This window comes from Streptomyces sp. NPDC096132, assembly GCF_044763345.1.
Taxonomy (GTDB): domain Bacteria; phylum Actinomycetota; class Actinomycetes; order Streptomycetales; family Streptomycetaceae; genus Streptomyces.
On sequence record NZ_JBIWGA010000019.1, the window covers coordinates 57,672 to 113,470 of the forward strand.

53 protein-coding genes, 2 tRNA genes and 1 pseudogene (1 of these 56 only partly in view) are annotated in these 55,799 nt (G+C 71.5%); 30 read left to right on the plus strand and 26 right to left on the minus strand.

The annotated features are described in order from the left end of the window. The 3 genes from ACIRF9_RS35955 to ACIRF9_RS35965 form a co-directional block, all read right to left on the minus strand. Window positions 1–368 carry the 5' portion of a glycosyltransferase family 2 protein gene (locus ACIRF9_RS35955; protein ID WP_403831025.1) on the minus strand. 403 nt of this gene lie to the left of the window's left edge, so only the first 368 of its 771 coding nucleotides appear in the window; the start codon lies at window positions 366–368; its stop codon lies off the left edge, out of view. After that, complete coding sequence (locus tag ACIRF9_RS35960) at window positions 365–961, minus strand: UTRA domain-containing protein (protein WP_403831028.1); 597 nt, start codon at window positions 959–961, stop codon at window positions 365–367. The genes ACIRF9_RS35955 and ACIRF9_RS35960 overlap by 4 nt, the downstream gene beginning before the upstream one ends. 156 nt (window positions 962–1,117) lie before the next feature. Beyond that, window positions 1,118–1,324 (minus strand): DUF6344 domain-containing protein, encoded by a 207-nt coding sequence (locus tag ACIRF9_RS35965; protein ID WP_403831285.1) that lies wholly within the window; start codon window positions 1,322–1,324, stop codon window positions 1,118–1,120. A gap of 645 nt (window positions 1,325–1,969) precedes the next feature. Between ACIRF9_RS35965 and ACIRF9_RS35970 the strand changes: the two genes are divergently transcribed. Next, window positions 1,970–2,098: a DLW-39 family protein gene (locus ACIRF9_RS35970; RefSeq protein ID WP_003999697.1), complete on the plus strand. Its 129-nt coding sequence runs from the start codon at window positions 1,970–1,972 to the stop codon at window positions 2,096–2,098. Between the two features lie 272 nt (window positions 2,099–2,370). Beyond that, window positions 2,371–3,660, plus strand: coding sequence for a hypothetical protein (locus tag ACIRF9_RS35975; RefSeq protein WP_403831031.1), 1,290 nt, complete (start codon window positions 2,371–2,373; stop codon window positions 3,658–3,660). Here ACIRF9_RS35975 and ACIRF9_RS35980 read toward each other — a convergent pair. After that, on the minus strand, window positions 3,624–5,534 hold the full coding sequence (locus tag ACIRF9_RS35980; protein WP_403831034.1) for a protein kinase: 1,911 nt from the start codon (window positions 5,532–5,534) through the stop codon (window positions 3,624–3,626). The two genes, ACIRF9_RS35975 and ACIRF9_RS35980, sit on opposite strands and share 37 nt — an antisense overlap. A gap of 369 nt (window positions 5,535–5,903) precedes the next feature. Then, complete coding sequence (locus ACIRF9_RS35985) at window positions 5,904–6,452, minus strand: helix-turn-helix domain-containing protein (RefSeq protein ID WP_403831036.1); 549 nt, start codon at window positions 6,450–6,452, stop codon at window positions 5,904–5,906. Window positions 6,453–6,631: 179 nt separating this feature from the next. On the opposite strand from ACIRF9_RS35985, the gene ACIRF9_RS35990 reads away from it, so the two are divergent. Further along, a tRNA-Ala gene (locus ACIRF9_RS35990) sits at window positions 6,632–6,704 on the plus strand. A gap of 334 nt (window positions 6,705–7,038) precedes the next feature. Here ACIRF9_RS35990 and ACIRF9_RS35995 read toward each other — a convergent pair. Next, on the minus strand, window positions 7,039–7,761 hold the full coding sequence (locus tag ACIRF9_RS35995) for a DUF5324 family protein (RefSeq protein ID WP_403831039.1): 723 nt from the start codon (window positions 7,759–7,761) through the stop codon (window positions 7,039–7,041). Between the two features lie 233 nt (window positions 7,762–7,994). On the opposite strand from ACIRF9_RS35995, the gene ACIRF9_RS36000 reads away from it, so the two are divergent. Both ACIRF9_RS36000 and ACIRF9_RS36005 read left to right on the plus strand, forming a co-directional pair. Beyond that, on the plus strand, window positions 7,995–8,522 hold the full coding sequence (locus ACIRF9_RS36000) for a peptidylprolyl isomerase (RefSeq protein WP_403831041.1): 528 nt from the start codon (window positions 7,995–7,997) through the stop codon (window positions 8,520–8,522). A gap of 102 nt (window positions 8,523–8,624) precedes the next feature. Next, a complete protein-coding gene (locus ACIRF9_RS36005; protein WP_403831042.1) occupies window positions 8,625–9,518 on the plus strand; it encodes a rhomboid family intramembrane serine protease in 894 nt (297 codons plus the stop codon). A gap of 254 nt (window positions 9,519–9,772) precedes the next feature. Here the strand turns inward: ACIRF9_RS36005 and crgA are convergent, their stop codons facing one another. Continuing rightward, the gene (gene crgA / locus ACIRF9_RS36010) at window positions 9,773–10,027 is read right to left on the minus strand and encodes a cell division protein CrgA (protein WP_403831044.1); all 255 of its coding nucleotides are present in this window, start codon (window positions 10,025–10,027) and stop codon (window positions 9,773–9,775) included. 139 nt (window positions 10,028–10,166) lie between these two features. Here crgA and ACIRF9_RS36015 point away from each other — a divergent pair, with 139 nt between their 5' ends. The 6 genes from ACIRF9_RS36015 to ACIRF9_RS36040 are packed head-to-tail and all read left to right on the plus strand — an operon-like array spanning window position 10,167 to window position 14,366. Then, window positions 10,167–10,934 carry a DUF881 domain-containing protein gene (locus ACIRF9_RS36015; RefSeq protein ID WP_403831046.1) on the plus strand — a complete coding sequence of 256 codons (768 nt, stop codon included), beginning with the start codon at window positions 10,167–10,169 and terminating at the stop codon, window positions 10,932–10,934. Window positions 10,935–10,956: 22 nt separating this feature from the next. Beyond that, window positions 10,957–11,643: a class E sortase gene (locus ACIRF9_RS36020; protein WP_403831049.1), complete on the plus strand. Its 687-nt coding sequence runs from the start codon at window positions 10,957–10,959 to the stop codon at window positions 11,641–11,643. A 52-nt stretch (window positions 11,644–11,695) separates the two neighbouring features. Continuing rightward, a complete protein-coding gene (locus ACIRF9_RS36025; protein WP_390659762.1) occupies window positions 11,696–11,857 on the plus strand; it encodes a hypothetical protein in 162 nt (53 codons plus the stop codon). Next, window positions 11,854–12,492 carry an aminodeoxychorismate/anthranilate synthase component II gene (locus ACIRF9_RS36030; RefSeq protein ID WP_403831051.1) on the plus strand — a complete coding sequence of 213 codons (639 nt, stop codon included), beginning with the start codon at window positions 11,854–11,856 and terminating at the stop codon, window positions 12,490–12,492. Before ACIRF9_RS36025 ends, ACIRF9_RS36030 begins: the two co-directional genes overlap by 4 nt. Further along, complete coding sequence (locus ACIRF9_RS36035) at window positions 12,489–13,562, plus strand: class E sortase (RefSeq protein WP_403831053.1); 1,074 nt, start codon at window positions 12,489–12,491, stop codon at window positions 13,560–13,562. The genes ACIRF9_RS36030 and ACIRF9_RS36035 overlap by 4 nt, the downstream gene beginning before the upstream one ends. Before the next feature lie 51 nt (window positions 13,563–13,613). Then, on the plus strand, window positions 13,614–14,366 hold the full coding sequence (locus ACIRF9_RS36040; RefSeq protein WP_403831055.1) for a class E sortase: 753 nt from the start codon (window positions 13,614–13,616) through the stop codon (window positions 14,364–14,366). A gap of 82 nt (window positions 14,367–14,448) precedes the next feature. Here the strand turns inward: ACIRF9_RS36040 and pknB are convergent, their stop codons facing one another. The 6 genes from pknB to ACIRF9_RS36070 form a co-directional block, all read right to left on the minus strand. Further along, window positions 14,449–16,422, minus strand: a complete 1,974-nt coding sequence (gene pknB, locus ACIRF9_RS36045; RefSeq protein WP_403831057.1) for a Stk1 family PASTA domain-containing Ser/Thr kinase — start codon at window positions 16,420–16,422, stop codon at window positions 14,449–14,451. 169 nt (window positions 16,423–16,591) lie between these two features. After that, window positions 16,592–18,055 (minus strand): peptidoglycan D,D-transpeptidase FtsI family protein, encoded by a 1,464-nt coding sequence (locus ACIRF9_RS36050; RefSeq protein WP_403831059.1) that lies wholly within the window; start codon window positions 18,053–18,055, stop codon window positions 16,592–16,594. Beyond that, a complete protein-coding gene (locus ACIRF9_RS36055) occupies window positions 18,052–19,491 on the minus strand; it encodes an FtsW/RodA/SpoVE family cell cycle protein (RefSeq protein WP_403831062.1) in 1,440 nt (479 codons plus the stop codon). Before ACIRF9_RS36055 ends, ACIRF9_RS36050 begins: the two co-directional genes overlap by 4 nt. A gap of 27 nt (window positions 19,492–19,518) precedes the next feature. Further along, window positions 19,519–21,072, minus strand: coding sequence for a Stp1/IreP family PP2C-type Ser/Thr phosphatase (locus ACIRF9_RS36060; protein ID WP_403831065.1), 1,554 nt, complete (start codon window positions 21,070–21,072; stop codon window positions 19,519–19,521). Between the two features lie 140 nt (window positions 21,073–21,212). Then, window positions 21,213–21,731 (minus strand): FHA domain-containing protein, encoded by a 519-nt coding sequence (locus ACIRF9_RS36065; protein ID WP_403831067.1) that lies wholly within the window; start codon window positions 21,729–21,731, stop codon window positions 21,213–21,215. Between the two features lie 10 nt (window positions 21,732–21,741). Next, window positions 21,742–22,614 (minus strand): FhaA domain-containing protein, encoded by an 873-nt coding sequence (locus ACIRF9_RS36070; RefSeq protein WP_403831070.1) that lies wholly within the window; start codon window positions 22,612–22,614, stop codon window positions 21,742–21,744. 423 nt (window positions 22,615–23,037) lie between these two features. Here ACIRF9_RS36070 and ACIRF9_RS36075 point away from each other — a divergent pair. From ACIRF9_RS36075 to ACIRF9_RS36095, 5 genes are all read left to right on the plus strand, one after another. Then, window positions 23,038–23,124, plus strand: a tRNA-Leu gene (locus tag ACIRF9_RS36075). Window positions 23,125–23,205: 81 nt separating this feature from the next. After that, window positions 23,206–23,982 (plus strand): sensor domain-containing protein, encoded by a 777-nt coding sequence (locus tag ACIRF9_RS36080; RefSeq protein WP_403831072.1) that lies wholly within the window; start codon window positions 23,206–23,208, stop codon window positions 23,980–23,982. Between the two features lie 262 nt (window positions 23,983–24,244). Continuing rightward, complete coding sequence (locus ACIRF9_RS36085) at window positions 24,245–25,678, plus strand: DUF2252 domain-containing protein (protein WP_403831073.1); 1,434 nt, start codon at window positions 24,245–24,247, stop codon at window positions 25,676–25,678. Window positions 25,679–25,904: 226 nt separating this feature from the next. Beyond that, the gene (locus tag ACIRF9_RS36090; protein WP_403831075.1) at window positions 25,905–26,702 is read left to right on the plus strand and encodes a hypothetical protein; all 798 of its coding nucleotides are present in this window, start codon (window positions 25,905–25,907) and stop codon (window positions 26,700–26,702) included. Window positions 26,703–26,764: 62 nt separating this feature from the next. Next, window positions 26,765–27,094 carry a rhodanese-like domain-containing protein gene (locus ACIRF9_RS36095; RefSeq protein ID WP_403831288.1) on the plus strand — a complete coding sequence of 110 codons (330 nt, stop codon included), beginning with the start codon at window positions 26,765–26,767 and terminating at the stop codon, window positions 27,092–27,094. Between the two features lie 6 nt (window positions 27,095–27,100). On the opposite strand, the gene ACIRF9_RS36100 is transcribed toward ACIRF9_RS36095, so the two are convergent. The 6 genes from ACIRF9_RS36100 to paaA form a co-directional block, all read right to left on the minus strand. After that, complete coding sequence (locus ACIRF9_RS36100; RefSeq protein WP_403831078.1) at window positions 27,101–28,264, minus strand: acyl-CoA dehydrogenase family protein; 1,164 nt, start codon at window positions 28,262–28,264, stop codon at window positions 27,101–27,103. 201 nt (window positions 28,265–28,465) lie between these two features. Further along, on the minus strand, window positions 28,466–29,527 hold the full coding sequence (locus tag ACIRF9_RS36105; protein WP_403831080.1) for a 2Fe-2S iron-sulfur cluster-binding protein: 1,062 nt from the start codon (window positions 29,525–29,527) through the stop codon (window positions 28,466–28,468). Beyond that, complete coding sequence (gene paaD / locus ACIRF9_RS36110) at window positions 29,527–30,048, minus strand: 1,2-phenylacetyl-CoA epoxidase subunit PaaD (protein WP_403831083.1); 522 nt, start codon at window positions 30,046–30,048, stop codon at window positions 29,527–29,529. Before paaD ends, ACIRF9_RS36105 begins: the two co-directional genes overlap by 1 nt. Then, window positions 30,042–30,761 (minus strand): 1,2-phenylacetyl-CoA epoxidase subunit PaaC, encoded by a 720-nt coding sequence (gene paaC / locus ACIRF9_RS36115; protein WP_403831085.1) that lies wholly within the window; start codon window positions 30,759–30,761, stop codon window positions 30,042–30,044. The genes paaD and paaC overlap by 7 nt, the downstream gene beginning before the upstream one ends. Continuing rightward, window positions 30,758–31,045 (minus strand): 1,2-phenylacetyl-CoA epoxidase subunit PaaB, encoded by a 288-nt coding sequence (gene paaB, locus ACIRF9_RS36120; protein WP_055636201.1) that lies wholly within the window; start codon window positions 31,043–31,045, stop codon window positions 30,758–30,760. The genes paaC and paaB overlap by 4 nt, the downstream gene beginning before the upstream one ends. Continuing rightward, window positions 31,042–32,079 (minus strand): 1,2-phenylacetyl-CoA epoxidase subunit PaaA, encoded by a 1,038-nt coding sequence (paaA, locus tag ACIRF9_RS36125; protein WP_403831088.1) that lies wholly within the window; start codon window positions 32,077–32,079, stop codon window positions 31,042–31,044. The genes paaB and paaA overlap by 4 nt, the downstream gene beginning before the upstream one ends. A 208-nt stretch (window positions 32,080–32,287) precedes the next feature. On the opposite strand from paaA, the gene ACIRF9_RS36130 reads away from it, so the two are divergent. The 3 genes from ACIRF9_RS36130 to ACIRF9_RS36140 are packed head-to-tail and all read left to right on the plus strand — an operon-like array spanning window position 32,288 to window position 35,023. Next, on the plus strand, window positions 32,288–33,046 hold the full coding sequence (locus tag ACIRF9_RS36130; RefSeq protein ID WP_403831091.1) for a DUF5819 family protein: 759 nt from the start codon (window positions 32,288–32,290) through the stop codon (window positions 33,044–33,046). Continuing rightward, window positions 33,043–34,254 (plus strand): HTTM domain-containing protein, encoded by a 1,212-nt coding sequence (locus ACIRF9_RS36135; RefSeq protein WP_403831093.1) that lies wholly within the window; start codon window positions 33,043–33,045, stop codon window positions 34,252–34,254. Before ACIRF9_RS36130 ends, ACIRF9_RS36135 begins: the two co-directional genes overlap by 4 nt. 19 nt (window positions 34,255–34,273) lie before the next feature. Continuing rightward, window positions 34,274–35,023: a TrmH family RNA methyltransferase gene (locus ACIRF9_RS36140; RefSeq protein ID WP_403831095.1), complete on the plus strand. Its 750-nt coding sequence runs from the start codon at window positions 34,274–34,276 to the stop codon at window positions 35,021–35,023. A 9-nt stretch (window positions 35,024–35,032) separates the two neighbouring features. On the opposite strand, the gene paaN is transcribed toward ACIRF9_RS36140, so the two are convergent. Continuing rightward, on the minus strand, window positions 35,033–36,727 hold the full coding sequence (gene paaN / locus ACIRF9_RS36145) for a phenylacetic acid degradation protein PaaN (protein ID WP_403831097.1): 1,695 nt from the start codon (window positions 36,725–36,727) through the stop codon (window positions 35,033–35,035). 159 nt (window positions 36,728–36,886) lie between these two features. Here paaN and ACIRF9_RS36150 point away from each other — a divergent pair, with 159 nt between their 5' ends. Both ACIRF9_RS36150 and ACIRF9_RS36155 read left to right on the plus strand, forming a co-directional pair. Continuing rightward, a complete protein-coding gene (locus ACIRF9_RS36150; protein WP_403831100.1) occupies window positions 36,887–38,401 on the plus strand; it encodes a 3-hydroxyacyl-CoA dehydrogenase in 1,515 nt (504 codons plus the stop codon). After that, window positions 38,398–38,988, plus strand: a complete 591-nt coding sequence (locus tag ACIRF9_RS36155) for a TetR/AcrR family transcriptional regulator (protein ID WP_403831103.1) — start codon at window positions 38,398–38,400, stop codon at window positions 38,986–38,988. Before ACIRF9_RS36150 ends, ACIRF9_RS36155 begins: the two co-directional genes overlap by 4 nt. Before the next feature lie 79 nt (window positions 38,989–39,067). Here the strand turns inward: ACIRF9_RS36155 and ACIRF9_RS36160 are convergent, their stop codons facing one another. Next, window positions 39,068–39,589, minus strand: a complete 522-nt coding sequence (locus ACIRF9_RS36160) for an Lrp/AsnC family transcriptional regulator (RefSeq protein WP_403831291.1) — start codon at window positions 39,587–39,589, stop codon at window positions 39,068–39,070. 191 nt (window positions 39,590–39,780) lie between these two features. Between ACIRF9_RS36160 and pdhA the strand changes: the two genes are divergently transcribed. From pdhA to ACIRF9_RS36185, 5 genes are read left to right on the plus strand one after another with little or no spacing between them, the layout of a single operon-like run. After that, complete coding sequence (pdhA, locus tag ACIRF9_RS36165; RefSeq protein WP_403831105.1) at window positions 39,781–40,914, plus strand: pyruvate dehydrogenase (acetyl-transferring) E1 component subunit alpha; 1,134 nt, start codon at window positions 39,781–39,783, stop codon at window positions 40,912–40,914. Window position 40,915: 1 nt separating this feature from the next. Next, the gene (locus ACIRF9_RS36170; RefSeq protein WP_403831108.1) at window positions 40,916–41,920 is read left to right on the plus strand and encodes an alpha-ketoacid dehydrogenase subunit beta; all 1,005 of its coding nucleotides are present in this window, start codon (window positions 40,916–40,918) and stop codon (window positions 41,918–41,920) included. Further along, the gene (locus ACIRF9_RS36175; protein ID WP_403831111.1) at window positions 41,920–43,236 is read left to right on the plus strand and encodes a dihydrolipoamide acetyltransferase family protein; all 1,317 of its coding nucleotides are present in this window, start codon (window positions 41,920–41,922) and stop codon (window positions 43,234–43,236) included. The genes ACIRF9_RS36170 and ACIRF9_RS36175 overlap by 1 nt, the downstream gene beginning before the upstream one ends. A gap of 51 nt (window positions 43,237–43,287) precedes the next feature. Next, window positions 43,288–44,217, plus strand: a complete 930-nt coding sequence (locus ACIRF9_RS36180) for an NTP transferase domain-containing protein (protein ID WP_403831113.1) — start codon at window positions 43,288–43,290, stop codon at window positions 44,215–44,217. After that, window positions 44,214–45,608 carry a molybdopterin molybdotransferase MoeA gene (locus tag ACIRF9_RS36185; RefSeq protein WP_403831116.1) on the plus strand — a complete coding sequence of 465 codons (1,395 nt, stop codon included), beginning with the start codon at window positions 44,214–44,216 and terminating at the stop codon, window positions 45,606–45,608. Before ACIRF9_RS36180 ends, ACIRF9_RS36185 begins: the two co-directional genes overlap by 4 nt. Window positions 45,609–45,665: 57 nt before the next feature. On the opposite strand, the gene ACIRF9_RS36190 is transcribed toward ACIRF9_RS36185, so the two are convergent. After that, entirely contained in the window at window positions 45,666–46,784 is a 1,119-nt protein-coding gene (locus ACIRF9_RS36190; RefSeq protein WP_403831119.1) for a potassium channel family protein, read from the minus strand. 117 nt (window positions 46,785–46,901) lie between these two features. Here ACIRF9_RS36190 and ACIRF9_RS36195 point away from each other — a divergent pair. After that, window positions 46,902–47,534, plus strand: a pseudogene (locus ACIRF9_RS36195) (potassium channel family protein); the annotation flags it as partial. A gap of 9 nt (window positions 47,535–47,543) precedes the next feature. Here ACIRF9_RS36195 and ACIRF9_RS36200 read toward each other — a convergent pair. Together ACIRF9_RS36200 and ACIRF9_RS36205 are read right to left on the minus strand one after the other, a co-directional pair. Beyond that, window positions 47,544–48,392, minus strand: a complete 849-nt coding sequence (locus ACIRF9_RS36200; RefSeq protein WP_403831121.1) for an ABC transporter permease — start codon at window positions 48,390–48,392, stop codon at window positions 47,544–47,546. Next, entirely contained in the window at window positions 48,389–49,405 is a 1,017-nt protein-coding gene (locus ACIRF9_RS36205) for an ATP-binding cassette domain-containing protein (protein ID WP_403831124.1), read from the minus strand. Before ACIRF9_RS36205 ends, ACIRF9_RS36200 begins: the two co-directional genes overlap by 4 nt. A gap of 128 nt (window positions 49,406–49,533) precedes the next feature. Between ACIRF9_RS36205 and ACIRF9_RS36210 the strand changes: the two genes are divergently transcribed. Then, complete coding sequence (locus ACIRF9_RS36210) at window positions 49,534–50,514, plus strand: NAD(P)H-quinone oxidoreductase (RefSeq protein ID WP_403831126.1); 981 nt, start codon at window positions 49,534–49,536, stop codon at window positions 50,512–50,514. A gap of 43 nt (window positions 50,515–50,557) precedes the next feature. Here the strand turns inward: ACIRF9_RS36210 and ACIRF9_RS36215 are convergent, their stop codons facing one another. Then, the gene (locus ACIRF9_RS36215) at window positions 50,558–50,995 is read right to left on the minus strand and encodes a hypothetical protein (protein WP_403831128.1); all 438 of its coding nucleotides are present in this window, start codon (window positions 50,993–50,995) and stop codon (window positions 50,558–50,560) included. Between the two features lie 583 nt (window positions 50,996–51,578). Between ACIRF9_RS36215 and ACIRF9_RS36220 the strand changes: the two genes are divergently transcribed. Beyond that, window positions 51,579–52,127 (plus strand): bacterial proteasome activator family protein, encoded by a 549-nt coding sequence (locus ACIRF9_RS36220; protein ID WP_403831130.1) that lies wholly within the window; start codon window positions 51,579–51,581, stop codon window positions 52,125–52,127. 67 nt (window positions 52,128–52,194) lie between these two features. Here the strand turns inward: ACIRF9_RS36220 and ACIRF9_RS36225 are convergent, their stop codons facing one another. Continuing rightward, entirely contained in the window at window positions 52,195–53,826 is a 1,632-nt protein-coding gene (locus ACIRF9_RS36225; RefSeq protein ID WP_403831132.1) for a protein kinase, read from the minus strand. Between the two features lie 345 nt (window positions 53,827–54,171). Here ACIRF9_RS36225 and ACIRF9_RS36230 point away from each other — a divergent pair, with 345 nt between their 5' ends. Continuing rightward, complete coding sequence (locus tag ACIRF9_RS36230; RefSeq protein WP_403831135.1) at window positions 54,172–55,770, plus strand: protein kinase; 1,599 nt, start codon at window positions 54,172–54,174, stop codon at window positions 55,768–55,770. Window positions 55,771–55,799: the final 29 nt, after the last annotated feature.

Sequence of the window (55,799 nt, forward strand, 5' to 3'; positions counted from 1 at the left end):
CGGGAGGTCGCCCAGCCGAGCCCGGGATCGTCCTCCAGGGCGGTCAGGTCGCGGGCGAGGGCGCCGGGCGTGAGCCGGTCGTCGGCGTCCAGGACCTTCACGTACCGGCCCTCGGCGTGCGCGAGCGCGACGGTACGGGCGACGCCGGGCCCGCCGGTGCGCCCCTGGCGGAAGGTCACCCGTACGTCGTCGGGGACGTACGGGACGACCTCGTCCGTCGTGCCGTCCTCCTGGATCACCCAGTGCCACTCCCAGCCCTCGGGCAGCTCCTGCTCGCGCAGCGACTTCCAGGCCTCCGGCAGGAAGCGGGCCGAGGGCGCGTGGACCGCGGTGACGACGATGATGCGCCGGGGCACGGCGGCACTCACCACCTCTCCAGACGGGTGGTGAACAGCAGTTCCGTACGGTCGGCGGGCAGCGTCACGTCGGCGATGTTCACCACGCGGTCATCGATGTCGTACGACGTCTTGCGCAGCTGGATCACCGGCGCGCCGGACGGCAGGTCCAGGTCACGGGCCTCCGCCGGGGTCGGTGCGCGGGCGGTGAGGCGTTCCTCGACGCGGTCCAGCTCGATGCCCACGGTGTGCAGCTGGCTCTGGGTGCCGCCGGGCCACGGCTCGTTCGTCGCGTCCAGCAGATCCGGGTTGGCGGCGATCATCCCCCGGACGAGATAGGAGGTGACCAGGGCGAACGGCGCGCTCTCGGGGCCGTACCGGGTGCGGTAGGAACGCTCCAGGAGCAGGGTGCCCGCCGGGACGCCGAACGCCTCCGCCAGCGGGCAGGGCGCGGGGAGTTCGCGGTACTCCGCGTGAAAGACCAGGTCGGGAGGGTGCAGTCCGGTGTCGCGCTCGGTCGCTCCGGTCGTGGCACGCACCGTCCTCGGCGCGCGCGCCCGATCCTTCTCCCACTGGTGCCGTCCGTTGTCGCGGACGACCGGCGTCCGTTCGCAGTCCTGGGGCACCGCCTCAGGTTAATGCCGTGACGTGCGCACGCGGCGAAGGCCCGGTCGCTCCGGGGAGCCGCCGGGCCTGCATCGTGCGGTCTGTACGCAAGTCGCCGTCACGTCGTGCTGGTCTGCTTTTCCTGGTCTGTTTTCTTCTGGTCTGTTTTCTTCTGATCAGCGCTGGAGCGGGATGGAGGGTTCGGCCGGCTCCGCCAGGTCGCAGGCGGTGGCGTGTTCGGCGGCTTCCTCGTCGCTGAGGGGGCGGTGGCGGCAGCTGGGGGACTTGCCGTGGGCCTCGGCGCGGATGCGCTGCTTGATCGTGGGGGGCAGGGACCGGGCGTGGGGCCAGTACCAGGGGAAGACAGAGGGCCAGGTCGTCATCGGTGCGGCGCCGCTGTTCGGGCTGCCGGTGCTCTCCGTGCTGCCGGTGCTCGCGTTGCCGCTGGTGCTCGCGCTGCCGGCGCTCTCGCTGCCGATGGTGGCGCGGCTGCCGACGTACTCGCTGCCCGTGCTCTCGATGCTGCCGATGTTCGCGCTGTCGACGCTCTCGAAGCTGCCGGTGCTCTCGGTGCCGCCGATGTAGCCGCTGCCGATGTTCCCGCCACCGGTGCTGTCGCTGCCGGTGTGCGGCTTCGGTCCGGTGTGTGGCGTCGGTCCGGTCTGCGCCGTCGCGGTCGTGGCGGTCGAAGCGACGAAGCCGAGCGCCGTGCACAGCGCGAGGAAGGCGGTGACGATGGCGGTCCACAGCTTCATGACCCGGTTCTCGATCATGCCCCTCACTTTCAGGTTGGGCGATTTGCGTACTTTGCTCATGATGTGTATGGGGAGCACGAAGCGGGGGACCGACGCACACGACGGGGCGATGTTCCGATGAACACCACTCGGACGGGTGCAAGGAGGGAGACGAGTTACTGGGCGGCCGAAAGCGGGAGTTGAGAGGCCGACGCAGGTCACCGATCGATATCGGTCGGTGTGTATAGTCGGGCGCCAGAGGTCCCCTACGTCAAGGAAAGACGAGGTCGCGCGGTGAAGAAGCTTCTCCTGGTCGCACTGGCCGCCATCGGCGGGCTCCTCGTGTACCGCCAGATCCAGGCGGATCGCGCCGAGCAGGATCTGTGGACGGAGGCGACTGACTCCGTGCCCACGGGTTCGTGAGTACCGACACCAGAGACTGAGACAGAACCGGACCCCGGCCGCCGTAGCGGTCGGGGTTTTGTGTTTCCGCCTCTCGCGGTCCCGCGCGTTCCTCTCGAGTTGCGTGTGCGTGGGTTTGCGGATAGACGCGGGCGTTTCGGACACTCGTGCGGAATGCGGGGGTGGAGGCCGGGGCGGCGGGGCAGGATGGGCCACGTTCGGACCAAGGCGAGGGGGCGGGTTTGATGGCCCGGGGGGCGGGGCGTGCGGCGGCTGGGCTGCGCGCCGTGGTCATGGGCGTACTTCTCTGCGGGGCGCTCCCGGCGCCCGTCGCCGTCGCCGCGCCGGACGTCCCGTCGTACGCCTTCGCCGACGACGTCCGCGACGCCCGCGCGGCGACCGGCACCTCCGGGGCCGTACGCCTGGAGCCCGGCGCGACGTACAAGAGCACCCTTCCGGCCGGTGAGAAGGCCTACTACCGCCTCGAACTCGACGACACGTCGACCACGTACGTCTCCGTCACCGCGGTCCCCCGCCCCGGCAGCACGCCCGCCGTGGGCGACGGCGTCTCGGTCTCCGTCCAGGACGCGCACGGCGCGAACTGCTCCTACGAGTCGGCGACGATCGGCGCCGCGCGCAGCCCGCAGCCGGTGACGGCCTGGGGCGCGCGGGAGATCATGCCGGGGAAGGGGCTGTGCCAGGACGCGGGCACGTACTACGTGGTCGTCGAGCGGACGGACACCGGCACCGGTGAGGGCACCGACGACCCCTGGGAACTGGAGCTCGCGCCCGTCTCCGAGCCGCCGCTCATGAAGGCCGGCGCCACGGGCGTGCCCGAGGCCTGGGACTCCGCGACTCCCGCACCGCCGACCGGGGAGCCGGTCGTGCGGTCCGGCGGAGCGGGTTTCACCGCGGCGACCGCCGTCGAGCAGGGTGTCTGGCGCGACGAGGTGGTGCCCGGCGAGACCGTCTTCTACAAGGTGCCGGTCGACTGGGGGCAGCAGCTGTACGCCGTGGCCGACCTGGCCGGCGGTGGCGCCGGGGCCGGGTCCTCGTCCCCGTCCTCGTACGTGGTCGACGCGCTGGAGCTGACCCTCTACAACCCGGTGCGCGCCAGGGTCGAGGCCAGGGGCACCGGCTACGGCGGCACCCAGAAGTCGGCCTCCCTCGACCCGGTCCCGCCCGTCCGGTACGTCAACCGGTACGCCCCCACGGACCCCGTGAACAGCGTGCGGTTCGCCGGCTCCTACTACCTCGTCGTCCACCTCGCCGCCCAGGTCGCCGATCAGTTCGGCGACGGCCCCTACGAGGTGACGTTGCGGGTCGGCCTCGCCGGCACCACGCAGGCCGGGCCGGGGTACGCGGGGCGCCCGGAGCCGAGCGGGATCTTCGGGGCGGACTCGGGGTTCGATCAGGGTGACGGATCCACCGCGGCCGGTGACGACTCCCTGATGACGGTGGTCGCGGTGGTGGGCCTCGGTACCGGAACCGCGCTGCTGCTGTTCCTCGGCGCGTGGACCCTGACCGCCCGCCGCAGGGCCTCCGCTCAGATACGCGCCAGCGCCCAGAACCCCACGGCGTAGCAGGCCAGCGCGAGCAACAGCAGCGGCACCGCGACCTTGGCGGGCGGCCCGGGCCGGCTCCGCCGCACCGCCCGGTGCCCCCGGCGCCGCGGGGCCGCCGCCACCGGGTCCTGCGCGGTGTAGGAGGCGGTAGCCGCCTCGCCGTGGGGCCCACGGGCGGCGGCCAGGGCGAAGGTGGGGTCGTAGGGGGCGGGGGAGAGATACGACTGCGGGGTGGGCGTGGGGGTGGGGGTGGGTGTCGGGGGTGGTGTCGCGGTGACCGTCGGAAGAGGGGGCGGCAGGTGGAAGCTGCCGGTGTCCGACATGGAGGGGGTCGGGGTGGGCGTGGGGGTGGGCGTGACCGTGGGCGGATGCGCGGGGAGCCGCGGGGTGCTCGGTGCGGAGTGCGGCTCGTGGTGGCGGTCGGCGGTCTGCGGTACGACCCCTGCCCCGGGGTGCGCGGCGACGAAGCCGCCTCCACCGGCGGCCGACGGTACGGAGCCGGTGCCGGGCCAGGCCGGGTGCGGGGCCGTGGCCGGAGGGGCCGGGTGGGGAGAGGCGGCCGGCTGAGCGGGCAGGGGACCGGTGCCGTGGTGGGCGGAGGCCGGGGCGGACGGTGTGTGGGGGGACGTTTCGCCTGGGCCGGTCACGCTGAGGGGTGGGGGCGTGGTGGGCTGCGCGGGCAGCGGATCTGTGCCCGGACGGGAGGGATGTGGAGGCGTGCCAGGCATACCGGGGAGGGAACCTGTGACCGCCTGACCGGGGGCCGCGCCTGGCCGCGCGGGCAGGGAAGGGGTGCCCGGGTGGGCAGGGAAGGGGGGTGTGCTCGGCCGGGCGGGCAGGAGGCCCCCGGCCGAAGACGAAACCGCAGCCCCAGCCCCAGGCCCAGCCGCCGCACCCCGCCGGCCGGCGTCGAAGGGCATGGCCGGACCGCCGGACCCCGGGTCGGTGTCCGGGCGGGGCGGCGGTGGGCCTCCCCCCGGGTCCGCCGAGGGGGTCGGCTTGCGGAACGGCTTCAGCGGGCCCTCGGGGGCGAACCCCTTGGGCAGCGGGCCGAGTTGGTCGAAGATCTCGATGAGTTCGTCGTCGGGGCCGGGCTCGGGGAGGAGTTCGGCGGCCGCGGCCAGCGCCTTGCGCGCACCCGTGGCCGTACGGAAGCGGGCCTCGGGATCGGGCTGCAGCAGCATGGCGACGACCTGCCACAACGGCTCGGGAATTCCCTTCGGAGCGCCCGGAGTTCCGTGCTCGGTGAAGTACTGGACGAGCGCCTTCGCGTCCGGCTTGGCGCCTTCCAGGAGATACAGCGCGACCAGGCCCACGGCGAACAGGTCGGCGGGGAAGTCGGGTTCGGCGCCCAGCATCTGCTCGGGGGCCAGGTAACCGGGCGTCCCCACCACGAGGTTGGTCTCCGTCAGGCGCGGCTCGCCCAGCCGCATCGCGATGCCGAAGTCGGACAGACGCAGCCGGGGGCGGGCGGTGCCGGTGGCTTCCAGCAGTACGTTCGCCGGTTTGATGTCACGGTGGACCACACCCTCCGCGTGCACCGCCGCGAGCCCGGACAGGAGCTGGTCGAGCAGGGTGCAGACGAACGCCGGCGGCAGCGGACCGTAGTCGCCGACGAGGTGGACCAGTGAACCGCCGGCCACCAGGTCCATGGTGAACAGGACCTTGTCGTCATCGGCGGCCCAGCTCGCGGGCGCGAGTACATGCGGGTGGTCGATCCTCAGCGCCTGCTCGCGGACGAACCGCAGCAGTGAATGGGCGTCCCGCTGCTGGAGCACCTTCGCGGCCACGTAACGGCGGCGGCGGTGGTCCCAGGCGCGCCACACGGCGCCGACCCCTCCGCGCCCGATCGGGTCGGCCAGTTCGTAGCGTCCGGCGAAGACCTCACCCATGGCAGTGCGTCGCTCCTCCCCCTCAGGTGTCCCCCTGCTACCCCCTCGCTACCCCCGCGACGAGCGATACGACCCCCGTGTCCCCGGGGTCCTCGGGGTCGGCCCCCCTAGGCCCTCCGGGTATGTCCCCCGTGCCCCCGTATGCGTCCCCCGTGTACCCCGTACGTGCCCCCGTGCACCCCGTACTTGTCCCCCGTCGGCCACCCATGCATGTCCCCCACGCATGACGCCCGTGCGATGTCCCCCGTGTACCCCCGTGGATGTCCCCCGTCGGCCCGGTCGCGTGTCTCCACGTCCCGCGGACCGCAGTCCTCCCCGCTGCCCCTCCCCGTCCGGCGCCGAACCCCCTTCGGACGACGGACCGGGGGTTCAGTTCTGGTGGGACTGGTAGTGCGTGACCGCGTCCGAGGTACGGCCGGCGCCGTACACCCGGAGGAACTCTGCCAGTTCCGGGTGGCTCGGGGCGAGAGTGTCGGCGGCGTCGATGATGTCGCCGGCGGCCGCCACCGAGCGCAGCAGCGACTGGATCTCGCGGACCACCCGCTTGACCGTGGGCGCGCCCGAACTGCTCGTCGTGGTGGTGGTGTTGCTGAGCACGGAGCCCCCTTGCGACCGCTTGATCTCGTCCATCCGCTCGGTCGCCTCGGCGGCGCTGACGCTGCCGTCCGCGACCTGTCCCGCCAAGTCCTGGAGCAGCTGCACCCGCTGCACCACGGCCGGGTTGCCGATCTTCGCCCGCTGACCGCTCATCAGCTGGGACAGCATCGGCGCGGACAGTCCCAGTACCCCCGCGAGACGAGCCTGGTTGAGGCCAAGATCGTCGATGAGCTTACGGAAGAGCGCCCCCAGCGGCTCTCCGTACCAGTTCCGCTGAAGTTCCCGCGCTCTCGCGGTCGCTTCCTGTTGTGCGGCGTCCATTGCGTCTCCCCATCGCTTCCCCAAAACATCCACGGTTCGCTGTAGCGAACCACGTCGAGCATCTTACGGAGAGTGGTCATCCACGGGGACCCCCAATCTTTTTGCGAGATACCCCCGGTGACCCGGTACTCTGGTCCCCGGCGGCCACCGGGACGGGTTCCCGGCCGGACGTCCCTTCCGGGGCCTTAGCTCAGTTGGTAGAGCGCTGTCTTTGCATGGCAGATGTCAGGGGTTCGACTCCCCTAGGCTCCACATCCGGAAAGCCCCTCTGACCTGTGGGAACACAGGTCAGAGGGGCTTTTTCGACGGGCCGGCGGGCAGCCGCGGCCGACCGGCCGGACCGGCGGGCCGGACCCCGGACAGCTGTCCGGGGGGACCCGCGGGGCAGGTCTGCCGGGGTCCGGAGCCGAACTGCCCGTCTTCCCGGGCACGGTGACGCGCACGGGCCCGGCAGGGCGACGGGGCGGTGACGCCCACGGCCCGGGCACGGCGACGGGGTGGTGACGCGCACGGCGACGGGGCGGGAGACGTGGAAGTCTCCCGCCCCGGTGCGCGGTGTATTAGAGGTGGGGTGGGTGGGGTGCGGTCAGCCGCGGTCGTCGTCGCGGTGGGCCTCGTCCTCGGCCTGCTTGGCCTGCACCTCCGGGTCCAGGACGGAGGTGTCACCGCTGCCGTCCACCGAGGTCAGGCCGCTGGGGGGTACCTCCGTGGCCGCGGGCGGTTCGACCAGCCAGTCGGGGTTGGCCTGCTTGTCCCACCACTTCCAGGCCGCGAAGGCACTTCCGGCGGCCGCGCCGAGCACGAGAAGGACCTTGCCGACCTTCCCGGCCCGTGCCCGCCGCCGGTGCCTGCGCACCAGCCTCTCGATCTCCTTCGGCGTCACCTGGCCGCGGAGCGCGGCCAGCGCGGCGACGCCACGGGCCGCGGCCTCGTCCTTGACGGGCCCGGCCGCGGCCACCGCCTGTTCGATCCTCGGCCGGGAGTACTCCGCGGCCTGCCGGGAGTACTCGGCGGCCTGCCGGGCGGCCAGGCGGGTACGGGCGGCCGCGTCGTGCGCGGCCTGGTCGACCTTCGGCGGTACATGCGTCCGCGCCTGTTCCAGCCGGGGCGCGACATGGGTGTCGTACTGGGTGCGGGCCTGCTCGGCGGCCAGCGACACCTTGGGCGCGAGTCGTACTCGGGCTTCGTGCGCGTACTGCGAGGCCCTCTCCTTGGCCGTGTCGGCGTAGGGCGCCACCACTTCCGCGGCGTGCAGCACGCTGTCCTTCGCCGAGCCGGTCGCGGCGCGCACGCTGTCGATGCGGGTCACGGGATCCTCCTCCTCGGTGGCGTACGGTATTTCGACTTTCCACCCTTTTACGGATCATGCCTGCCGACGGCCGACGCGGCACGTGCGGACGGGCATACGGGTGCCGGGCAAGAGCATTAGGGGCGAATAAGGGGCAACAGGACCTTGTCGTCGACAATGCCACGGATCGGCGCCGCCCGCTCCCGTCCGTGCGAGGATCGGGGGATCACACGAGCACAACGGAAGGCACGATCGTGGCCGAGCAGCTCTACGCCACCCTCAGGACCACCAGGGGCGACATCGAGATCCGGCTGTTCCGGGACTTCGCCCCGAAGACGGTCGACAACTTCGTCGAGCTGGCCACCGGCGCGCGCGAGTGGGTCCACCCCGCCACCGGCGAGCGGACCACCGCCCCCCTCTACGACGGCACGGTCTTCCACCGGGTGATGAGCGGGTTCATGATCCAGGGCGGTGACCCGCTGGGCAACGGCACCGGCGACCCCGGCTACCAGTTCGCCGACGAGTTCCACCCGGAGCTGCGCTTCGACCGCCCGTACCTGCTGGCCATGGCCAACGCCGGCCCCGGCACCAACGGCTCGCAGTTCTTCATCACCGTCTCCCCGACGGCCTGGCTCAACCGCAAGCACACCATCTTCGGCGAGGTCGTCGACAGGGCCGGCCAGAAGGTCGTGGACGACATCGCGGCCACCGAGACCAACCCGCGCACCCACCGCCCGCTCAACGACGTGGTCATCGAGTCGGTCGTGGTCGAGAAGCGCTAGTCCGGACACGGCAGGGCCTGTCCGGGGCAGGAACCATTTGCCCCGCTCGTCCGTAAGGATGAGCAGGGCAGATTCCTGTACGACGACGAACTGGGGGAGCCCATGGACCAGGTGCCAGGGAGTCGGCCGGACGACACCCACAGCGGCCCGCCCTCCTGCTACCGGCACCCCGGCCGGGAGACCGGCGTCCGCTGCACCCGCTGCGAGCGGCCGATCTGCCCCGAATGCATGGTCAGCGCCTCCGTCGGCTTCCAGTGCCCCTCCTGCGTCCGCGAGGGCTCGGGTACCGGGCATCCCCCGGCGGCGTCACGGCCGCGCACCCTCGCGGGGGGCTCGGTCGCGGGCGACCCCCGTCTGGTCACCAAGATCCTGATCGGCCTGTGCCTCGCCGTCTTCCTGGTCCAGCGCTCTGTCGGTGACCGCTTCACCGACAGCCTCGAACTGCTCGGCCGGGCGTACGTGCCCGTCCTGGGCGGGGTCGAGGGCATCGCGGAGGGGCAGTGGTACCGGCTGCTGACCCCGATGTTCCTGCACGGCAGCTATATCCACATCCTCTTCAACATGCTGAGCCTCTGGTGGCTCGGCGGCCCCCTCGAACAGGCTCTCGGCCGGGCCCGCTATCTGGCGCTGTACTTCGTCTCCGGCCTGGCCGGCAGCGCGCTGACCTACCTCATCGCCGAACCCAACCAGCCGTCCCTCGGCGCCTCGGGCGCCATCTTCGGCCTCTTCGGCGCCACCGCCGTGCTGATGCGCCGGATGCGTTACGACATGCGGCCGATCATCACCCTGCTGGTGATCAACCTGATCTTCACCTTCGGGTGGAGCAACATCGCCTGGCAGGCCCACATCGGCGGCCTGGTCGCGGGCGTGATCATCGGGTACGGCATGGTCCACGCCCCCCGCGAACACCGCGCCCTCGTGCAGTACGGCACCTGTGCGCTGGTGCTGGTGGCCGTGGTCGTGTTGACCCTCCTGAGGACCGCCCAGCTCACCTGAGCGCACTGTTGTCCACAGTGTGTGGCGAATCTTGTGCACAACGTGCGGGGACTGCGACGCCCCCTGTGATGAGCCTGCGTTTGTGCAGGTCAGACAGGGGGCGAACGAGTTTTCGAGAGGTGGTGACTGCCGGTAGTTAGGTCGTACCGGTGTCAACCTCCAGTGAGTTATCCACAGATCGTCGTTTCTTTTCCCCACTCTGTGGAAAGCGACCTCGGGCCTGTGGATAACTCAGTGAACAACCCTGGGGAGAGCTACTTCCACTGGGTGGAGACGCCGAACCCCGCCGCGATGAACCCGAAGCCGACGACGATGTTCCAGTTGTTCAGGCTGTCGAGAGGCAGCGAACCGTCGGTCACGTAGAAAACGACGATCCAGGCCAGTCCGATCACGAACATGGCCAGCATCACGGGTGCGACCCAGCCGCGGCTGTTCAGCTTGATCGCCGTCGTCTGCTTCGCCGGCGGCGGCGTGTAATCGGCCTTCTTGCGGATACGTGACTTCGGCACGAGGGTCTCTCCTGTCGATGCGCTGCGTGGCCGCGCAGGTACTGGTCGGGCTCGGGGGCTGCGTACTAGGGGACTGCGAGGCTCCCCCGGGCGTCCGTTAGCGTAGTGCTTCTACGGCGCCGAAGGAGATAAGGGTACGTTGAGCAATTCTGCCGACTCCCCCGGGACGGGTTCAACGTCCCGCTTCCGTCCCGTGCGGATGCTCACCGCGGGTGTCTTCGCCCTCGCCGGACTCCTCTTCATCACCAGCTTCAACACGGCCAAGGGCACCAACATCCGCACGGACGCGTCCCTGCTGAAACTCTCCGACCTGATCCAGGAACGCAGTCACAAGAACGGCGAGCTCGACGAGACCAACGCCGCCCTGCGCGAGGACGTCGAGTCGCTGGCCGAAGCCGACGACGGCAGTTCGAGCGCCGAGGACGAGAAGCTCGCGGGCCTGGAGAAGAAGGCGGGCACCCAGAAGGTCAAGGGCAAGGCCGTCACGGTCACCCTCGACGACGCCCCGCCGAACGCCACCGCCAAGCTCCCCGGCTATCCCGAGCCCCAGCCCGACTACCTCGTCATCCACCAGCAGGACCTCCAGGCCGTGGTGAACGCCCTGTGGAAGGGCGGCGCCGAGGGCATCAAGGTCATGGACCAGCGGCTGATCTCCACCAGCGCCGTGCGCTGCGTCGGCAACACCCTGATCCTCCAGGGCCGCGTCTACTCACCGCCGTACAAGATCCAGGCGGTCGGCGACCCGGAGAAGCTGCAGAAGGCCCTCGCGGACTCGCCCGCCATCCAGAACTACATGGTGTACGTCAACGTCTACGGGCTCGGCTGGAAAGTCACCGAGGACGGGACGGTGACTCTGCCCGGCTACTCGGGCACAGTGGACCTGCACTACGCGAAGCCTGTGGAGTAGCGAGTCCTTATCGGAGCCGCCGGTGCGGGTGATCGTCAGGACGTTCAGCGAGCTGTGCATCACCATCGGCGCCGTCATCGTGCTCTTCGTGGTCTACGTGCTGTTCTGGACCGGCGTCCGGGCCGACCGGGCCATGGGCGACCAGATCGACGACCTGCACGAGCAGTGGGACCGGCAGCAGACCGCCGCGCCCACCCCGGGCGCCAGTGCCACCGGCACGCCGTCGCCGGCGCCGTACAGGAGCGGCAAGCCCTTCGCGGTGATGTACATCCCGCGTCTTGGTTTCACGTGGAACAAGCCGGTCCTCGAAGGCACCTCCACCGGCACCCTGAAGAAGGGGCTGGGGCACTACACCGGAACCGCCCGGCTCGGGCAGACCGGCAACTTCTCCGTCGCGGGTCACCGGCGTACGTACGGCGACCCCTTCAAGGACTTCCCCAAGCTCCGGCGCGGGGACGCGGTGGTGCTCACGGACGGTACGACCTGGTTCACGTATCGGATCGACAAAGGGCCCTACAAAACCGTTCCCTCGGACGTCGAGGTGATCGACGCTGTGCCACGTAAGTCGGGGTACACGCGTCCGGGCCGGTATCTGACGCTGACCACGTGCGATCCGGAATGGGGGCACAGTCACCGGCTGATCGTCTGGGCGCACCTCGACTCCACACAGCCTGTGGAGGCAGGAGAACCGACGGCCCTGCGCCGTTAGTCTGGTGGCGTACGGCGTGAGTCAGGTGCCGTGGTGCGACGGAAGGGACGGCATGTACGGCTGGATCTGGCGGCATCTGCCGGGAAACGCCTGGGTGAAGGCGCTGATCTCGATCGTGCTGGCGCTTGCTGTCGTGTATGTCCTGTTCCAGTACGTCTTTCCGTGGGCCGAACCGCTGCTTCCCTTCAACGATGTGACGGTGGACAACCAGTGAGCGCGCGCATTCTCGTCGTCGACAACTACGACAGCTTCGTCTTCAACCTGGTCCAGTACCTGTACCAACTGGGCGCCGAGTGCGAGGTCCTGCGCAACGACGAGGTCTCCACCTCCCACGCCCAGGACGGCTTCGACGGCGTCCTGCTGTCCCCCGGCCCGGGCACCCCGGAAGAGGCCGGCGTCTGCATCGAGATGGTCCGCCACTGCGCGGCCACCGGCGTCCCCGTCTTCGGCGTCTGCCTGGGCATGCAGTCCATGCAGGTGGCCTACGGCGGGGTGGTCGACCGGGCACCGGAACTGCTGCACGGCAAGACCTCGCTGGTGGACCACGAGGGCAAGGGCGTCTTCGCCGGACTGCCCACCCCCTTCACCGCCACCCGCTACCACTCCCTGGCCGCCGAGCCGGAGACCGTCCCGGCCGAGCTGGAGGTCACGGCCCGTACCCACGACGGGATCATCATGGGCCTGCGCCACAGGGAACTGCCCGTCGAGGGCGTGCAGTTCCACCCGGAGTCGGTGCTGACCGAGCACGGCCACCGGATGCTGGCCAACTGGCTGGTGGAGTGCGGCGACCAGGGCGCGGTGGCGAGGTCGGCGGGGCTCGCCCCGGTGGTGGGCAGGGCCACGGCGTGACCGCGCTGCGCCCCGAGCGCGAGGACTCGTACGGCACCGCGCCGTACGAGTCCTTCGGCGGTGACGCGTACGGTGACGCCCCCTATGCCGGTGAGCCGTTTCTGCCGCCGATCGACGAGGAGACGGTGGCGCTGCGGATTCCGGAGCCACCGCCGTCCGCGTTCGGCGGTGAGCCTCTGTCGGCCTCTGGTGCCCCAACAGCCTCTCCAGCCACCGGAACCACTCCGGGTGGCCGCGCGGCCCGCAGAAAGGCCGCCAAGGGCCGCCGTGGGCGTCATGGCGGCCATGGCGGCCCCGGTGTGGGGTCCGTCGATGCCTCCGACCCGTCCGTCGCGCCCTCGCAGGACGAGCGGCCGCTGTCCCGGATGGAGGCCCGCCGGCAGGCCAAGGCGCGCAAGCCCAGCGCGGCGGTCGTCGCCAGCCGGGCCGTCGGGGAGGTGTTCATCACCACGGGCGTGCTGATGCTGCTGTTCGTCAGCTACCAACTGTGGTGGACCAACGTGCGGGCGCACGCGCAGGCCAGCAAGGAGGCGAACAGCCTCCAGGACGACTGGGCGAGCGGCAAGCGCAACCCGGGCACCTTCTCCCCCGGGCAGGGCTTCGCGATCCTGCACATCCCCAAGCTGGACGTCGTCGTGCCGATCGCGGAGGGCGTCAGCAACAAGAAGGTGCTCGACAAGGGCATGGTCGGGCACTACGGCGAGGGCGCGCTCACCACGGCCATGCCCGGGGACAAGACCGGCAACTTCGGGCTCGCCGGGCACCGCAACACACATGGCGAACCGTTCCGGTACATCAACAAGCTCGAAAAGGGCGACGACATCGTCGTGGAGACGCAGGACGAGTACTTCGTCTACAAGATGGCGTCCTCGCTGCCGGTCACCGCGCCGAGCAATGTCAGCGTCCTCGACGCCGTGCCGCCGCAGTCCGGATTCACCGGGCCGGGCCGCTACATCACCCTCACCACCTGTACGCCGGAGTTCACCAGCAAGTATCGGTTGATCGTCTGGGGCAAGATGGTCGAGGAACGGCCGCGCAGCAAGGGCAAGCCGGATGCGCTCGTCCAGTAGGAGCCTTGGGTAAGGGCCCTGCGCAAGGGCTTCGAGTAAGGGCAGAGGTACGTGGCAGCGACCACCGGCGACACCGAGCAGGCACAGGACACGGACACGCTTTCGGAGGCTCCCCGGCGCCGAGGCGGCGGGCGGATCGCCCTCGCCGTCAGCGTCTTCGGCGAACTCCTCATCACGGCGGGCCTGGTTCTGGGCCTGTTCGTCGTCTACTCCCTGTGGTGGACGAACGTCATCGCCGACCGTCACGCCGACCAGCAGGCCGACAAGGTGCGCGACAACTGGTCCCAGGAGGACACCGGGCCCGGCGCGCTCGACACCAAGGACGGCATCGGCTTCCTGCACGTGCCCGCCATGAAGAACGGCGAGGTCCTGGTGGAGAAGGGCACCTCGACGGACATCCTCAACGAGGGCGTCGCCGGTTACTACACCGACCCCGTCAAGGCCACGCTCCCCACCAGCGGCAAGGAGGGCAACTTCACCCTCGCCGCCCACCGCGACGGCCACGGCGCGAAGTTCCACAACATCGACAAGCTGGAGAAGGGCGACCCGATCGTCTTCGAGACGCGGGACAACTGGTACGTCTACAAGGTCTACGCCGTCCTGCCCGAGACCTCGAAGTACAACGTCGAGGTCCTCGGACAGATCCCGAAGGAGTCCGGCCGCAAGAAGGCCGGGCACTACATCACGCTGACCACCTGCACGCCGGTGTACACCTCGCGCTACCGGTACGTGGTGTGGGGCGAGCTGGAGCGGGTGGAGAAGGTGGACGCGGACCGGACGCCGCCCAAGGAACTGCGCGACTGACCCGGTTCCACGAGAACACGCGCAGGGGCCCGGCACTCTTCCGAGTGCCGGGCCCCTGCGCATCGACCGGTGAGGTCAGCGGCTAGCCGCCGGTCTGTCCGAAGACGGTTCCGCCGTTGTTGCCGCCGTTGTTGTTCCCGTTGTCGAACGCGACCAGATTGACCGTCGTGCCCCGGTTCACCGTGCTGCCGGGGCTCGGGTCCGAGCTGAAGACGGTCGCGTTGTCGTCCTGGGAGCCGGTGATGTTGCCGACGTTCAGACCCGCGTCCTGCAGCGCCTTCTTGGCGTCCTTCAGGCTCTTGCCCTGGAGGTCCGACGGCACCTGGGTCTGGCTGCTCTTGCCGACCTGGATCGTGACCGTGGAGCCCTTGTCGACCTGGGAGCCGATCTGGGGGCTGGTCGAGATGACCTTGCCGATCTGGTTCTGGTCCTGGGTGTCGACCTCGACGCAGTTGCCGGTCAGGTTGTTCGCCTGCATCTGGGCCTTGGCCGCCTCACAGCTCTGACCGGAGACGTCGGGCACGGTCGCCTTCTCCTCGGCCTTGGCGATGGTGAGGGTGATGGTCGTGCCCTTCTCCACCTCTTCGCCGAGCTTCGGGTCCTGCTCCAGGACGGTGCCGGCCTCCTCCGTGGAGGTCTCTTCCTTCGTCTTCACCTCGAACTGGTACTTGTCGTCCTCGAGGATCTGCGTGGCGTCGTCGACGTCCTTGCCGAGGACACTCGGCACCGCCACCTTCGGGGCGCCCGTGGACACCACGAGGTTGACCGCGGACTGCTTCTTGACCTGGGTCTTGGGGTCGGGGTCCTGGTCGCAGACCTGACCCTTGGGCGTGTCCTCGCAGGCCTTCTGCGTGACCTCACCCACCTTGAGGTCGATGTTGGACAACTGCTGCCGGGCAACGGCCTCGGTCTGGCCGAGCACGCTGGGCACGGCCACCGTCTCGTTGCTCGCGTTGTTGCCGCCGAACGCCCACTTGCCGATCAGGATCGCGCCCACCAGCACCAGCACGGCCGCCACGACCAGCAGGATCGTCGAGGTGTTCGACTTCTTCTGGCGGCGCCGGTCGGGGCGGTCGTCGTAGCCGTAGCCGTCGTCCGGGCCCATGGGCGGCAGCATCGAGGTGGCGCCGGCGTCCGCGGAGCGCAGGGCCGTGGTGGCCTGGTCGTCGCCGTAGCCGTAGCCGACCGAGCCCATCGCCGCCGTGGCCGCGACCGGCTGGCCGTCGAGGCAGGCCTCGATGTCGGCGCGCATCTCGTCGGCGGACTGGTAGCGGTAGTTCGGGTCCTTGACCAGCGCCCGCAGGACGATCGCGTCCATCTCGGGGGTGATCTCGGGGTCGAACACGCTCGGCGGCTGCGGCTCCTCGCGGACGTGCTGGTAGGCCACCGCCACCGGGGAGTCGCCCACGAAGGGCGGGCGGACCGTCAGCAGCTCGTACAGCAGGCAGCCCGTCGAGTACAGGTCCGAGCGGGCGTCCACCTGCTCGCCCTTCGCCTGCTCCGGCGAGAGGTACTGGGCGGTGCCGATGACCGCCGCGGTCTGCGTCATCGTCATACCGGCGTCGCCCATCGCGCGGGCGATGCCGAAGTCCATGACCTTGACCTGGCCGTTGCGCGTCAGCATGACGTTCGCCGGCTTGATGTCACGGTGCACGATGCCGCTGCGGTGCGCGTACTCCAGGCCCTGGAGGATGCCGATGGTCATCTCCAGTGTCCGCTCCGGCAGCAGCTTGCGGCCGGAGTGGAGCAGTTCACGGAGCGTGGAGCCGTCGACGTACTCCATGACGATGTACGGGATCGAGACCCCGTCGATGTAGTCCTCGCCCGTGTCGTAGACCGCGACGATCGCGGGGTGGTTGAGCGAGGCGGCCGACTGGGCCTCCCGGCGGAACCGGGCCTGGAAGGAAGGGTCGCGCGCGAGGTCCACGCGCAGCGTCTTCACCGCCACGGTGCGGCCGAGGCGGGTGTCATGCGCGAGGTAGACCTCCGCCATGCCACCACGACCGAGCACATGGCCCAGCTCGTACCGGCCGCCGAGGCGACGCGGCTCTTCCATAGCTACCTACCAGCCCTCTCCGTCGGTCCCGACCGGCACAGGTGTGCGGTCGAAGGCTGCCGTCCGGGCATACCGTACCCGGACGGCGGTCAGTGACCTGGCCAAGCCCGTCACCCGATGCAGGACCGGTATCGCAACGTGCACCGATGTGCAGGCAACGTGATGGGGGTCACTTCTTGCTGTCGATGACTGCCTTCATCACGCTCCTCGCGATCGGTGCGGCGAGACCGCCGCCGGTGATGTCGTCACGGTTGGCGGCGCCGTCCTCGACGACCACCGCCACGGCCACCGGCGAACTGCCGTCGGACAGCTTCGCGTACGAGATGAACCAGGCGTACGGCTTCTCGCTGTTCTTCAGGCCGTGCTGGGCGGTACCGGTCTTGCCGCCCACGGTGACGCCGTCGATCTTCGCGGCCGTACCCGTACCGGTCTTGACGACCGTCTCCATCATGTCCTGGAGCTTCTGGGCGGTTTCCCCGGAGACCGCCTGGGACAGCTCCTGGGGCTCGGTCGTCTCCAGGGTGTCCAGGTTCGGGGCCTTGAGCTCGTCGACCATGTACGGCTTCATCAGCTTGCCGTCGTTGGCGACCGCCGAGGCGACCATGGCCATCTGCAGCGGGGTGGCGCGGTTGGAGCCCTGACCGATGCCGTCCAACGCGTTCTGCGGCTGGTTGTCCTCGGGGTAGACGCTCTCCGCGGCACGGACCGGGGTGTCCAGTTTGGCCTCGTTGAAACCGAACTTCTCCGCCTGCTCGATCATCTTCGCGTTGCCCACGTTGTCGGCCATCTTCGCGAAGACGGTGTTGCAGGAGACCCGCAGCGCCTCGCGCAGGGTGGCGTTCTCGCAGTCGCCGTGCTCGTTGGTGAGGGGGGTGGTGGACTGCGGCAGCTGGAACGGGTCCGGCGTCTTGGTCGCGTCGTCGATGTCCGACACCACGCCGTTCTCCAGCGCGGCGGCGGCCGTGACCACCTTGAACGTGGAGCCCGGCGGGTAGGTCTCGCGCAGCGCGCGGTTCAGCATCGGGTCGTCGGGGTTGTTCTCCTTCTTGACCGCCAGCCACGCCTCCTGGTCCTTGTCGGAGGACCCGGCGAACTTCGAGGGGTCGTACGACGGCGTGGAGACCAGGGCCAGGATCTTGCCGGTGGACGGGTCGATCGCGGCGACGGCGCCCTTCTTGCTGCCGAGGCCGTTGTAGGCGGCCTTCTGGGCGGCGGCGTTGAGGGTGGTGACGACGCTGCCGCCCTCCTTCTCCTTGCCCGTGATCATGTCCAGGGTGTTGCGGAAGAAGAGCCGGTCGTCGTTGCCGGAGAGGATGCCGTCCTCGAGCTTCTCCAGCTGGTTGGCGCCGAAGGCCTGCGAGGAGAAGCCGGTGACCGGCGCCCACATGGCGCCGTTCTTCCAGGTGCGCTTGTACTTGTAGTCGCCGGTGGTCTCGACCGAGCCGGTGATGGCCTTGCCGTCGACGATGATGTCGCCGCGCGGGGTGGAGTAGCGCGTGATGTTGACGCGGCGGTTCTTCGTGTCGCTGGCGAGGCTGTCCGCCTTGACGTACTGCAGGTAGTTGTCGCGCAGCAGCAGCGTGAGGACGAGAAGGCCGCAGAAGATCGCGATCCGGCGCAGGGGCTTGTTCATGACGGGCGGACCACCTGGGTCATCTCGGCGTCGGGGTTGGAGGCGGGGGCCGGGGCCGGGCGGCGCGCGGTGTCGCTGATCCGGATCAGGATGCCGATCAGTGCCCAGTTGGCGATGACGGAGGAACCGCCGTACGCCAGGAACGGCATCGTCATACCGGTGAGCGGGATGAGGCCCATCACACCGCCGGCGACGACGAAGACCTGGAGGGCGAAGGCGCCGGAGAGGCCGATGGCGAGCAGCTTGCCGAACGGGTCGCGGGCGGCGAGGGCGGTGCGCACGCCGCGCTCCACGATCAGGCCGTACAGCAGCAGGAGCGCCATGATGCCGGCGAGGCCCAGCTCCTCGCCGAAGGTGGCGAGGATGAAGTCGGAGTTGGCGGCGAACTTGATCAGCTCGGAGTGGCCCTGGCCCCAGCCGGTGCCGAGGGTGCCGCCGGAGCCGAACGCCCACAGCGCCTGCATGGCCTGCTCGGAGTGACCGATGACGCCGTCCTGGGAGAGCTTGTACTCGCCCATCGGGTCGAGCCAGGCCTGGACGCGCTGCTGGACGTGGCTCTCGAACTGGGCGACGCCGACCGCGCCGACCGCGGACATCAGCAGACCGAAGACGATCCAGCTGGTCCGCTCGGTGGCGACGTACAGCATGATGACGAACATTCCGAAGAACAGCAGCGAGGTGCCGAGGTCCGTCTCGAAGACGAGGATCAGGATCGAGATCAGCCAGACCACGATGATCGGGCCGAGGTCGCGGCCGCGCGGCAGGTACAGGCCGAGGACACGGCGGCTGGCGAGGGCGAGCGCGTCGCGCTTCACCATCAGATAGCCGGCGAAGAAGATCGCGAGCACGATCTTCGCGAACTCACCGGGCTGGATGGAGAAACCGGCGACGGAGATCCAGATCTTGGCGCCGTAGATGTTCTGGCCGAGGCCGGGGACGAGCGGGAGCAGCAGCAGGAAGACCGCGCCGACCATGGAGATGTAGGTGTAGCGCTGCAGGACGCGGTGGTCCTTGAGGAAGATCAGCACCACGATGAAGAGCGCGATGCCCATCGCCGTGTACAGCAGCTGCCGGGGCGCGGCCGTACCGGCCTGCTTGATCTGCTGGAGCAGCTTCGACTGGTCCAGTCTCCAGATCGCGACCAGTCCGAGGCCGTTCAGCAGGGTGGCCAGCGGCAGCAGCAGCGGGTCGGCGTACGGCGCGAACTTGCGTACGACGAGATGGGCGACGGCGGCGAGCAGGCCGAGTCCGAGGCCGTAGCTCAACAGGCCGGCCGGCACCTGGTCGTTGATCGCGAGGCCCACGTTGGCGTAGGCGAACACCGGGATGACGACGGCGAACACCAGGAGCGCGAGCTCGGTGTTGCGCCGGCTCGGGGCGCCGATCGAGCCGATCGTGGACGTGTGATGCGTCGGCGAATTCGTAGTACTGCTCATGATGTGACAGGGCCTCTCACGGCTTGCCTACTGCTCACCGCACCGCGAGACGACCTTCTGCTCTTCCTCCGAGAGAGTGGGGCCGGGGCTGGGAGTGGCGGTCGCGGACGGGGACGGGGACGACGAACCGGACGGCTGGCTCGCGTTCGGGGTCGGGCTCGGTGAAGCCTTGGACGTGAGGGACGCGGGAGTGGTTCCCGTGCCGCCGGCGGCCTGGCCGGAGCCGGTCTTCGAACTGGCCGTGGTCTTCGTGGCATCGGCCTGCGTCTGCTTCTTGCACGCGGACGCCTGCACCGACAGTTCCTCGATCTTCTTCTGGGCGCTGCCCAGGCTGCCCTCGGGGATCGTGGCCTGGACCTGCTTCTGCTGGTACTCCGGGAGGTACTTGAGTTCGATCTCGGGGTGGTCCTTCTCCACCTTCGAGAGCGAGACCCAGGCCAGGTCCTGGCTGATGCCGCGGTACAGCGCGAGGTGCTCGCCGTTGGTGCCGACGTAGTACTGCGTCTGCGTCCAGCGCCAGCCGCCGTAGAGGCCGCCGCCGATGACGGCGAGCGTGAGAGCGCTGTAGAAGGATCTCTTCAGCCACTTGCGGCCCTTGCGGGGCTTGACGAAGTCCTCGTCCGAATAGTCGAGGGAGCCCGCGAAGCCGCCGGTGGGGATGAAACCGGTCACGTCGCCGGAGCCGGGCGGGCCGAACTCGCCCCCGCCGCCCTGGCCGTGGGAGCGGCGGCCGAGTCCGGAGGCGCGGCCGGCCGGGGTCTGCATGATGCCGTTGTCGTGCAGCTGGTGCTGGTTCTCGGCGACGGCGCCGACCACGACCGGGGTGTCGGAGAGCTGTCCGGCGAGGGTGTCGCCGGTGTCCAGGTCGAGGACGTCGGCGACGATCACGGTGATGTTGTCGGGGCCGCCGCCGCGCAGCGCGAGCTGGATCAGCTCCTGCACGGTCTCCTGCGGGCCCTGGTAGCTGGCGAGGGTGTCCTCGAGGGTCTGGTGCGACACCACCCCGGACAGACCGTCGGAGCAGATCAGATAGCGGTCGCCGGCCCGGACCTCGCGGATCGACAGATCGGGCTCGACGTGCTCGCCGCTGCCCAACGCGCGCATCAGCAGGGAGCGCTGGGGGTGGGTGGTGGCCTCTTCCTCGGTGATGCGGCCCTCGTCGACCAGCCGCTGCACCCAGGTGTGGTCCTGCGTGATCTGGGTCAGTACGCCGTCCCGGAGCAGGTAGGCGCGCGAGTCGCCGACGTGCACCAGACCGAGGCGCTGGCCCGTCCACAGCAGGGCGGTGAGGGTGGTCCCCATGCCTTCGAGCTGGGGGTCCTCCTCGACCAGGGCGCGCAGCTGGTCGTTGGCGCGCTGGACGGCGGTGCCGAGCGAGGTCAGCACGTCGGAGCCGGGGATGTCGTCGTCGAGGGCGACGATGGTGGAGATGGCCTCGGAGGAGGCGACCTCACCGGCGGCGGCGCCGCCCATGCCGTCGGCGATGGCGAGCAGGCGGGGACCGGCGTACCCGGAGTCCTCGTTGCCCTCCCTGATCATGCCTTTGTGCGATCCGGCGGCGAAACGCAGTGACAGACTCATGCCCACCTCGCCCGTCGGCCCCGGGTACAGCCGGTCGTGTCGAGCCACACTGCCCACCCTCCGGTCGGGAGCGCGCCGGGGGCCGGGGTGCCGGCCGCCATGGCGTGCTCGCTCCGCTCGCGCTCAGTCATGATGTAGCACTACTTCCGCAGCTCGATGACGGTCTTGCCGATACGGATCGGCGCGCCCAGCGGGATCGGCGTGGGGGTCGTCAGCCGCGTTCGGTCGAGGTACGTGCCGTTGGTGGAGCCCAGGTCCTCGACGATCCACTGGCCGTCGCGGTCCGGGTAGATCCTGGCATGCCGGCTGGAGGCGTAGTCGTCGTCCAGCACGATCGTGCTGTCGTGCGCACGGCCCAGGGTGATGGTCTGGCCCTGCAGCGCGACGGTCGTGCCGGTGAGGATGCCCTCGGACACGACGAGCTTGGTCGGGGCGTTACGGCCCCGGCGGCCGCCGGCGGCGGCGGGCTGCTGGCGCTGCTGCGGGGGCGCCTGCTGGCGCTGCGCCTGCTGCGGTCGTCCCGCTTCCCGTCGCGAGCCGCGCTGGGTGACGCGCGTACCGAACAGGTCGCTGCGGATGACCTGTACGGCCACGATCACGAACAGCCACAGTACGGCCAGGAAACCCAGCCGCATGACCGTGAGGGTCAGCTCTGACATTGCCCCCGCTTCACCCTTCGGCTTGCCTATAGATAACGGTGGTGCTGCCCACGACGATCCGCGAGCCGTCGCGGAGCGTAGCGCGGGTGGTGTGCTGCCCGTCCACCACGATGCCGTTGGTGGAACCGAGATCCTGGATCGTCGAGGGCGAACCGGTCCGGATCTCACAGTGCCGGCGGGAGACGCCGGGGTCGTCGATCCGCACGTCGGCCTCGGTGGAACGGCCCAGCACGAGAGTGCCACGGGAGATCTGGTGGCGGGTGCCGTTGATCTCGACCCAGTGGCGGGTGCGCGACCCGGGCGCCGGAGCGCCGGCGAGGCCGCCGCCTCCCGCGCCGGGGCGCTGGGCACCGGCGGCGGGCGGGTAGCCGTAGCCGCCGGCGCGTCCGCCGCCGGGCGGCGGCGCGGACGGCATGGGGGGCGCGGCGGGGGCGCCACCGGCGGGCGGGTAGCCGTAGCCGCCGGGACGCTGGCCGCCGCCGGCCGGCGCGGGCGCCTGCTGGCTGCTGGAGGAGGCGAGCGTACGGCTGCGCACCCGGTACAGACCGGTGTCGAGGTCGTCCGCCTTCTCCAGGTTGACCTTGATCGGCCCCATGAAGGTGTAGCGCTGCTGCTTGGCGTAGTCGCGCACCATGCCGGCGAGCTCGTCGCCGAGCTGGCCGGAGTAGGGGCTGAGGCGCTCGTAGTCCGGCGCGCTCAGCTCCACGATGAAGTCATTGGGTACGACGGTCCGGTCTCTGTTCCAGATCGTCGCGTTGTTGTCGCACTCGCGCTGGAGCGCTCCCGCGATCTCCACGGGCTGGACCTCGGACTTGAAGACCTTCGCGAAGGTGCCGTTGACCAGACCCTCGAGACGCTGCTCGAACTTCTTCAGGACTCCCATGGGGCACCTCCTCCGTCGTGACCTGCGTCCCGTGTCCTGCTGCCTACCTGGTACTGCTTACTGATCGTATCCACGCGCCGGTGAATCGGCTGGTTCCCCCTGTCGGCCCCGTCGACGCGATGTCGACGCCTCTTCCGTACCTGCTTCCGTACCTGTTTTCTGCCCAGGATCGTAGAGGCGGCCGACGACCAGTGTCCCGCACCTGACTGTGGACCTGGTCCGGCTCCTGGGGAGACGGTCGCCATAGGTACGAGGTTGATACGTGAACCAGTCACCGCCGAGACGTACGAGGTTGCCGACGGGCTCTCCACGTGACCTGTGCCCCGGATAAGGGATGTGAACGCACCCTGCCCTGCGTGCTAATGTTCTGCATGTCGGAAGGCGGAGGGCCGAAAAGCCCACAAGCCCGAGGACACACCCAATGCGCGGGTGGCGGAATAGGCAGACGCGCTGGATTCAGGTTCCAGTGCCCGCAAGGGCGTGGGGGTTCAACTCCCCCCTCGCGCACCAGCCGGAAGCCCCCAGGTCTCAGACCTGGGGGCTTCCGCGTTTCCCGGCCGGGCGCTCACGATCACTCACGAGACGCTCACCGTGTGTGAGGAACGTCTCAGGGAGTGCACAGGGGTCGGGCCGCCCTTCGACGTGGGGTGGAGCGGGGGACATGACGGCCCAGGCGGGCGGGCCACGGGGCGGCTGGCCCTCGCCGCGGCCATGGCCTTCGGCACCTGTCTCTTCGTCACCGTGCTGCTCATCACGCTCGCCGTCGTCGGGGCGTGGCTGCTGCCCGAGACGGTGCTGCTGCTGCGGCGGATCGCGGGCGCCGAGCGAGGTCAGGTCGCCGCCTGGACGAGCCGGGAGATCCCCGAGGCGCACGAACCGCTCACCGGCCCGCTGCGGGAGCGGCTGCGCACGGCCCTCCGCGACCCCGGCACCCTCGCCGACCTGCGCTGGATGGCCGCCCACTACGTCTACGGCCGGCTGGTGCTGCTCGCGCTGCCGCTGTGGCCCCTCGCCCTCCTCGTGGACGGCGTGGGCAGCGGACTGCTGGGGCGTGTGGCGCGCGTCCTCCCGTTGATCGTGCGGCTGGCGGACACGGAGGCCCGCTGGTCGACCGCGCTGCTGCGGCCGTCCCCCAAGGCGCGGCTCGCCGCCCGGGTCCGGGCGCTGACCGAGACCCGCGCCGACGCGATCGCCGCGCACGGCGCCGAGCTGCGCCGTGTCGAACGTGATCTGCACGACGGTGCCCAGGCCCGACTCGTCGCCCTGTCCCTGCGGACCGGGCTGGCCCGGCGGGCCTTCGACGGCGACCCGGACACCGCCCGCCGGCTGTCACCAACGCGGCCAAGCACAGCGGTGCGCCGCGCGTGACCGTCGAGTTGGAGCGGCTGCGCATCGGGCTGCGGGCGGTCTAAGGGAGCACGGTGAGGGCTGGTTTCACGGTGGGTGGTGAGGGCTGGCTTCAAGGTGGGTGGTGAGGGCTGGTTTCACGTGAAACATGCAGGGTGGGATTCCGAGGGGAGTTGTCCACAACCTCCGGGTTGTCCACAGGGGCTGACGCGACCAGGCTTGTGGGCTGTACGGTCGGCTCGAATTGATCGATACGGATGTGTGTGCGGGGGAGGCGGTCGCGGTGACCGAGGTCGAGGCTGGTTCAGTGGTCGGCGGTGCGCGCCGGCTGCCCCACGTGCGTGGATTCGCCGAGCGGTCCACGGCGGGGGCCGAGTCGGCCTCGCCGAAGGAGCGGGGCAAGGCGCTGCGCGACCGGGTGCCGCGGGCGGCGCACGCCGTGCTCGATCTGGACCCCTCCCGCCCGGACGCGGTGATGGCGGTCGAGGAGTCCAACCAGGGCCGGATCCCGGAGCTGGCGCCGATAAGGGTCGGCCGGATGGCGGCCACCCCGTTCGCGTTCCTGCGCGGCTCGGCCGGCCTCATGGCCCATGACCTGGCCCGCACGCCGATGACCCGCGTCCGCGCCCAGATCTGCGGTGACGCCCACGCGGCGAACTTCGGCCTGTACGGCGACGCCCGCGGCGGCCTGGTCATCGATCTCAACGACTTCGACGAGACGGTCGACGGCCCCTGGGAGTGGGACCTCAAGCGCCTCGCCGCCTCTCTGGTGCTCGCGGGCCGGGAGGCCGGCGCCGACGAGGACACCTGCCGTCAGGCGGCCCACGGGGCGGCCGGTTCCTACCGCCGCACCATGCGCCTGCTGGCGAAGCTGCCGGTGCTGGACGCGTGGAACGCGATCGCCGACGAGGAGCTCGTCTCCCACACCGACGCCCACGATCTGGTGGGCACGCTGGAGCGGGTCTCGGAGAAGGCGCGGGCCAACACCAGCGGGCGCTTCGCGGCGAGGTCGACCGTGGTGACCGAGGACGGCGGCCGCCGTTTCGTCGACGCCCCGCCGGTGCTGCGCCGGATCCCCGACGGGGAGGCCGCGGCCGTGGCGGTGTCCCTGGAGCCGTACCTGGCCACCCTCTCCGAGGACCGCCACCCCCTGCTGTCCCGCCACGCGGTGCACGACGTCGCCTTCCGCGTCGTCGGCACGGGCAGCGTGGGCACGCGCTCGTACGTCGTCCTGCTCCTGGACCACCGGGGCGAACCGCTGATCCTCCAGGTGAAGGAGGCCCGCCCCTCGGCCCTGGTGCCGCATCTGCTGACCGTCGGCTTCGAGACGCCGGGCGTCGACCACGAGGGTCGGCGGGTCGTCCTGGGCCAGAAGCGGATGCAGGTCGTCAGCGACATCCTGCTGGGCTGGACGACGGTCGAGGGCCGGCCCTTCCAGGTACGGCAGTTCCGCAACCGCAAGGGCAGCGTCGACCCGGCCGCGCTCGCCGCCGACCAGATCGACGACTACGGCCGCATGACCGGCGCCCTGCTGGCCCGCGCGCACTCCCACAGCGCCGATCCGCGGCTGATCGCCGGCTACTGCGGCAAGAACGAGGAACTCGACGAGGCGATCGCCACCTTCGCCGTCACCTACGCCGACCGCACCGAGGCGGACCACACGAACCTCGTCACGGCGGTGCGTGCGGGGCGGATCGCGGCGGAGACGGGGGTGTGAGCGCCAGTACGCCTTCTCCGGCAAGGGGTGCGTGAAGGGCGTCAAGCCGGGTGAGGCCCGCCGCACCGGGGACGGCGACATCGAGATCCACTTCGGCCACCACTGAGATCGCCTGTCGGCCGGGCACGCTGACGGTGGTCTGACGGGATCTGGACACAGAGTGGGTGGCCGTGGACTGTCCGGAGGCACGGGGCTAGCAGCCGCGGCCTTGGCCTAGGCTGGTCGGGTGACGACCCCCGAAGCTGAGCAGCCGCGGCCCGAGGAGCGGCTGGAGCAGGCCGTGCGGGCCGCCGAACAGGCGTTGATCGAGTTCGAGATCGCGGTGGAGACCTTCCGCGTCGAGGTCGAGAACTTCTCGCGGCTCCACCATCAGAAACTCGGCCCGATGTACGCCCGGCTCGACGAGCTGGACGCGCAGATAGCCGAGGCCAGGGCCGCCCGCACCGGCGATCCCGAGGATCTGCGCAAGGCGCGGGAGGCGCGGGCCCAGGTGCAGCCGATTCCCGGGGTCGAGGAGCTGTTCCACGGGTGGATGGACGGGGGCGGACTGTTCCCGGAGGCCGCGGCCATGCTCACGGACCAGTCGGTGCGGCCCCCGGAGCGGGTGCGGCCCAGCGAGGAGGCCCGCAAGCTCTACCGCGAGCTGGCCCGCAAGGCCCACCCCGACCTGGCGCAGCAGGACGAGGAGCGGGCGCGGCGTGAGGAGTTCATCACCCGCGTCAACGCCGCCTACGCCCGCGGCGACGAGGCCATGCTGCGGGAGCTGGCGGAGGAGTGGGCGGCCGGCCCGGCGCCCGCCGAGCGTCGCCCGACCCCCAGCGAGGAGCTCTACGCCCGCCTGGAGTGGCTCGCCGAGCGCAAGGAGATGCTCACGCTGGTCGCCCGGAACCTGGAGGACAGCGCCATCGGCTCCATGCTGCGGATGGCCCCGGACGACCCCGACCGCCTCCTGGACGAGATCGCCGAGCAGCTGCTGGCCGACCTCGCCGCGAAGGAGACGGAGCTGGCGCAGCTCGTGGGATAGCCGCTCCCGTCGTGGCGCGCGGCGTTTCGGGTAGCGTCGGTGCCATGAGTTTCGGAGCTGGTGTGCCCACGGTCGAGGTCGGTGACCTCAAGGACGGCGACTTCCTGCTGGACGTCCGCGAGGACGACGAGTGGAAGGCGGGTCACGCCGAAGGGGCGCTGCACCTTCCCATCAGCGAGTTCGTCGCCCGCTACGGCGAGCTGACCGAGGCGGCCCCGCAGGACGGACGGGTCCATGTGATCTGCCGCTCCGGCGGCCGCTCGGCGCAGGTCACCATGTACCTCGTCCAGCAGGGCATCGACGCCGTGAACGTCGACGGCGGCATGCAGTTCTGGCAGGCCCTGGGCCGTCCCGTCGTGACGGACGACGGGCAGCCCGGATCCGTCCTGTAGCCGGGCTCAGGCCCCGAGGGGGTGGGCGGCCAGCAGGTCGCCCAGGGTCTCCTCGTGTGCCGCCGCCGGTCCCAGGGACAGCTCCAGGTGTTTGGCCCAGGCGTGGTAGCGGTGCAGCGGGTAGTCGACGTCGGCGCCGAACCCGCCGTGCAGATGCTGTGCCGTCTGCGCGATCCGCCGTACTCCGTCGGAGGCCCAGATCTTGGCCACCGCGACATCGCCGGAGGCGGGCAGCGCGCCCGGCGCCCCGGAGGCGATCCGCCATGCGGCCTGCCACAGGGTGACCTCCATCGCACGCAGGTCGATGTAGCGGTCGGCGGTCTGCACGGCCACGGCCTGGAAGCTGGCGATCGGGTGCCCGAACTGCTCCCGTTTGCTCGCGTAGTCGCTGGTCATCGCCAGGACGCGGTCCCCCAGGCCGAGGGCCAGCGCGCAGGTCCCGGTGGCCAGCAGTGCGCGCAGGGACTCCCAGGCGCCGTCGGCGGTGATGACGTACGGGGCGGGGATCCGCGCCGACTCCAGCCGCAGTTCGCCGAGCCGCTCGCCGGTCGTGGAGATCTGGGGGGCCAGTGCGGTCCCCTCCTGCCCGCGGGCGATCACGGCGAGGACGCTCCGGTCGTCCCCGGTGCGTGCCGGTACGACGACGAAGTCCGCCTCGTACGCCCACGGCACGGCCGTTTGCACCCCGTCCAGCACCCAGTCGCCGCCCTCACCGCCCGCCCCGCCGTCGGCGTCCTGCCGGGCGGTCACCGCGAGTTCGGCCGCGTCGTGGCCGGTGCGGCCGCTCGCGGCGACGGTCAGCACGACCTCGCCCCGTCCGGCCCGCTCGAGCAGGGCGGACCTCAACTCCGGCCCGCCGTAGGCCTGTACGGCCGCGGCGGCCGCGCTGCTCTCCAGCAGCGGTACCCGCGCCAGCACCTTCCCGGCCTCCCGCAGCACCAGGCAGAGCGCGACGGCGTCCAGGCCGGCTCCGCCGGACTCCTCGTCGAGCAGCAGGCTCAGCAGGTCCGCCGAGGCGAGCCTGGCCCACAGGGCCCGGTCGAGGTCGTCGGCGACGGGGCGGCCCTGGGTGAGCGCGGGGCTCGGCACGCCGTCGGGCGCGACCCCGGCGAACACCCCCCGTGCCGCCTCCGCCGCCGCCTGCTGCTCCTCGGTGAAGGTGAAGTCCACGGCCTGTCCTCCCGACGGGTCAGCTGATCTGTCAGAGAGATCTGACGGGCCGTCAAGATAGAACAGGTTCTAGGAGAAGGGAACGGTCGGGACGGGGAACGGTCGGGACGGGGAACGGCCGGGACGGGGAGTGGTCGGGGCAGGGAACGGCCGGGACAGGGAGTGGTCGGGGCAGGGAACGGTCGGTCACCCGTCGCCCGCTCAGCGGTCGAAGTCCACCTCCACCGCCTCCGTCAGCGGATGTGACTGACAGGCCAGCACATACCCCGCTTCCGTCTCCTCCGGCTCCAGCGCGAAGTTGCGGTCCATGCGGACCTCTCCGGAGACCAGGAAGGCCCGGCAGGTCCCGCACACACCGCCCTTGCAGGCGTAAGGCGCGTCGGGCCGGTTGCGCAGGACCGTGTCCAGGACCGACTCCCCGTCCCGCACGGGCCAGCTGCCGCCCCGGCCGTCGAGCCGGGCGGTCACGGTGCTGTGGGCGGGCGCCGGGGCGGTCGTCGGGTGGGCCGCGCCGTCCACGTGGAAGATCTCCTCGTGGATCCGCGAGCGGGCGACGCCCAGCTCCCGCAGGGCCCGCTCCGCGCCCTGCACCAGCCCGAACGGCCCGCACAGGAACCAGCCCGCCACCTCGGCCACCGGCAGCAGCGCGGGCAGCAGCCCGGTCAGCCGCTCCTGGTCCAGCCGCCCGGAGGGCAGCCCCGCCTGCTGCTCCTCCCGCGAGAGCACGGTGACCAGCTGCAGCCGCTCGGGATACCGGTCCTTGAGGTCGGCGACCTCCTCCAGGAACATCGTCGACGCGGCCGTACGGTCGCCGCGCACGAGGCAGAACCGGGCGGCCGGCTCGCGCGCCAGCAGGGTCGAGACGATCGACAGCACCGGTGTGATCCCGCTGCCGCCGACGATCGCCGCGTACAGACCGGGTGCCGGGTCGAGCGTGAACCGGCCGGCCGGTGTCATCACCTCCAGCTCGTCGCCGACGTTGATCTCCTTCAGCGCGTACGTGGAGAAGGCGCCGCCCTCGACCAGTCGCACGCCCACCCGCAGGGTGTGCGGCCCGTGGCCGGCGGGGTCGGGCGCGGGCGAGCAGATCGAGTACGTCCGCCGGATCTCGGTGCCGTCGGCCACGCGCCGCAGGGCGAGGTGCTGGCCGGGTGCGTGCCGGTACTCCTCGCGCAGTTCCTCGGGGACGGTGAGGCTGAGGGCGACGGAGTCGTCGGTGAGCCGGTCCACCGCGGCCACCGGGAGCGGGTGGAAGCGGGCCATCACAACTCCTTGAAGTGGTCGAAGGGTTCACGGCAGGCCAGGCAGCGGCGCAGCGCCTTGCAGGCGGTGGAGGAGAACCGGCTGAGCAGCTCGGTGTCGGCGGAGCCGCAGTGCGGGCAGCGGACGGGGTCCGCGTCGAGCGTCCGGGTGGGGCCCAGGGCGAGCGCCACCGGCCCGGTCCCTCGTCCCGTCCGGGGTGGGGCTATGCCGAACTCGCGCAGTTTGCGGCGGCCTTCGTCCGTGATGTCGTCCGTCGACCAGGCCGGGGCCAGCACCGTGCGCACGGTGACCTGCCGTACGCCGTGCTCGTGGAGCACCCGCTCGATGTCCGACGACATCGCCTCGATCGCCGGGCAGCCGGTGTACGTCGGGGTCAGCTGGACCTCGACCGAGCCGGCGTTCTGTACGCGCACCGCCCGCACCACGCCCAGTTCGCTCAGCGTCAGCACCGGCAGTTCCGGGTCCGGCACGGAACCGGCCAGTGCGAGCAGTTCCGCCTCCAGCGCGGTGGCCGTCACCATGACGCCCCCGGGTGGCTGCGGTGCAGATGCTGCATCTCGGCGAGCATCCGGCCGAAGGGCTCGGTGTGCAGGCCCTGACGGCCCGCGCCGGCGGTCCACGCCCCGGAGCGCGGGCCTTCGGGGACCGTCAGTCCGGCCCGGCGCAGCACCTCCCCGACCGACTCCAGCCAGGTCGTCTCGATCCCGGTCAGGTCGGCGTCGAGTCCGTCCACGGGGCGGAACATCTCCCCGGTGAACCGCCACAGGGCCGCGCACGCCCGTCCCATCCGCTCGTGGCTCGCCTCCGTGCCGTCGCCGAGTCGCAGGGTCCACTGCTCGGCGTGGTCGCGGTGGTAGGCGGTCTCCTTGACGGCCTTGGCGGCGAGGCCGGCGAACGGGCCGTCCCCGGTGGCCAGTTCGGCGTACAGCAGGTGCTGGTAGGTGGAGAAGTAGAGCTGGCGGGCGATGGTGTGGGCGAAGTCGCCGTTGGGCTGTTCGACCAGCTGGACGTTGCGGAAGGCGCGTTCCTCCCGGAGGTAGGCCAGTTCGTCCTCGTCGCCGGCCATGGACAGCAGGATGCGGGCCTGGCCGAGCAGGTCGAGCGCGATGTTGGCGAGGGCGACCTCCTCCTCCAGCACCGGCGCGTGGCCCATCCACTCGCCGAGGCGGTGGGAGAGCACCAGGGCGTCGTCGCCGAGGGCGAGGGCGGCCGTCGTGGTCACCGTGGGCGTCACAGGTGCTGCACCCCCTCCGGGATCTCGTAGAACGTCGGGTGCCGGTACGGCTTGTCGGCGGACGGCTCGAAGAACGGGTCCTTCTCGTCCGGTGAGGAGGCCGTGACCGCCGAGGAGGGCACCACCCAGATCGAGACGCCCTCGCCGCGCCGGGTGTACAGGTCGCGGGCGTTGCGCAGGGCGAACTCCGCGTCCGGCGCGTGCAGGCTGCCGGCGTGGGTGTGGGAGAGGCCGCGCCGGGAGCGCACGAAGACCTCCCACAGCGGCCAGTCGGTGTTCGTCATGCCTGTGCCACTTCCCTCTCGCCGGTGTGCGCGGCCCGGTGGGCGGCGCCCGTGTGCTTGGCCGCGTAGGCCGCGGCCGCCTCCCGTACCCAGGCGCCCTCGTCGTGGGCGCGCCTGCGCTGGGTGATGCGCTGTTCGTTGCACGGGCCGTTGCCCTTGAGGACCTGCTTGAACTCGGTCCAGTCGATCGGGCCGAAGTCGTGCTGTCCGCGCTCCTCGTTCCACCGGAGGTCCGGGTCGGGCAGGGTGAGGCCGAGGGACTTCGCCTGGGGGACGCAGATGTCGACGAAGCGCTGGCGCAGCTCGTCGTTGGAGTGGCGCTTGATCTTCCAGGCCGTCGACTGCGCGGAGTGCGCGGACTCGTCGTCGGGCGGGCCGAACATCATCAGCGACGGCCACCACCAGCGGTCCACGGCGTCCTGCGCCATCGCGTGCTGCTCGGGGGTGCCCCGGCTGAGGGCCAGCAGCAGCTCGTACCCCTGGCGCTGGTGGAAGGACTCCTCCTTGCAGATGCGGACCATCGCGCGCGCGTACGGGCCGTAGGAGCAGCGGCACAGGGGGACCTGGTTGGTGATCGCGGCGCCGTCCACGAGCCAGCCGATCGCGCCGACGTCCGCCCAGGTCAGCGTGGGGTAGTTGAAGATCGAGGAGTACTTCTGGCGGCCGGTGTGCAGCTTGTCCAGCAGCTCGTCGCGGCCGACGCCGAGGGTTTCGGCCGCGCTGTAGAGGTAGAGGCCGTGGCCGGCCTCGTCCTGGACCTTCGCCATCAGGATGGCCTTGCGGCGCAGGGAGGGCGCGCGCGTGATCCAGTTGGCCTCCGGCTGCATGCCGATGATCTCGGAGTGCGCGTGCTGGGCGATCTGCCGCACCAGCGTCGCGCGGTAGGCGTCGGGCATCCAGTCGCGGGGCTCGATGCGCTCGTCGGCGGCCACGGCGGCGTCGAAGGCGTGCTGGTACGCCTCGGTGTCGCCTGCCGGGGCGCTCTCGGCGTACGGCTGGGTGCGGGCCGTCTGCTGGGCGGCTGCTGTCGCCATGCGGTCCCCCTTGATCGCTTCTCGCTGCTCCCGACCGATCGTTCGGTCCGTGCGATTCCATGGTGGGACGGCCGTCGTAAGGTGTCAACCGCTGTGGATAACCTGCGGGCGGGGAGGGGCTGCGCCGAACGCATGGGGCTGAGTACCGTTCGCGATTGCGCGACGCAGCAGACACGGGAAGTCGACCGGAATCGGGGAACGGGGCGGAATGGACGCGTACGACGCAGGGCCCGGTGCCTCACGAGCGCCGGGGACGTCGCAGGACCCCGAGACGGGGCCGCCGCCCGGTGACACCGGTGAGTCCCCTCCCCCCGAACCGCGTACCGGTGTGGCCGCGCTCTCGCCGCGCTACCAGATAGCCGCCGCCCTGGCGCTCGCCGTCGTCGCGGTCACCGTCTGTGTGCATCTGGGAATGGTGTTCCTGCACGTCGCGCCGTCGAACACGGTCACCAAGACGCACGGCAGGGCGATCGATGACTGGGTGTACCCGGAGTTCGAGCAGAACTGGAAGCTGTTCGCGCCGAACCCGCTGCAGCAGAACATCGCCGTCCAGGTCCGCGCCCAGATCCGCACCACCGGCGGCGACACGCGCACCACCGGCTGGTACGACCTGTCCGCCCAGGACGGCCGGGCCATCGACGGCAACATCGTGCCCAGCCACACGCAGCAGAACGAGCTGCGCCGCGCCTGGGACTTCTTCACCGCCACGCACGGCGCGGACAACCGCTCCCTCGGCCTGCGCGGCGCTCTCTCCGAGACCTATCTGCGCCGGATCGTGGTGCTCCGGCTGGACCGTGGTGGCGCGGCCGGCGCCGACGAGGTGGTCGAGCGGGTCCAGGTCCGTTCCAGCACCACCAACGTGACCCCGCCGAAGTGGAGCACCGAGAAGGTGTCGCTGACGCCGGTGTACCGGGTGCTGCCCTGGTGGTCGGTGCCGGACGCCGAGGCCGAGGGAGGTGTGCGGTGAACCGGTTCACCCTGTCGGTGTCCGCCGCCATCGCGCGCGTCACCGAGTCGGCGCACGGCCCCTACCAGAGCGCCGTGGTCCGGATCGGCTTCAGCGCGACCTGGCTGATGTTCCTGCTGCGCGAGCTGCCCCACCGCGAGGAGCTCTACGGCCCCGACGGGCCCTGGAGCTGGGTCCTGGCCCGGCAGCTGATCGGCAGCAACGGCGCGTTCACGGCCCTGATGTGGTCGGACGGGCGCCTGTGGTTCGAGGTCGTGTACGCGCTCGCCGTGCTCGCGAGCGCCCTGCTGCTGGTGGGCTGGCACACCCGCGCGATGTCGGTGCTGTTCATGGTCGGCGTGCTCTCGCTGCAGAATCGCAGCGTCTTCATGGGGGACGGCGGCGACAACGTCCTGCACCTGATGTCGATCTACCTCGTCTTCCTGCGCTGCGGCCAGGTGTGGTCGCTGGACGCCCGCCGGGCGCGCCGCGCGCAGGAGGCACACGCGCGTGGAGAGCGGGTCACCGACCGGGTCGGGCCCGCCCTGTGGCTCGTCTCCGGCTTCGTGCTGACCACCGTGACGGTGGCGGGCCGGTTCCACAGCCACTGGACGATCCCGGCGCTGCTGTGGGCGGTGTGGGCGGCGCTCGCCCTGTGGTGGGTGGTGGGACAGCGCACGAAGTCGGCGGAGCCGCGGATCCTGCTCGACGTGATCGCCAACATCCTGCACAACGGCGCCCTGGTCGTGATCATGGCCGAGGCCTGTCTGATCTACGCGACGGCCGGCTGGTACAAGATCCAGGGCTCGCGCTGGCAGGACGGCACCGCCGTGTACTACCCGCTGCACCTGGACTACTTCTCGCCCTGGCCCGCGCTCGGCGATCTGCTCTCCAGCAGCGGCACGATGGTCGTGCTGGTGACCTACGGGACGGTGATCGTGCAGGTCGCCTTCCCGTTCACGCTGTTCAACCGGCGGGTGAAGAACGTGCTGCTGGCCGTGATGATGACCGAGCACGCCGCGATCGCCGTGATCCTCGGGCTGCCGTTCTTCTCGCTGGCGATGATCGCGGCGGACGCGGTCTTCCTGCCGACGCCGTTCCTGCGTCGGCTGGGCGACTGGGCGGTACGCGCGCGTGTGCTGGTGTTCTCGCGTGACGGCCGCACGCCGGTGCCGGAGCAGCGGGCGCCCGAGAACCCCGAGCCCAGCCACGTAGGCTCCCCGTCATGACCGACCCCGTGAGCGCCTGATGACCGACCCCGTGAGCGTCTGGCACCGCCTGGCCGACTCGCACGTCCTGCTGGACGGCTTCCACGCCCTCAAGCACGCCGTGCGCTTCGGAGCCGCGGTGCCGGTCGCGGTCACCGTCGACCGGGCGGCGGCGCTCGCCCTCGCCGACGAGCTCGCCCCCGACGTACGCGGCACCCTGGACGCCCTCCTGACGGAGGTCCCGGAGACGACGTACGCCTCGCTGGTGCCGCGCCCGCATCCCACCGCCGTGGCGGCCCTGGCCGTACGGCCCACTCGCGAGGCCCAGCTGGCGAAGCTGGCGCACACGCCCCGCACCGCGCCCGTCGTGGTCCTCGACAACCCGCGCAACCTGGGCAACGCGGGGGCCGTGATCCGGCTGGCCGCCGGCTTCGGGGCCACCGGGGTGGTCACCACCGGCACGCTCGACCCCTGGCATCCGACGGTCGTGCGGGGCGGCGCGGGCCTGCACTTCGCGACCGCCGTGGAGCGGCTGGCCGTGGCGGAGCTGCCCGCCGGGCCGGTGTTCGCACTGGACCCGGAGGGCGACGACCTGCGGGGCGTGAAGCTCCCGGACGACGCCCTCCTGGCCTTCGGCTCGGAACGCAGCGGCCTGTCGGCCGAGCTACGCGCGCGTGCCGACCATCTGCTGTCCCTGCCGATGCGCCCCCAGGTGTCCAGCTACAACCTGGCGACGAGTGTGGCGATGAGCCTGTACCACTGGAGCAGCGGCACGCACAGCGCCCCTTGAGGAGCGCCCTCAGGCGTCCCGACGCACCTCGACGACCCGGAACCGGTTGGCGACGAACGCACCGTCGGTGAGCGCGGCGTTGGCCGCCGGGTTGCCCCCCGATCCGTGGAAGTCGGAGAAGGCGGCCGTCTGGTTGACGTACACCCCGCCGGTGAGGTTGAGCGACAACTGGGCGGCCTCCTCCAGGCAGACCTCCTCGACCTCCCGCTCGATCTCGGCGTCGGTCGTGTACGCGCCGACGGTCATCGCGCCCTTCTCCCGCACCGTGCGCCGCAGCAGGGCGACGGCGTCGGCGGCGGAGTCGACGGCGACGGCGAAGGAGACCGGGCCGAAGCACTCACTCATGTACGCGGCCTCGTCGTCCGGCTTGGCACCGTCCAGCTTCACGATCACCGGTGTGCGCACGACCGCGTCCGGGAACTCCGGGTTGGTCACCTCGCGGGAGGCGAGGGCGACCTCGCCGAGGCCGGCGGCGGCCTCCAGCCGGGCCTTGACGTCCGGGTTGACGATCGCGCCCAGCAGGGCGTTCGCGCGCGCGTCGTCGCCGAGGAGGCCGTCGACGGAGCGGGCGAGGTCGGCGACCACCTCGTCGTAGGTCTTCGGGCCCTGGTCGGTGCGGATGCCGTCGCGGGGGATCAGCAGGTTCTGCGGGGTGGTGCACATCTGGCCGCTGTACAGGGACAGCGAGAACGCCAGGTTGGCGAGCATGCCCTTGTAGTTCGCGGTCGACTCCACCAGCACGGTGTTGACGCCGGCCTTCTCGGTGTACACCTGCGCCTGGCGGGCGTTGGCCTCCAGCCAGTCGCCGAAGGCGGTCGAACCCGTGTAGTCGATGATCCTGATCTCGGGGTGGATCGCCAGGGTCTTGGCGATGCCCTCGCCCGGACGCTCGGCGGCCAGTGCGACCAGGTTCGGGTCGAAGCCGGCGGCGGCGAGCACGTCGCGCGCGACCTGCACGGTCAGCGCGAGGGGCAGCACCGCGCGGGGGTGCGGTTTGACCAGGACCGCGTTGCCGGTGGCGAGGGAGGCGAACAGGCCCGGGTAGCCGTTCCACGTCGGGAAGGTGTTGCAGCCGACGAGGAGGGCGATGCCGCGCGGTACCGGCGTGAAGTTCTTGGTCATGCTGAGCGGGTCGCGCTTGCCCTGGGGCTTGCTCCACTCCGCGGTGCCGGGCGTGCGGACCTGCTCCGCGTACGCGTACGCCACCGCTTCCAGGCCGCGGTCCTGCGCGTGCGGGCCGCCCGCCTGGAACGCCATCATGAACGCCTGGCCGGAGGTGTGCATGACCGCGTGCGCGAACTCGTGCGTCCGGTCGCCGATGCGCTTGAGGATCTCCAGACAGACCACAGCGCGGACCTCCGCGCCCGCGTCCCGCCAGCGGCGCTGTCCGGCGCGCATGGCGGCCAGGAGCACGTCCACGTCCGCGTGCGGGTACGTCACGCCCAGGGGGACGCCGTACGGCGAGACCTCGTCGCCGACCCAGTCGTCGGTGCCGGGCTGGCCGAGGTCGAGGCGGGTGTTCAGGAGGGCGTCGAAGGCCGACTTGCCGGCCGCGGCGTCCAGGCTGCCGTTCTCCCCGTAGGCCTTGGGGTGTTCCGGGTGGGGGGACCAGTACGCGCGGGTGCGGATCGCTTCCAGGGCCTGGTCGAGGGTGGGCCGGTGCTGGGCGATCAGATCGGCGGTGGTCAGTTCGGCGGCGGCCATGCGGGACCAACTCCTCGTCTTGAGAACTCTCCGTCGAGCTCATGACCTGGCGGAAACCTGGGCAGGAACCTCCAGTCAGGGCTAGAGTAACCGAACGATCGGTCGGGACAAGGGGGCCTGCCGCATCTGTGGAAAACCCCGTGCGGGAGGATCGCGCACATGACAGCACTCGACCTCAGCAGCCCCGTGGCCGTCGTCGGCACCGGCACCATGGGCCAGGGCATCGCCCAGGTCGCGCTGGTCGCGGGCCACCCCGTACGGCTGTACGACGCCGTCCCCGGCCGGGCTCGGGAAGCGGCCGCCGCGATCGGGGCCCGCCTCGACCGGCTCGTCGAGAAGAACCGTCTCGCCGGAGCCGACCGGGACATCGCCCGCGCCCGCCTGTGGCCCGCCGAGAGCCTCGCCGACCTCGCGGACTGCGGCCTGGTCGTCGAGGCCGTCCTGGAGCAGCTGGACGTCAAACAGGACCTCTTCCGCGGGTTGGAGGACGTGGTCGGCGAGGACTGTCTGCTCGCCACCAACACCTCCTCCCTGTCGGTCACGGCCATCGGCGGCGCCCTGCGCAACCCGGGCCGCTTCGTGGGCCTGCACTTCTTCAACCCGGCGCCGCTGCTGCCGCTGGTCGAGGTCGTCTCCGGGTACGCCACCGACGTCACGTCGGCCACGCGCGCGTACGAGACCGCACGCTCCTGGGGCAAGACGCCGGTCGCCTGCGCCGACACCCCCGGCTTCATCGTCAACCGCATCGCGCGGCCCTTCTACGCCGAGGCGTTCGCCGTCTACGAGGCGCAGGGCGCCGACCCGGCCACCATCGACGCGGTCCTGCGCGAGTCCGGCGGCTTCCGGATGGGTGCCTTCGAGCTGACCGACCTGATCGGCCAGGACGTCAACGAGTTGGTGACGCACTCCGTGTGGCAGGCCTTCTTCCAGGACGTGCGCTTCACCCCGTCGCTCGCCCAGCGCCGCCTGGTCGAGTCCGGCCGGCTGGGCCGCAAGAGCGGCCAGGGCTGGTACGACCACCGGGACGACGCCGAGCCCGCCGAGCCGCACACCGCCGAGAAGCAGCAGGCGCCCGCCTATGTCGTCGCCGAGGGTGACCTGGGCCCCGCCTCCGAACTGCTCGCCCTGATCCGGGAGGCGGGCATCCAGGTCCGTGAGGACGAGGAGGACCACGGCACCCGGCTGGTGCTGCCCGGCGGCGGCCAGCTCGCCCTCGCCGACGGCCAGACCTCCGTGGAGTTCCGCGACGTCGTCTACTTCGACCTCGCCCTGGACTACCGCAAGGCCACCCGCATCGCGCTGTCCGCCTCCCAGGACACCTCCCAGCAGACCCTGGCCGAGGCGATCGGCCTCTTCCAGGCGCTCGGCAAGGACGTCAGCGTCATCGGCGACATCCCCGGCATGATCGTCGCCCGAACGGTCGCCCGGATCGTCGACCTCGCGCACGACGCCGTCGGCAAGGGCGTCGCCACCGAGGAGGACATCGACACCGCGATGCGCCTCGGCGTGAACTACCCCCTCGGCCCCTTCGAGTGGAGCCGCCGCCTGGGCCGCATGTGGGCCTTCTCCCTCCTGGACGACCTGCACGAACGCGACCCCTCCGGCCGCTACGCGCCGTCCCTCGCGCTCTACCGGCACTCCTTCGCCACCGAGAAGCGGGAGGGCGCCTCGTGACCACCGCCAAGCGCGACACGTACACCCCGGAGACCCTGCTCTCCGTCGCCGTCCAGGTCTTCAACGAGCGTGGCTACGACGGCACCTCCATGGAGCATCTCTCCCGGGCGGCGGGCATCTCGAAGTCGTCGATCTACCACCACGTCTCCGGCAAGGAGGAACTGCTGCGCCGGGCCGTCAGCCGTGCCCTGGACGGCCTCTTCGGGATCCTCGAGGAGGAGCACGCGCGCGTGGGGCGGGCCGAGGAGCGCCTGGAGTACGTCGTGCGGCGCATGGTCGAGGTGCTGATCGGTGAACTGCCGTACGTCACGCTGCTGCTGCGCGTGCGCGGCAACACCGACACCGAGCGGTGGGCCCTGGAGCGCCGCCGCGACTTCGACCACGAGGTCGCCGAGCTGCTGAAGGCGGCCGCCGCCGACGGGGACGTCCGCGTGGACGTGGAGGTGCGGCTCGCCACCCGGCTGGTCTTCGGGATGATCAACTCGATCGTCGAGTGGTACCGGCCGGGCGGCCGCGGCATGGCCGAGGGCGACGTGGCCGACGCGGTGGTGCGGCTGGTCTTCGACGGCCTGCGCACGGCCCCGTAGGCCGACCGCACACGGCCGGGCCCGTAGGAGGCCGGCGTACGCCCCCGTAGGCGGCCCGCCCACGCCCCCGTGGGGAGCCTCAGCCCTGCGGCTCCAGGTCCTCCTCCTCGAACACCAGCAGCGTGCGGGTGCTGAGCACCTCGGGAATGGCCTGGAGCCGGGTCAGCACCACCTCGCGCAGCGCCCTGTTGTCGGGTGTGTGCACCAGCAGCAGGACGTCGAAGTCCCCGCCCACCAGGGCGATGTGGGAGGCGCCGGGCAGCTGTCTGAGCTGCTCGCGCACCGTGCGCCAGGAGTTCTGCACGATCTTCAGCGTGATGTACGCGCTCGTCCCCTGGCCCGCCCGCTCATGGTTCACCCGGGCTCCGAAGCCACGGATCACCCCGTCCTCGACCAGCCGGTTGATCCGCGCGTAGGCGTTGGCGCGCGAGACGTGCACCCGCTCGGCGACCGACCGTATCGACGCGCGGCCGTCCGCCTGGAGCATCTGCAGGATGTCCTTGTCGATCGCGTCGAGCGGGCGCGGCGGCGCCATCGCGGCACCGCTCCCGGAGCCGTCGGGCAGCGGCGGCGGCGCACTGCCTTCCGGGCTCTCGGCCATTTGTTCAGGTGCCATGTCCCCCCGCCTCTCCGCCATGGACGTACTGCGTCCATCTCAGGTTGTGGAGAACCGTTTGTCCACAGCCTGAGGGGGCCTGTAGCCAAAATGTGCCGACGACCGAACAATCGGTAGGTGAGGCGGGTCACAAGCCGACACGCCTCCCACAGCCGCTCCCACGAGGAGGTGCCGTCATGACGGTCATGGAGCAGCGGGGCGCGTACCGGCCGACCCCGCCGCCCGCCTGGCAGCCCCGCACCGACCCCGCGCCGCTGCTGCCCGACGCGGAGCCCTACCGCGTCCTCGGCACCGAGCAGGCCGCGAAGGCCGACCCGGAGCTGCTGCGGCGGCTGTACGCCCACCTGGTGCGCGGCCGCCGCTACAACGCCCAGGCGACCGCCCTGACCAAGCAGGGCAGACTCGCCGTCTACCCCTCCACCACCGGCCAGGAGGCCTGCGAGGTCGCCGCCGCGCTGGCCCTCCAGGACCGTGACTGGCTCTTCCCCAGCTACCGCGACACCCTCGCGGTCGTCGCCCGCGGCGTGGACCCCGTGGAGGCGCTCACGCTGCTGCGCGGCGACTGGCACACCGGCTACGACCCGTACGAGCACCGCGTGGCCCCCCTGTGCACCCCGCTCGCCACCCAGCTCCCGCACGCCGTGGGCCTCGCGCACGCGGCCCGCCTCAAGGGCGACGACGTGGTCGCGCTCGCCATGGTCGGCGACGGCGGCACCAGCGAGGGCGACTTCCACGAGGCGCTGAACTTCGCCGCCGTCTGGCAGGCCCCGGTCGTCTTCCTGGTCCAGAACAACGGCTTCGCGATCTCCGTACCGCTCGCCAAGCAGACCGCCGCCCCCTCCCTGGCCCACAAGGCCGTCGGATACGGCATGCCGGGCCGCCTGGTCGACGGCAACGACGCCGCCGCCGTGCACGAGGTCCTCACCGATGCCGTGCGGCACGCGCGCGCGGGCGGCGGCCCCACCCTCGTCGAGGCCGTCACGTACCGCATCGAGGCGCACACCAACGCCGACGACGCGACCCGTTACCGCGGTGACGCCGAGGTCGAGACCTGGCGCGAGCACGACCCCATCCTGCTGCTGGAGCGCGAGCTCACCGCGCGCGGGCTGCTCGACGAGGACACCCGGCAGGCCGCCCGGGACGCCGCCGAGACGATGGCCGCCGACCTGCGCGCCCGCATGAACCAGGACCCGGCCCTCGACCCCATGGACCTCTTCGCCCACGTGTACGCCGAGGACACCCCCCAACTGCGCGAACAACGCGCGTTCCTGCGGGCCGAGCTCGACGCCGAGCAGGAAGGCGCGCACTGACATGACGACCGTCGCCCTCAAGCCCGCCACCATGGCGCAGGCCCTCACGCGCGCGCTGCGCGACGCGATGGCCGCCGATCCGTCCGTGCACGTCCTGGGCGAGGACGTGGGCACCCTCGGCGGTGTCTTCCGGGTCACCGACGGGCTCGCCGAGGAGTTCGGCGAGGACCGCTGCACCGACACCCCGCTCGCCGAGGCCGGCATCCTCGGCACCGCCGTCGGCATGGCCATGTACGGCCTGCGCCCCGTCGTCGAGATGCAGTTCGACGCCTTCGCCTACCCGGCGTTCGAGCAGCTCATCAGCCATGTCGCCCGGATGCGCAACCGCACCCGCGGCCGGATGCCCCTGCCGATCACCATCCGCGTGCCCTACGGCGGCGGCATCGGCGGCGTCGAGCACCACAGCGACTCCTCCGAGGCCTACTACATGGCGACCCCGGGCCTCCATGTCGTCACGCCCGCCACGGTCGCCGACGCCTACGGCCTGCTGCGCGCCGCCATCGCCTCCGACGACCCGGTCGTCGTCCTCGAGCCGAAGCGCCTGTACTGGTCCAAGGACTCCTGGAACCCGGAGCATCCGACGGACGTGGAACCGATCGGCCGAGCCGTCGTGCGCCGCGCCGGCCGCAGCGCCACCCTCATCACCTACGGCCCGTCGGTGCCGGTCTGCCTCGAAGCCGCCGAGGCGGCGCACGCCGAGGGCTGGGACCTCGAAGTCGTCGACCTGCGGTCCCTGGTGCCCTTCGACGACGAGACGGTCGCCGCGTCGGTACGCCGCACCGGCCGCGCGGTCGTCGTCCACGAGTCGGGCTCCTACGGCGGCCCGGGCGGGGAGATCGCGGCCCGGGTCACGGAGCGCTGCTTCCACCACCTGGAGGCACCCGTGCTGCGGGTCGCCGGTTTCGACATCCCGTACCCGCCGCCGATGCTGGAGCGCCACCACCTGCCCGGCGTCGACCGCATCCTGGACGCCGTGGCGCGGCTGCAGTGGGAGGCCGGGAACTGATGGCACAGGTGCTGGAGTTCAAGCTCCCCGACCTCGGTGAGGGACTCACCGAGGCGGAGATCGTGCGCTGGCTGGTCCAGGTCGGCGACGTCGTCGCCGTCGACCAGCCGGTCGTCGAGGTCGAGACGGCCAAGGCGATGGTCGAGGTGCCCTGTCCCTACGGCGGTGTCGTCACCGCCCGCTTCGGCGAGGAGGGCACCGAACTGCCCGTCGGCGCCCCGCTGATCACGGTCGCCGTCGGCGCCCCGGCCTCCGGCGGTCCGGCCGAGGGATCGGGCAACGTGCTGGTGGGCTACGGCACCTCGGAGGCACCGGCACGCAGGCGCCGGGTCCGCCCCGCGCAGCCGACACCGACACCGACGGCTTCCGCGACCGCCGTCGGCCCTGTCCCGGCCGCTCCGGCCGTCCCGGCCGCCCCGTCCGGGGCGCCGGAAGGCCCCGTCGCCGTGATCTCCCCCCTGGTCCGCCGCCTCGCCCGCGAGAACGGCCTGGACCTGCGGGAGCTGACCGGTTCCGGACCCGACGGCCTGATCCTGCGCGCCGACGTCGAGAACGCGCTGAAGGCGGCTGCCGCCCCGCGGCCCGCCCCGGTGCCGGCGGCCGCGGCCGCCTCCTCCCCTCTCACCGGCGGTCGCCGCATCCCCCTCAAGGGCGTCCGGGGTGCCGTCGCCGACAAGTTGTCCCGGAGCCGGCGTGAGATCCCCGACGCGACCTGCTGGGTGGACGCCGACGCGACCGAGCTGATGCGCGCCCGCGCCGCCATGAACGCGACCGGTGGCCCGAAGATCTCCCTCCTCGCGCTGCTGGCCCGGATCTGCACCGCCGCCCTGGCCCGCCATCCGGAGCTCAACTCCACCGTCGACCTGGAGGCCCGGGAGGTCGTCCAGCTCGACCAGGTGCACTTGGGCTTCGCCGCGCAGACCGAGCGCGGGCTGGTCGTGCCCGTCGTACGGGACGCGCACGCCCGGGACGCCGAGGGGCTCACCGCGGAGTTCGCCCGGCTCACCGAGGCGGCCCGCGACGGCCGTCTCACCCCCGGCGAGCTGACCGGCGGGACCTTCACCCTGAACAACTACGGTGTGTTCGGCGTCGACGGCTCCACCCCGATCATCAACCACCCCGAGGCGGCCATGCTGGGCGTCGGACGGATCGTCCCCAAGCCGTGGGTGCACGAGGGCGAGCTGGCCGTGCGCCAGGTCGTCCAGCTCTCGCTCACCTTCGACCACCGGGTGTGCGACGGCGGCACGGCCGGAGGCTTCCTGCGGTATGTGGCGGACTGCGTGGAACAGCCGGCGGTGCTGCTGCGCACCCTGTGATCACGCGGCTCCCGCGTTCCCTGTGATCGAGGAGGCCCGCATACTCAGGGGGTGACCTCGATCGAGTTCCCCGGCACCCCCGCCGGCCGTCCGCCGGGGCGGGCCACCGCCCCCTACGACGCCGTCGTGCTCGCCGGCGGCGGCGCCCGGCGCCTCGGCGGCGCCGACAAGCCCGCCGTGCGCGTGGGCGGACGGGCGCTGCTCGACCGGGTGCTCGCCGCCTGCGCCGACGCCCGCACCACCGTCGTGGTCGCCGACCCCCGGCCCACCGCCCGGCCCGTGCGCTGGGAGCGGGAGGACCCGCCCGGCGCGGGCCCCGTGGCCGCGCTCGACGCCGGTCTGCGCCGGACCGCGGCCGACGACGTCCTCGTCCTCTCCGCCGACCTGCCCTTCCTCGCGGCCGGCACGGTACGGCGGCTGCTGGACGCCCTGCGCGCCGGCCGGGCCGAGGGCGCGCTGCTCACCGACGCCGACGACCGCGACCAGCCGCTCGTCGCCGCGTACCGCACGGCCGCCCTGCGCCGCGAGTTGGCGCTGCTCACCGCGGCCCACGGCGGCCTGACAGGGCTGCCCCTGCGCCGGCTGACCGCCGGGCTCGACCTCACCCGTGTCCCCGACCCCGTCGCGTCGTTCGACTGCGACACCTGGGACGACATCGCCACCGCCAGAGCACGTATCAGGGAGCATGGCCACGTGTTGGATGAATGGATTTCCGCAGTCAAGGACGAACTGGGCATCGACCTCGACGTCGACACCGGTGTTCTCCTCGACCTCGCCCGGGACGCCGCCCACGGGGTGGCCCGGCCCGCGGCTCCGCTGACCACCTTCCTGGTCGGCTACGCGGCCGCACAGGCCCAGGGAGGCCCCGAGGCCGTGGCCGAGGCCGCCCGCAAGGCCGCCGACCTGGCGTTGCGCTGGGCCCAGGAGGCGGAACAGGAGGCCGCAGCCAAGCCCGGCGAGGCAGGGCCGGACGCCCGATGACCCCCCGCGGCATCCGGGAGGGAGAGGACGACGTCCAAGCCCTCGACAGCGAGGACCTGGACGTGGAGGAGGTGCTCGCCCTCGTGAACGACGACAAGGACCCCGCCCGCACCCCGGGCGACCCCGGCCGGGGCGAGAGCCGCGACGCCCGCGTCTCCCACGCCCCGCAGGACCGTCACGACCGCCACCAGGCCACCCCCTGGCCCGAGGCCCGGACCATCGCCGCCCGTGCCGCCCGGCCGCTCGCCGTCCGCCGCGCCCATGTCTCCGTGACCCTCGGCGACGCCCTCGGTCTCGTCCTCGCCGCTCCTCTGTCAGCCCTCACCGACCTGCCCTCCTTCGACACCTCCGCCATGGACGGCTGGGCGGTCGCGGGCCCCGGCCCCTGGCGCGTCCGGGACGAGGGCGTGCTGGCCGGCAGCGCCGCGCCCGCTCCCCTCGTCGACGGCGAGGCCGCCCGCATCGCCACCGGGGCCCGGATCCCCCCGGACACCACCGCGGTCCTGCGCAGCGAGCACGGCCGCACCGACGCCCAGGGCCGGTTGCACCCCACACGGGACCTGAGCCACGGCCAGGACATCCGCCCGCGGGGCCAGGAATGCCGGAGCGGTGATCAGCTGCTGCCCGCCGGAGCCGTGGTGACCCCGGCCGTGCTCGGCCTCGCCGCGGCCGCCGGGTACGACACGCTGGCCGCCGTACCGCGCCCCCGTGTCGAGGTGCTCGTCCTCGGGGACGAGCTGCTCACCGAGGGCCGCCCGCACGACGGGCTCATCCGGGACGCACTCGGCCCGATGCTGCCGCCGTGGCTGCGGGCCCTGGGCGCCGAGGTCACGGCCGTACGCCGGATCGGCGACGACGCGAAGGCCCTGCACCGGGCCGTCACGCGATCCGCCGCCGATCTGATCGTCACCACCGGCGGCACCGCCTCGGGACCGGTCGACCATGTCCACCCCGTCCTGCGCCGCATCGAGGCCGAACTCCTCGTCGACGGCGTCCAGGTGCGCCCCGGGCACCCGATGCTGCTGGCCCGCGTCCGGGACGACCAGCATCTCGTGGGCCTGCCCGGCAACCCGCTCGCGGCCGTCTCCGGGCTGCTCACGCTCGCCGAGCCCCTGCTGCGGACCCTGGCCGCACGCCCGGCCCCGGAGCCGTACGCGCTGCCCTTGCGGGACGAGGTGCACGGGCACCCGTACGACACCCGGCTCGTCCCGGTGGTGCTGCGGGGAGATCACGCCGTGCCGCTGCACTACTACGGCCCGGCCATGCTGCGGGGCATCGCGGCGGCCGACGCCCTGGCCGTCGTACCGCCCGGTGGTGCCCGGGCGGGTCAGGAGACGGAACTGCTCGATCTGCCGTGGGCGACGGCCGGGGTCGCCGCCTGTTTCACGTGAAACATCGTCAGGCGAAACGCCACCGACGGACCCCGACAGATCCCGAAGGGCGCCGCCTCACGCCTGCGCGGGTGCCGGGACGGCCCGGCGGACCGTGATCACGCGGTCCCCGCGCTGGAGCCGGGTGAGCCGGGGGTCGGCGTAGTCGAGCAGCTCCCTGCCGCGGACGACCGCCACGACCAGGTCCGCGGAGTTGCGCGGCGGCTGTCCCGCCTCCCCCTCGGTCACGGGGCGTTCGACGATGTCCAGCCCGCTGCCGAGGGTCATCAGGTTCTCCAGGGTCCTCGCCACGGTCGGGCTGACCATGGAGACGCCGAGCAGCCGGCCGGCGGAGGAGGAGCTGGTGACCACGGTGTCCGCGCCGGACTGCCGGAGCAGGGGCACGTTCTCGTCCTCCCGTGCGGCCACGACGATCGTGGCGCGCCGGTTCAGCTGCCGGGCCGTCAGGGTGACCAGGGCGGCCGTGTCGTCGCGCTGCGGGGCGACGATCACCCGGGAGGCGTGCTGGACCTCGGCCCGCCGCAGCACCTCACTGCGGGTGGCGTCCCCGGTGACCGCCACCAGCCCGTCGTCGCCGGCCGATTCGGCGGCCTTGCGCTGGGTGTCCACGATCACGATCCGGTCCTTGGTGATGCCCTGGCCGACGAGTGTCTGCACCGCGTGCCGGCCCTTCGTGCCGTAGCCGACGACCACGACGTGGTCCCGGGTGCGCATCCGCCAGCGGTGGATGCGGACCTGCTGCCGGGTGCGCTCGGTGAGCACCTCGAGGGTGGTGCCGACCAGGATGATCAGGAACAGCACGCGCAGCGGGGTGATGACCAGGATGTTGACCAGCCGGGCGGTGTCGCTGACCGGGGTGATGTCGCCGTAGCCGGTGGTGGAGAGGGTGACCGTGGCGTAGTAGGCGGCGTCGAGGAAGTCCACCGAGCCGTCGGAGTTGTCGTTGTAGCCGTCGTGGTCGGCGTAGACGATCAGTGTGGTCAGGGCCAGCACCATCAGGGCGAGGGCGAGGCGGCGCAGCACCTGCTGGAGCGGCGGTGCGCCGACGTTCACCGGCATCGTGATGGAGCGCCCCGCCTCGGCGTCGTCGCGTGCCTCCGTGCGGGTGCGGTACCAGAGGGACCTGAAGAGGGAGAGCCTCACCGGGCCGGCGGAATGTCGTTCCTGGTACTTCATCGCGCGCCCCCTGTGGCCGTGATCCGATCGATGGGCACCATGGTTCCCGGCGGGCCGGTGCCCGTCATGAAGCAACACGGTCCCCGAACCGTGTCCGTTCCCGCTCCGGAGGTCCCTTTGCGCGACCACATTGTCGTCGTCGGCTTCGGCACGAAGGGGCGGTCCGCGATCCGGACGGCCTGTGCGGCGGGGCTGCGCAAGGACCAGGTCGTGGTGATCGATCCCAGCGTGAAGGTGATCGACGCGGCGACCGCCGAGGGCTACGAGGGCGTGGTCGGGGACGCCACCCGCAGCGATGTGCTGCGGCGGGCCGAGGTGCAGCGGGCCGGACGGATCATCATCGCGACCGAGCGCGACGACACGGCTGTCCTCGTCGCGCTGACGGCCCGCCAGCTCAACCCCGCAGCGAAGATCGTGGCCGCGGTGCGCGAGGAGGAGAACGCGCCGCTGCTCAAGCAGTCCGGCGCCGACGAGGTCATCACCAGCGCGGGAGCGGCCGGCCGGCTGCTGGGACTGTCCGTGCTCAGCCCGTCGGCCGGACTGGTCATGGAGGACCTCATACAGCAGGGCAGCGGTCTTGACCTGGTCGAGCGGACCGTCACCAAGGCGGAGGCGGGCCGCAGCCCGCGCGAGACGGCCGACCTGGTGGTCAGCGTCGTGCGCGGGCACCGGGTCCTCGCCTACGACGATCCCGCCATCGGCGCACTGGAGTTGACGGACCGGCTGATCACGATCGTCCGCGTCGACTGAGCCGTACGGCTACCTGCGGTTGTACAGACGCATCGTCACCGGCCCGAAGACCAGCACGAACAGCCCGGCCCACCCCAGCGACCAGGCGATCTCGGCGCCCGGCCAGTCACCGGCCATCAGTCCCCGTACCGCCGACGACAGATGGGTGACCGGGCTGTTGTTGACGAAGGCCTGCAGCCAGCCCGGCATGGTGCGGGGGTCGACGAACACGTTGGACAGGAAGGTGAGCGGGAAGATCACCATCATGCTGACGCCCATCACCGACTTCTCGGTGCGCAGCAGCAGCCCGAACATCGTCCAGATCCACGAGAAGGCGAACGAGAAGACGACCAGCAGGGCGATCCCCGCGACCACGCCCCCGACGCCGCCGTCCGGCCGGTAGCCGAGGGCGAGCCCCACGGTGAGCATCACGACGGAGGCGATGGTGTAGCGCAGCGCGTCGCCGAGCAGATAGCCGACCATCGTCGAGGGCCGCCAGATCGGCAGCGAGCGGAACCGGTCGAAGACGCCCTTCTCGATGTCGGTGTTCACCGAGACGCCCGTGTACATCGTGATCATCACGACCGACATCACCAGGATGCCCGGCAGTAGGAACTGGATGTACTGCCGCGGGGACCCGGCCAGGGCGCCGCCGAACAGGTACGTGTACATCAGCACCATCATGATCGGGAACGCGGTGACGTCGAAGAGCTGCTCCGGCACGTGCTTGATCTTGAGGATCGCCCGCCACCCGAACGTGAGGGAGGCCGACCAGGCGCTCGGGCGCGCCGGCCGTTCGCCCGCCACGAGCAGCGCGGCGAGCGAGTCGGCGCTCACCGGGGCGAGTTCCTGGGTGTCCGTCGTCGTCGCGGTGCTCACGCCGCCACCTCGTCCTTCGTGTCGTCGGACGCGCCGGTGCCGTGTCCGGTGAGGGCCAGGAACACCTCGTCCAGGCTGGGCTGGCCGAGGGAGAAGTTGTCGACGGTGATACCGGCCCGGGCCAGTTCGCCGAGGGCGCGGGAGGCCTGTTCGGCGGCCGTGTCGCCGGTCGCCGCGGCGAGCCGGGCGGTCAGCGCCACCGGATCGGGGTCCCGCTGGACCTCGGCGTCCAGGTCCCGCCGCAGCACGTGCTCGGCCTCCGGCCGCTGCCCGGCGTCCCGCAGCCGCAGATGCACGGATCCCGCGCCGACGGAGGCCTTCAGCTCGCCCTTCGTGCCCTCGGCGATCACCCGGCCGTGGTCGATGACCGCGATCCGGGACGCCAGCTGGTCGGCCTCGTCGAGGTACTGCGTGGTCAGCAGCACGGTCGTGCCCTGCGCGACCACCGCCCGCACGATGTCCCAGACCTGGTTGCGGCTGCGAGGGTCGAGCCCGGTCGTCGGCTCGTCCAGGAAGAGCAGGTCGGGCGTGCTGAGGATGGACGCGGCGATGTCGATGCGGCGCCGCATACCGCCCGAGTAGTGCTTGACCTGCTTCCCGGCCGCGTCCGCCAGCCCGAACGCCGCCAGCAGCCGCGCGGACCGCTCCCGGGCCGCCTTCTTGCCGTGCCCGAGGAGGCGGCCGAGCAGCACCAGGTTCTCGGTGCCGGTGAGGTCCTCGTCCACGGACGCGTACTGCCCGGTGAGACTCACCCGGCCGCGCACCGCGTCGGCCTCCCGTACGACGTCGTGGCCGAAGACATGGGCCTCGCCGCCGTCGGGCCGCAGCAGGGTGGCGAGCATCTTCACGGTGGTCGTCTTGCCGGCTCCGTTGGGGCCGAGGACGCCGTAGACCGTTCCTGCCGGGACGGCGAGGTCGACGCCGTCCACGGCCCTGGTCCCGCCGAACGTCTTCACCAGACCCGCGGTCTCGATGGCCAGGCCGGCGGTGGGCCGGTCCGTGCTCTGGCTCATGGTGGGGTGTCCTTCCGCGTACGTGGGCTACGCAGGGGGAGACCCGTGTCGTCCCCCGAACTCATCGGTGGGCGCACAGGGATTTCTCCGGGGATCCCCGGCCGGGGGCGCGCGGTAGCGTCGCCCTCATGCATGCGATCACGATTCCCGAACCTGGTGGTCCCGAGGCGCTGGTGTGGGACGAGGTCCCCGATCCCGTCCCCGGCGAGGGCGAGGTCCTGGTCGAGGTGGTGGCCGGCGCCGTCAACCGCGCCGACATCCTCCAGCGGCAGGGCTTCTACGACCCGCCGCCCGGCGCCTCCCGCTACCCCGGCCTGGAGTGCTCCGGACGGGTCGCCGCGCTCGGCCCCGGGGTCTCCGGCTGGGCCGTCGGCGACGAGGTGTGCGCGCTGCTCGCGGGCGGCGGCTACGCCGAGAAGGTCGCCGTCCCGGCCGGCCAGCTGCTGCCCGTGCCCGAGGGGGTCGACCTCCGGCAGGCCGCCGCGCTCCCCGAGGTGACCTGCACGGTCTGGTCGAACGTGTTCATGGTCGCCCATCTGCGCCCCGGCGAGACACTGCTCGTGCACGGCGGCTCCAGCGGCATCGGCACCATGGCGATCCAGCTCGCCAAGGCCGCCGGCGCGAAGGTCGCGGTCACCGCCGGCACCAAGGAGAAGCTGGACCAGTGCGCCGAGCTGGGCGCGGACATCCTGATCAACTACCGCGAGCAGGACTTCGTCGCCGAGCTGAAGGCGGCCACCGGCGGCGCGGGTGCCGACGTCATCCTCGACAACATGGGCGCGAAGTACCTGGACCGCAACGTCCAGAGCCTCGCCGTCAACGGGCGGCTCGCGATCATCGGCATGCAGGGCGGGATCAAGGGCGAGCTGAACATCGGCGCCCTCCTCGGCAAGCGCGCCGCCATCAGCGCGACCTCGCTGCGGGCGCGCCCGCCGGAGGAGAAGACGGCCATCGTCGCGGCCGTACGCGAACACGTCTGGCCCCTCATCGCGGACGGTCATGTCCGTCCCGTCGTCGACCGCGAGGTCCCGATGAGCGACGCGGCCGCCGCCCACCGGGTCGTCGAGGAGAGCAGCCACGTCGGCAAGGTGCTGCTGGTGACGCCGTAGACACCGGGGACGTGGAGCCCCTGCCGGGACCTGCGCGCCCCGCTCAGGGCCGCCGCAGCCGCAGGGCGGCGAGGCCGAGGGCCAGGCCGAGGCCGATGAGGACGAGCCCGCTGCCCAGCGGCAGGATCCGCAGCACGGGCCCCTCGGCCGGCTCCCCCTGCGCGGCGGCTCCGCCCACGCCGTCCTGGGGCGGGGCGGAGTCCACCGGCGCCACGGCGGCCGCCTCGGGCGACTTCGGCACGTCGTCGGCGTCCGGGTCGGTCGAGGGTTCGGCGGTGTCGTCGGAGTCCTCCGAGTGGTCCTCCGTCCGGCCGTCGCCCGCGTCCTCCTCGCCGGTCCCCGCACCCTCCTCGTCCGCGGTCTCGTCCTCCTCCGCGTCCTCGTCCCGTACGTCCGGCCGACCCGGCCGCGCTCGCCCCTCACCAGCCCGGCTACCGGCCCGGTCGGGCCCGGAGGAGGAAGGGGAGGGACGGGCCGACACCGAACCGGCGGCCGGGTGCGCCGTCCCTTCCCGGCGCGTCGCCGCGGGCCCGTGCCCCGACCCGCCCCGGTGCGACGGAACGGTCCCCTGCGGCGACCCGCCTCGATGCGTTGACCTGGACTCCTGCGTCGACCTGGACTCCTGCGTCGACCCGGATCCCTGCGTCGACCCGGACCCCTGCGTTGACCCGGACCCCTGTGTTGTCCTGGATCCCTGCGTCGACCCGGATCCCTGCGTCGACCCGGATCCCCGCGTCGATACGCCCTCGTACGACGAAACGCTTCCGTACGACGAAACGCCCCCGTACGTCGAAACGGCGCCGTACACCGGTGCACCCCCGGGCAGCACGACGGCCGCTCCCACCCCCACCGCACACAACCCCCGCCGCCATGGAGTCACGCCGGTGACCCCCTCCCGGTCTCAGTTGCCAAGGAATGAGGCCATAAGCCTCACACTCGGAACATTCGCCCGCATTCCGGGGTGTGCCGAACGTGTATGGGACAAGGGCCGGGCGGAAACGGTGGATCATCCTCCATGGGGGGCACCACGGTGATGAGGTGTACGGGTGCGAGAGAATGGCGGCATGGAGATGCCGAGGAACGATAGGTCGCCGGAGACCGCCCAGAAGATCCTGGTCGTGGGCCAGGACGGCATGGCACTCGGTGGCGTCGACGCCGATGAGGACTCCCGTGAGATCCCGGTGACGGAGCAGGTCGAGCAGCCGGCGAAGGTCATGCGGATCGGCAGCATGATCAAGCAGTTGCTGGAGGAGGTGCGCGCGGCTCCCCTGGACGAGGCGAGCCGGGCCCGGCTGAAGGAGATCCACGCCAGCTCGGTGAAGGAGCTGGAGGACGGTCTGGCGCCGGAGCTCGTCGAGGAGCTGGAGCGGCTCTCCCTGCCGTTCAACGAGGACTCCACCCCGAGCGACTCGGAACTGCGCATCGCGCAGGCCCAGTTGGTCGGCTGGCTGGAGGGGCTCTTCCACGGCATCCAGACCACCCTGTTCGCCCAGCAGATGGCCGCACGCGCGCAGTTGGAGCAGATGCGCCGGGCGCTGCCGCCGGGGGTGGGTGGTCACGAGGGCGTCGACGATCCGCGCACGGGCGGCCGTTCGGGTGGCCCGTACCTGTAGGCACAGCGCGTTCCCACAGCCCTAGGGCCCGGCGTGAGCCGGGCCCTCTCTCATGTCATCGGGCGGGTCAGGACGCCGGGTTGCCCGTCGACACGCTCAGTTCGATCTCCGGCATGTCCTCCGGGTCGACGTCCGTCCCGGCGGACGGGAACTGGTCCATGACCGCGCCGTCGCCGTAGGTGTTCTCGTCCACGTACTTGATCTTCATCTTCCAGCCGGCCGCCTGGAAGCAGGACTTGACGGACTGGATGTACTTGAACTTGAAGTCCGGCACCCGGATCTTGTCGGGGTCGTTGTACGACTCGTCGGGCTCGGAGCACTCGGTCGACTCGATCGTCTTGGACGTGTCCGGACCGCGGTAGCCGGCCGCCTTGGTCGCCGACGAGGACGCGCTGGAGCCGCCGCTGCCGCCGTTGTCGTCGTCGTTGTCGTTGAACGCGAGGCTCGCCAGCAGCGCGCCCACCGCCACCACCGCGACCAGGGTCGAACCGATGACCACCGGCTTGTTGCCCTTGCCGCCGCCCGAGGACACCGCGGCCGAGGGCCGCGGGGCGAGGTTGTACGCCGGTGGCGTGGGCGGTCCCTGCTGGTGGCCGTAGGCCGGGGCGGGCGTCTGGTAGCCGCCCTGCTGCGGGTAGCCGTAGGACGGCGGGGTCGGGGCGCCGTACGGGTTCGGGGCCGGGGTCGGCTGGTACGGCGTCTGGACGTGGCCCATGGGCGGCTGGGGGGTGTGCTGGCCGACCGGCGGGAACACCGCGGAGCCGACGCCCGAGCCGCTCTGCTGCGGGGTGCCCGGGACGATGCTCGGCGGGGCCGCCTGGAAGGAGGCCGCGACGCGCAGGCACTCGTCGCGCATGGCGACGGCCGTCGGGAAACGCTCGTTCGGGTTCTTCTTCAGCGCGCGGGCGACCAGCGCGTCCAGGGCGGGCGGCAGCGACCGGTTGATCGAGGAGGGTGCCACCGGCTCCTCCTGCACATGCGCGTACGCGATCGCCAGCGCCGAGTCCGCGTCGAACGGCAGCCGGCCGGTGACCAGTTGGAACAGCATGATGCCGACCGAGTACAGGTCGGAGCGGGCGTCCACGCCACGGCCCAGCGCCTGCTCGGGCGAGAGGTACTGCGGGGTGCCGACGACCATGCCGGTCTGCGTCATCGAGGTCACGCCGGACTGCATGGCACGGGCGATGCCGAAGTCCATCACCTTGACGACCCCGCGCTTGGTCATCATCACGTTGCCGGGCTTGATGTCGCGGTGGACCAGCCCCATCTCGTGGCTGATCTCCAGCGCGGCCAGCACGTCCGCGGTGATCTTCAGTGCCTTGTCGGCGGGCATCGCGCCCTGCTGCCGTACGTCCTCGTCGAGCACCGAGCCGAGCGGGCGGCCCTCCACGTACTCCATGACGATGTAGGGAGTCGTCAGACCGCCCATCTCGTCCTCGCCGGTGTCGAAGACCGAGACGATGTTGGTGTGCGTGAGCTTGGCCACGGCCTGGGCCTCGCGGCGGAACCGCTCGCGGAAGGCCTGTTCCCGGCCCAGTTCGGTGTGGAGTGTCTTGATCGCGACCTGGCGGTCGAGCACGGAGTCGTAGGCGAGATGCACCGAGGCCATGCCGCCCTGGCCGAGCAGGTCGCGCAGCTGATACCGGCCGTTGGCCAGCGCCCGCGCCGGATGACCGCCCTGTGCGCCGTCCTGGCTCATGTTCCTCGTCCCCCGTGGGCCTTCAGGCGCCGTTGACTGCCGTTGATCGAAAGTGCTATTCCCGGCCAAGTCTGCCGTAGGGCACTGACACGTCAAGCTCGGTGCCCGTTCCGTGACCCTACGAGAAAGAAGCGTCGCGGAAGCGTTACAGGTGGCTTGCGGCCGGTACACACAATTTGCATGCCGGCACGTAGTACAGGTTTGATGACCGGTCCGTCTCGGACCGGCGGCGGAGCTCGTCAGGGGCTCATCCAGGACCGGAGGCTTGCGCGGAGGCTGTAGCGTGGCCGACGGAGACCGTAACAACACCGCGCGCACCGCGGGCAGAAACGACGGCGAGGACTGATGGCACAGCAGCAGCCCCAGGGCCCGTCCGACCCCGAGGCGACTGGCGGCGGTATGTCAGACGCGCCGGAGAACTGGGGCAACGGCGGACTGGTCGGCGACGGCCGGTACCGGCTGACCCGCAGACTCGGCCGGGGCGGTATGGCCGAGGTGTTCGCGGCCGAGGACGTACGTCTCGGCCGGACCGTCGCGGTCAAGCTGCTGCGCGCCGACCTCGCCGAGGACCCCACGTCCAAGGCCCGCTTCACGCGCGAGGCCCAGTCGGTGGCCGGCCTCAACCACCACGCGATCGTCGCCGTGTACGACTCCGGTGAGGACTTCGTGGGCGGCCAGAGCGTGCCGTACATCGTGATGGAGATCGTCGAGGGCCGCACCATCCGCGACCTCCTGCTCACCGCCGAGGCGCCCGGGCCCGAGCAGGCCCTGATCATCGTCTCCGGTGTGCTGGAGGCGCTCGCCTACTCGCACCAGCACGGCATCGTGCACCGTGACATCAAGCCCGCCAACGTGATCATCACGAACAACGGCGCGGTCAAGGTGATGGACTTCGGCATCGCGCGCGCCCTGCACGGCGCGTCCACGACGATGACGCAGACCGGCATGGTCATGGGCACCCCGCAGTACCTCTCCCCGGAGCAGGCGCTCGGCAAGGCCGTCGACCACCGCTCCGACCTGTACGCGACGGGCTGCCTCCTGTACGAACTGCTGGCGCTGCGCCCGCCGTTCATCGGCGAGACCCCGCTGGCGGTGGTCTACCAGCATGTGCAGGACATCCCCCTGCCGCCGTCGAACACCTCGGAGGGCGCGTGCCCGCCGGAACTCGACGGGCTCGTCATGCGGTCCCTCGCCAAGGAGCCCGACGACCGGTTCCAGACGGCCGAGGAGATGCGCGGACTCGTCCAGTACGCGCTCCAGATGCTGTACGACCAGGGCGGCCACACCGGCACCTGGAACACCGGCCCGGTCGCCCTGCACGACGGCCGGGGCGGCCCGTCCTCCGGCGGCTTCGCGAGCACCACGGTGCTGCCGCACCACGACGGCTCCAGCACCTCGCAGATCCCGCAGCCGATCCTGCCCACGGGCTACGGCAGCGGCGACGACGGCGGCTTCGAGGGGCACGGCAACAAGGGCAGCGGCCGCGGCAAGCTGTGGATCCTGGCCGTCCTCGCGGTGATCGCCATCGCGGCGGGAGTCGCGCTCGCACTGCAGAACAGGGTCACGGGCACCAGCGACGACGGGACCACGACGTCGCCGAGCGCCACCCAGTCGCCGAGCGCCGAGGCGAGCGAGTCGCCGACGGACGACGAGACCGAGGAGTCCACGGACGACACCTCGGACGACAGCACCGGCTCGGACTCCGGGTCGTACAACACGCCGTCGTACACACCCTCGTACACGCCGTCGTACACGCCGTCGCAGACCGCCACCTCCGACCCCTCGCAGGAGGAGACGGACCCGGAGACCACGCAGCCGAGCAACCCGGCGACGACCGACCCGGCGGCGGACGGCGGGACCAGCGAGGGCACGACGGACGGTTCCGACAACGGCGGCACCGACCAGGGCAGCACCACCCTGGGGGCCGGCCTCGGCGGCAACTGACCGGCGTCATATTTCAGCCACGCGCGCGT

Bases quoted from the DNA above. Each gene is read 5' to 3' on its own strand.
- ACIRF9_RS35965 (WP_403831285.1), bottom strand. From the start codon at position 1,324: ATGACGACCTGGCCCTCTGTCTTCCCCTGGTACTGGCCCCACGCCCGG.
- ACIRF9_RS35975 (WP_403831031.1), top strand. From the start codon at position 2,371: ATGGGCGTACTTCTCTGCGGGGCGCTCCCGGCGCCCGTCGCCGTCGCC.
- ACIRF9_RS35980 (WP_403831034.1), bottom strand. From the start codon at position 5,534: ATGGGTGAGGTCTTCGCCGGACGCTACGAACTGGCCGACCCGATCGGG.
- ACIRF9_RS35985 (WP_403831036.1), bottom strand. From the start codon at position 6,452: ATGGACGCCGCACAACAGGAAGCGACCGCGAGAGCGCGGGAACTTCAG.
- ACIRF9_RS36005 (WP_403831042.1), top strand. From the start codon at position 8,625: ATGGACCAGGTGCCAGGGAGTCGGCCGGACGACACCCACAGCGGCCCG.
- ACIRF9_RS36025 (WP_390659762.1), top strand. From the start codon at position 11,696: ATGTACGGCTGGATCTGGCGGCATCTGCCGGGAAACGCCTGGGTGAAG.
- pknB (WP_403831057.1), bottom strand. From the start codon at position 16,422: ATGGAAGAGCCGCGTCGCCTCGGCGGCCGGTACGAGCTGGGCCATGTG.
- ACIRF9_RS36050 (WP_403831059.1), bottom strand. From the start codon at position 18,055: ATGAACAAGCCCCTGCGCCGGATCGCGATCTTCTGCGGCCTTCTCGTC.
- ACIRF9_RS36055 (WP_403831062.1), bottom strand. From the start codon at position 19,491: ATGAGCAGTACTACGAATTCGCCGACGCATCACACGTCCACGATCGGC.
- ACIRF9_RS36060 (WP_403831065.1), bottom strand. From the start codon at position 21,072: ATGAGTCTGTCACTGCGTTTCGCCGCCGGATCGCACAAAGGCATGATC.
- ACIRF9_RS36065 (WP_403831067.1), bottom strand. From the start codon at position 21,731: ATGTCAGAGCTGACCCTCACGGTCATGCGGCTGGGTTTCCTGGCCGTA.
- ACIRF9_RS36070 (WP_403831070.1), bottom strand. From the start codon at position 22,614: ATGGGAGTCCTGAAGAAGTTCGAGCAGCGTCTCGAGGGTCTGGTCAAC.
- ACIRF9_RS36105 (WP_403831080.1), bottom strand. From the start codon at position 29,527: ATGGCCCGCTTCCACCCGCTCCCGGTGGCCGCGGTGGACCGGCTCACC.
- paaD (WP_403831083.1), bottom strand. From the start codon at position 30,048: ATGGTGACGGCCACCGCGCTGGAGGCGGAACTGCTCGCACTGGCCGGT.
- paaB (WP_055636201.1), bottom strand. From the start codon at position 31,045: ATGACGAACACCGACTGGCCGCTGTGGGAGGTCTTCGTGCGCTCCCGG.
- paaA (WP_403831088.1), bottom strand. From the start codon at position 32,079: ATGGCGACAGCAGCCGCCCAGCAGACGGCCCGCACCCAGCCGTACGCC.
- ACIRF9_RS36130 (WP_403831091.1), top strand. From the start codon at position 32,288: ATGGACGCGTACGACGCAGGGCCCGGTGCCTCACGAGCGCCGGGGACG.
- ACIRF9_RS36140 (WP_403831095.1), top strand. From the start codon at position 34,274: ATGACCGACCCCGTGAGCGTCTGGCACCGCCTGGCCGACTCGCACGTC.
- paaN (WP_403831097.1), bottom strand. From the start codon at position 36,727: ATGGCCGCCGCCGAACTGACCACCGCCGATCTGATCGCCCAGCACCGG.
- ACIRF9_RS36150 (WP_403831100.1), top strand. From the start codon at position 36,887: ATGACAGCACTCGACCTCAGCAGCCCCGTGGCCGTCGTCGGCACCGGC.
- ACIRF9_RS36160 (WP_403831291.1), bottom strand. From the start codon at position 39,589: ATGGCCGAGAGCCCGGAAGGCAGTGCGCCGCCGCCGCTGCCCGACGGC.
- pdhA (WP_403831105.1), top strand. From the start codon at position 39,781: ATGACGGTCATGGAGCAGCGGGGCGCGTACCGGCCGACCCCGCCGCCC.
- ACIRF9_RS36170 (WP_403831108.1), top strand. From the start codon at position 40,916: ATGACGACCGTCGCCCTCAAGCCCGCCACCATGGCGCAGGCCCTCACG.
- ACIRF9_RS36175 (WP_403831111.1), top strand. From the start codon at position 41,920: ATGGCACAGGTGCTGGAGTTCAAGCTCCCCGACCTCGGTGAGGGACTC.
- ACIRF9_RS36185 (WP_403831116.1), top strand. From the start codon at position 44,214: ATGACCCCCCGCGGCATCCGGGAGGGAGAGGACGACGTCCAAGCCCTC.
- ACIRF9_RS36190 (WP_403831119.1), bottom strand. From the start codon at position 46,784: ATGAAGTACCAGGAACGACATTCCGCCGGCCCGGTGAGGCTCTCCCTC.
- ACIRF9_RS36205 (WP_403831124.1), bottom strand. From the start codon at position 49,405: ATGAGCCAGAGCACGGACCGGCCCACCGCCGGCCTGGCCATCGAGACC.
- ACIRF9_RS36210 (WP_403831126.1), top strand. From the start codon at position 49,534: ATGCATGCGATCACGATTCCCGAACCTGGTGGTCCCGAGGCGCTGGTG.
- ACIRF9_RS36220 (WP_403831130.1), top strand. From the start codon at position 51,579: ATGGAGATGCCGAGGAACGATAGGTCGCCGGAGACCGCCCAGAAGATC.
- ACIRF9_RS36225 (WP_403831132.1), bottom strand. From the start codon at position 53,826: ATGAGCCAGGACGGCGCACAGGGCGGTCATCCGGCGCGGGCGCTGGCC.
- ACIRF9_RS36230 (WP_403831135.1), top strand. From the start codon at position 54,172: ATGGCACAGCAGCAGCCCCAGGGCCCGTCCGACCCCGAGGCGACTGGC.